This window comes from Bosea sp. RAC05 (genome assembly GCF_001713455.1).
GTDB lineage: Bacteria > Pseudomonadota > Alphaproteobacteria > Rhizobiales > Beijerinckiaceae > Allobosea.
This window is the reverse complement of sequence record NZ_CP016464.1, coordinates 4,819,406-4,873,086: the sequence shown is the minus strand read 5'-3', so window position 1 is coordinate 4,873,086 and position 53,681 is coordinate 4,819,406. Positions and strand designations below refer to the sequence as shown.

Sequence of the window (53,681 nt, the reverse complement as noted above, 5' to 3'; positions counted from 1 at the left end):
CGCGCGCGCCGTCGCGCTCGGCCTTGATCCCGCCCGATCCCTCGCCGAGAACGATTCCACCGGCTTCTTCGAGCCGCTGGGCGATCTGCTGCGGACCGGGCCGACCCTGACCAACGTCAATGACTGCCGCGTCATCCTGATCGAGCCCTGAGCGATGAACCGGAGCCCGACATCGATCCTGCGCCTCGGCCTGGTCGCCGGCGCCCTGCTCGCCGGCTCGGCGCCCGCGCTGGCGGATCTGCGCATGTGCAACACCACCGGCAGCCGCGTCGGCGTCGCGATCGGCTATCGCGATGCGCAGGGCTGGACCACGGAGGGCTGGTGGAACATCGCGCCGCGGGCCTGCGAGACCCTGCTGCGCGGGACGCTGGCGGCGCGGTTCTACTATGTCCATGCGGTCGACTACGACCGCGGCGGCGAGTGGACAGGTAAATCCGTCATGTGCACCCGCAACAAGGAATTCACCATTCGCGGCATAGAAGACTGTCTGGCGCGCGGCTATGAGCGCGCGGGCTTCTTCGAGGTCGACACCGGCGAACAGAAGAGCTGGACGATCCAGCTCACCGACACCACCGGCGGCGCGCCCGCCCGGCCCTGAGGAAACCATTCATGAAGCGCGAGCGCCGAATCAAGATCATCGCCACGCTGGGGCCGGCGTCGTCGACGCCGGAGATGTGCGCGAAGCTGTTCGAGGCGGGTGTCGACGTCTTCCGCATCAATATGAGCCACACCCAGCGCGAGACCTTGCCCGAGAAGGTCGCGATGCTGCGCGCGCTCGAGTCGCAGTTCCGCCGCCCGGTCGGCATCCTGGCCGATCTCCAGGGTCCGAAGCTGCGCGTCGGCGCCTTCGGTGGCGATGGCGGGGTGACGCTGGAGAACGGCGCCCGCTTCACCCTCGATTCCGACCCCGCTCCCGGCACGGTGAAGCGCGTTCATCTGCCCCATCCCGAGATCCTGACTGCGCTCGAGCCCGGGCACACGCTGATCCTCGACGACGGCAAGCTGCGTCTCGTCGTCGAGAAGGCGAGCGAGAAGCAGGCGGTGACGCGGGTCGTCGTCGGCGGGCGGCTGTCCTCGCGCAAGGGCGTCAGCCTGCCGGACACGACCATCGCCGTCTCGGCGATGACCGACAAGGACCGCTCCGACGCGGAAGCCGCGGCCGAGGCCGGCGTCGACTGGATCGCTTTGTCCTTCGTGCAGCGGCCCGAGGACATGGCCGATCTGCGCAAGATCGTGCGCGGGCGGGCGCTGGCGCTGGCCAAGATCGAGAAGCCCCAGGCGCTGCTGCGGCTGGAGGAGATCATCGACGCGTCGGATGCGATCATGGTCGCCCGTGGCGATCTCGGCGTCGAGATGCCGCTCGAGAAGGTGCCGGGCACGCAGAAGCGCATCACGCGGACCTGCCGGCGGATGGGCAAGCCCGTCGTCGTCGCGACGCAGATGCTGGAGAGCATGATCACCAGCCCGGTGCCGACGCGCGCCGAGGTCTCCGACGTCGCCACCGCCGTGTTCGAGGGCGCCGATGCGGTGATGCTCTCGGCCGAGAGCGCGGCGGGCCAGTTCCCGATCGAGGCGGTGTCGATGATGAACCGCATCGCCGAGGAGGTGGAGAGCGAATCGGTCTATCGCTCGATCCTCGAGGCGCAGCGCGCCGAGCCGGAGGCGACGGGCGCGGACGCCATCGCCAAGGCCTCGCACGAGATCGCCGACACGCTGAACCTCAAGGTCATCGCCGCCTGGACCTCCTCGGGCTCGACCGCGTTCCGCCTGGCGCGCGAGCGGCCGAACTCGACCGTGATCGCGCTGACCCCCAACCGCGCCACGGCGCGGCAGCTCACCCTGGTCTGGGGCGTGCACTCGGTGGTGACGAAGGACGCCAGCGACGTCGACGACATGGCCTCGCGCGCCTGCAAGTTCGCCGTGCGCGAGAAATTCGCCAAGCTGGGCGACCGCATCATCGTCGTCGCCGGCGTGCCGTTCGGGACGCCGGGCGCGACCAACATGGTGCGCATCGCCTTCGTGGCGAAGGAGCATGTCGAGAAGGCGTGAGCTGTCAGCCTGGCAGCACGAAGGAGCCGAGGAAGCAGAGCACGCCGCCGACGCCGAAATAGACCGCGAACCGGCGGTAGACCTGCTGCAGGGTGCGGCCGATCAGCTGCTGCGCGTAATCGGCTCGGGGCCGCTCCTCGTCTGACAGCAGGATCCAGAGTTCAGTGCGCTTATAGGGCTTGCTGGTCGAGGCATCGCCCTTGAGCAGGAGGAGCGCGGCCGTCGCCATCATCAGGACGGCGCCACTTTCCATTGCGACGCGCGGATAGCCCGCCAGCCCGACCATGAAGCAGATGATCGCGAGGCCGGCGAAGCCGCAGCCGCGAGAGACGGACAACAGTGCCAGTTCGCGCACGCGCGCCGGATCCATGCCTGGGCCCTTCCGTTTGGGAAAAGGCTAAAGCGGCCGGAGCCCGGCGAGAATCACAAAATCGTGTGAGTGCAGCGCGCGCTTCCGGCTCAGGCCGGGCGCGCCGTCATCTGAAGCAGGGTCGGGATCGTCAGCAGCAGGATGCCGCCGAGCCAGATCCACATCGAGGTCGCGGTGCTGGTCTCCAGACCCTTGCCGCGCTCGTAGATCGCGGCCGGGATGCCGCCGATGGCGAGCGTCAGGGCCGAGATGAAGAGCGAGGTGAAGTAGAAGATCAGCAGCGGCGACGAGATGAAGAAGCCCGGCGCAAACTGCTTCATCAGGATGAAGACGGGATCGAAATAGGCCGAGAAATGCATGCCGTTGAGCAGCGACATCCCGGCGATGCCGATGGTGAGGCCGTCCCGGCGGAGAATGTCCTCGCGATCATCGGTCATGGCTTGGGCACCCCCACGATCGACGGCAGCCAGCCCGCGGCGGCGAAGCCGACGAAGAGCAGCATGCGGATGAAGAGCAGCCAGACGAAGGCGAGCAGGACGACGATGCGCTCATGGACCGCCATCGGCGTGACGATCCGCACGGCCGCGATGGCGGGCTGGGTGATCTGCCGGAAGGTCTTCCAGATGACCTTCTCGCTGTCGGGCGGGAAAACGATCGACAGCAGGAAGCGGCCCAGCAGCGTGTACATCAGCGCTGCCAGCGCGAGATTGGGAGCCTGATAGAGCCAGAACAGGCCCTGGCTGTCGACATCGGCCATTCAGGATGCATCCTTGCTGTGTCGAGATCGGCTTTGCCTGTGCCCGACATTGGCAGGGCAGGCAAGCATGCGATTCGTGCGTTCACAAAAAAGGGGGCGGACCATGGTCCGCCCCCGAAGAGGAGAGGCTGCGGGCGCGGGCGCCCGCAGCCTCGGGCTCACTTCTCGATCATCACCGCCGCGCCGCGCGGCTGACGGATCTGGTCGATGAAGTCCTGCAGCTCCTTGTTCGGCGCCGTGGTGAACTTCGAGACGATGTACATCGTCAGGAAGCCGATCGGCATGCCGAACAGGCCGGCCGAGATGTTGGCGACGTTGAAGTAGCCGACCCGCGAGGCGAGCGGGTGGTTGATCGCCACCCAGCCCTGCTGGAAGATCTGCGGCTGCTCGGCCTTGAGCTTGGCGATGTCGACGAGCGCCGCCCCGGTGAGCGGGTGGACGTTCGAGTACATGCCGAGCACGTTCACGCCGAAGCCCGGGAAGTAGCGGGTCACGACGAGATAGGTCAGCGTCGCCAGGAAGCCGGCCCAGATGCCCGCCACGGCCGCGGTCGCGGTGGTCTTCTTCGACCAGATGCCCATGACCAGCGCCGGGAACAGCCCCGCTGCGGCCAGCGAGAAGGCCCAGGCCACCATCGCGACGATGTCGGCCGGGCGCTGCGCAGCGACCCAGGCGGCAATCAGCGCGACCAGGATGAGGATGACGCGGGCGATGATGAGTTTCCTCGCCACCGGCGCGTTCTTGTTGATCATCCTGGCATAGACGTCATGCGAGAGCGCGTTCGCGATCGCCAGCAGCAGGCCGTCGGCGGTCGAAAGCGCCGCCGCCAGGCCGCCGGCGGCGACGAGGCCGGAGACGACATAGGGCAGGCCCGCGATTTCCGGCGTCGCGATGACGATCGCGTCCGCCTGGATGGTGAAGTTGGCGAGCTGCAGGATGCCGGTATGGCCGGCGATCTTGCCGCAGGCAGCGGTGATGGTCGCCAGATCGACGGCGTTGGTGCCGCAGACCTGAATCAGGCCGATCTTGCCGTAGCTGTAGAGCCAGCCCGGCAGTTCGCCCAGCGGCTTGCCGATGACGTTGGTGAACACTTCGAGCTTCGCGAAGGCGGCATAGGCCGGTGCCGTGAAGTAGAGGATGAAGATGAACAGCAGCGTCCAGGCCACGGAGGAGCGCGCTTCACGCACGGACGGCGTGGTGAAGTAGCGCATCAGCACGTGGGGCAGCGAGGCCGTGCCGACCATCAGGCAGAGCACGAGGGCGAAGAAGTTCAGGGGGTCGTAGCGGGCGAAGGGCACGGAATGAGAGGCCGCCGCCGAGACACCGAGCGCCGCTTCCCGGACCTGGATCTCGGAGAGAACCGTGCCGTAGGTGAGCTGCGGGATCGGGATGCCGAACTTCTGGGTCGAGAGGATGATCACCGGGATCAGATAGGCGACGATCAGCACGATGTACTGCGCGACCTGCGTCCAGGTGACGGCGCGCATGCCGCCGAGCATGGAGCAGACGAGAATGCCGACGAGGCCGACGAAGACGGCAACTTCGAAGCTCATCCCGAGCAGGCGGGCGCCGATCAGGCCGGTGCCGACGATCTGCGCCACCACATAGGTGAAGGAGCAGCTCATCAGCACGACGATGCCGGCGATGCGCGCCGCATTGCCGCCGAAGCGGAAGGCGAGGAAGTCCGGCACCGTGTAGCAGCCGAACTTGCGCAGGTAGGGCGCAATCAGCGTCGCCACCAGCACGTAACCGCCGGTCCAGCCGAGGATGAAGGCGAGGCCGTCATAGCCGAGCAGGTAGAGCGTGCCGGCCATGCCGATGAAGGAGGCCGCCGACATCCAGTCCGCCGCCGTGGCCATGCCGTTGTAGAAGGACGGCACCTTGCGGCCGGCGACGTAGTATTCGTCGACCTGCATGGTGCGCGACATGATGCCGATCGCGGCATAGACGCCGATGGTGAAGGCGACGAAGAGATAGCCGAGAATGTGGTTGGGAACGCCAGCGCGTTCGAGAACGCCGATAAAGACGACGAAGGCGACGAAACCACCCGTATAGATGCCGTAGATCCGGCCTAGATTCGAGGTGAAGTCGCTCTTTTGAGCTCCTGCGGACATGGATCTGTTCCCCTCAATCGTCTTCGGCCATGCCGTACTTGCGGTCCACCTTGTCCTGGGCCTTGGCGAACCAGAAAAGCTGGGCAACGAATACGATCAGGGAGCCTTGGGCGGCCATGTAGAAGCCCATCGGGAAGCCGGCGATCTTCACGCCGTTGAGCACGGGCGAGAACATGTGGATGAAGAATGCGAAAAAGGCCCAGATCCCGAGCATGATGTAGGTCAGGCGCTGGGTCTCGGCCCAATGGGCCTTGACCTTGTCATCTGGTGGCATGGACGTTCCCCCGTTTGTGACGTGTCAATACGTCTCTGGCCCCGCGCCATGATGGGCGAAGGGCTGGCGTCGTTACGTCAAGTTTGAACTAAAGCGCAGGGTAAGGTGGCGGAATCCCCGACCCTCGGAAAGCGCGACAAAAGTCTTATACCTTTAGTCGCGCCGGGCGGCAGCGCCCGCAAGGCTCGCCAGATTTGAGCGGCGACCCGCCAGTTCATCGACCGCGGCGGCGACGATTTCGGGCGCGGCGTGATGCGGCATGTGGCCGACGCCGGGCAGCAGGACGAAGCGGCCCTGCGGCGCCTGCCGGGCGATCGTCGCCGAGTGGATGACCGGGGAGACGATGGTGTCGCTGTCGCCGGTGATGGCGATGACGGGCACCTTCATGCCGCGGTAGAGCGGCGCCTGGGCCGTGACGAAATCCAGCGTCGCGGCGATGTCCTGCGAGTTGGCGCGGAAGGTCTCGGGCCGCAGCAGCAGCTCGATCTGCGCGGCGGCGAGGTAGCCCGGCGTCACCGGCCGCGGCGCGAAGACACTCTCGGCACCGGAGTCCAGCAGGGTGCTCGCGGCCGGGACGCCGACGAGCCGGGTGAAGAGCGGGCCGACCAGGGGCCAGGTCGTGGGATGGTGATACCAGGAAATGCCGCCCGGCCAGGGATGGGTGACGGCACCGAGCAGGACCAGCCCATGCAGGCGGTCGGGACGCTCCAGCGCGATCCGGGTCGCCGAGGCGCCGCCGAGCGAGTGGGCGACGAGGACGAAGCGCTCGGGGACGACGGCATCGATGCCCCGCATCAGCGCCGCGGCCTGGCGCGCCGGATCGGCCATCGCATCGCCCTCGAGACGGTCGCTCCAGCCATGGCCCGGGCGGTCGAAGGCGATGATGCGATAGCGGGGGAGCTCGGGGCCGAGCGTCGCCAGCATGTCGGCATGGCTGGAGGAGGCGCCGTGGATCAGGACGACGGTGCCCCTCGCCTCGCCCTCCGCGCGGCGCTCGCGGTAGTGGAGCCGGCCCTGGTCGAAGGAGACGAAACTGCCCGCGGGCGGATGGCGCCGGGCGACCTGGGCGCCCAGCCATTCCGACCAGAGCCAAAGCCCCGCGACGGCGAGGGCGGCGAGAATGACGAGTGAGCGGGTCAGCATGATGCGGATACGCGGCGAGGCCGGGTCCGGATTTGCGGCCGGTTCAGGCGTCGCGGCCGTCGACCTCGATCTTGAGCGAATCGACGGCGTTCTTGACCGCCTCGAGCTGCGGGTAGATCTCCAGCGCCCGGCGATAGGCGACCATGGCGCGCTTGTCGTCGCCCTGCTGCCGCAGGATCGTGCCCAGTCCCATCATCGCGCCGTAATGGCGCGGCTCGCGTTTCAGCGTCTCGCCGATATCGAGCATCGAACGGATCGAATCGCCGGCGAGGAACAGCGCATTGGCACGCTGGTTCCAGCCCTCCGCCCAATCGGGATCGAGGCTGATCACGCGGTCGAGCAGCTCGATCGCGAGTTCGAGGCGCTTCTCCTTCATCGCGGTCTGGGCGCGCGTCATCAGCAGATCGGCCGTGGCCGAGCCGGAACGGGCCCAGCGGCGCTGGATCAGATTGGCGATGCCCTTGGCTTCTTCCGGCGACTGGGCCGCGGCGAGCCGCTCGAAGAGCCGCTCGAGCGTCGCGGCCGGCCCGCGCGAGGGGGCCGTCGCCGCAGCGGGATTGTCGTCCTTGTCCGCCGGTGCGACTGCGCCCGGGCGCTGGGGCGGCAGGGGCTGCGCCTGGGCGGCGGCGATCGAGGGGGCTGCCGCCAGAGCGGCCAAGACGGCGGCTGCCGTCAGCTTGCGCACGGTCATCATCGCTCCAGTCTAGCGGGGGACGGGCGCAGGTCAATTCACGGAGCGGCGACCGCAAACGCAAAAAGGCGGGTGCGCCCGGGGGCGCCCCGCCTGGTCGTCGTCCACCGGGCAACCGGGCGGGCGCAAGCCCGCCGCAGCATCAGCCCTGGCGCGCCTTGAAGCGCTTCTGGACCTTGTTGATGATGTAGACGCGGCCCTTGCGGCGCACGAGCTGGTTGTCGCGGTGACGGGCGCGCAGCGACTTCAGCGAATTGCGGATCTTCATAATCTCAACTCCATCGATCCGCTCTTTTGAAGGGGCGAACCGGTCAAAACGGAACCTGTCAAAACGAGATCAGCGACGTGGGCCGAACCGGGCCCTCATCGACCACGCGAATGGTACGACTGATGCGATGCCGGCTGTATACGGATTTCTGCGGAGATCGCAAGGCCGCAGGCTGCGTCGGCTTGAGGAAAAGCGCACAGCGGCGGCGACGGCGCAGGCCCGTCCGGCGCAGGGGTGGAACCCAAGGGCCGTGCGGCACGTTCCAGCCCCATCGCCACGCTGGGGAACCAACACCATGAAGATTTCGACCCTGGGCTTCGTCGCAGCCGCGACCGTCCTGCTCGCCGCCTGCGGCAACACCACCGAACAGCGCATCGGCGGCGCGGCCGCGGGAGCCGGGACGGGCGCCCTCGTCGCGGGCCCGGTCGGTGCCGTCGTGGGCGGGGCGGCCGGAGCCATCACCGCGCCGACCGTCGTGCGCGAGACGCGCCGCGCCACCCGCTGAGTCCAAGGGCCGGTGTCCTCAGGGATGCCAGCCGGTGTCCTCGACGGGGGCGTTCTGCCTGTCCTCTTCGCGGCGCGCCTCCTCGACATGGACGAAGAGCGCGCGCAAGGCGGCCTCGACGCCCTCGCCCGAGGCGGATGACAGCACGATCGGCATGCGCTTGGCGGCGCGCTTCAGCCGCGCCACCTGCTCCTTCAGCAATTCCGGCGAGAGCGCGTCGGCCTTCGACAGCGCCACGATCTCCGGCTTCTCGTCGAGCCCCTCGCCATAGAGGCTGAGCTCGTTGCGCACGGTCTTGTAGGCCTTGCCGGCGTGCTCGCTGGTGCCCTCGACGAGGTGGAGCAGCACGCGGCAGCGCTCGACATGGCCGAGGAAGCGGTCGCCGAGGCCATGGCCCTCATGGGCGCCCTCGATCAGGCCGGGGATGTCGGCCAGCACCATCTCGCGCCCGTCGACCCGCACGACGCCGAGCCCCGGATGCAGGGTGGTGAAGGGATAGTCGGCGATCTTGGGCTTGGCGGCGGTCACGGTCGCCAGGAAGGTCGACTTGCCGGCATTGGGCAGGCCGATCAGCCCGGCATCGGCGATCAGCTTCAGCCGCAGCCAGACCCAGCGTTCCTCGCCGATCAGGCCGGGATTGGCATGGCGCGGCGCCTGGTTGGTCGAGGTCTTGAAATAGGCGTTGCCGAAGCCGCCATTGCCGCCCTTGCACAGGACGAAGCGCTGGCCCGGCTCGGTCAGGTCGGCGATCAGCGTCTCGCCGTCCTCGTCGAAGACCTGGGTGCCCGGCGGGACCTTGAGCACCTTGGTCTCGCCATTGGCGCCATGGCGGTCGGCGCCCATGCCGTGGCCGCCGATCTTCGCCTTGAAATGCTGCTGGAAGCGGAAGTCGATCAGGGTGTTGAGGCCCTGCACGCATTCGATCACGATGTCGCCGCCGCGCCCGCCGTCACCCCCGTTGGGCCCGCCGAACTCGATGAATTTTTCGCGACGGAAGGAGACGCAGCCGGCGCCGCCGTCTCCCGCCTTCACATAGATCTTGGCCTGGTCGAGGAATTTCATGGGCTCTCAGTAGTGTTCGCGGGGGGAAAGGGCAATGCGGCGCGGGCGACAGCCTCACGCGGCCAGCCGCGGCGCCGCCATTTCCTCGCGCAGCGCATCGGCGAAGCGGCGCGCCGCCAGCCCCGGCTGCGGGCCCATGATCAGCCCGACCGAGAGCTCGAAGAGCGCCGGCAGCCCCTCCGCCGGGCCGAGCCGCCGCGCGGTGGCCGGCACGGCGCTCTCGGTGACGGCGGTCACGCAGAACCCCGCCTCGACCGCCGACAGCATGCCCGAGGTATGCGAACAGGAAAAGACGAGGCGATGGTCGGTCCCGGCCTCCGCCAGGGCCGCCAGCAGGCGCGGCCTGACCCGGCAGCCCTCCGAGAACAGCGCCAGCGGCAAGGGCTCCTGCAGTTCCGGCCGGTGCCCGCGGGCCGCGATCCAGACAACCGGCTCGCGCCTGACGACCTCGCCGACAGGGCGACGCGGGTCCTGCGTTACCACCGCGACGTCGAACTCGCCGGCCGCGACGGCGGGTTCGATCCGCTTCGACAGGTCGCAATGGAGTTCCAGCTCGACCTTGGGATGCTCGGCGGCGAAGCGCGCGATCAGCGGGCGCAGGAAGGCGTCGACATAGTCGTCGGGAATGCCGATCCGCAGCCGCCCCGAGGCGCTGGAGCCGCCGAGATCGTCGAGCGCCTCGCGCTGGATCGCCAGCAGGCGCCTGGCATGGGCGAGCAGACGCTCGCCGGCCGGCGTCGGGACCACGCCGCGGCGCGAGCGTTCGAGGAGCCGGTGGCCGAGCTGGTTCTCGAGATCCTGGATGCGGACCGAGATCGCCGACTGCGTGCGCCCGAGCCGCGCGCCGGCTGCGGTGAAGCCGCCGCTCTCGACCACCGCCACCAGCATGTCGAGCGCCGCCAGATCGAAATGCGTGGACATGGCGCCGCCTCCGTCGATCGGTTTTAAGAATGGTTAAATCAGAATAATCCGTTTTTTCGATGGATGGGAACGGGGTAAGCCGTCATTCATCGAACCGCTCGAACCTCGCGTCATCCCGGATGGAGCGAAGCGGAACTCCGGGATCCATCGTAGGGAGCAGCGCCCTCCGATGGATCCCGGATCTGCGCGGCTTCGCCGCTTGTCCGGGATGACGCGGAGGTTCGGGTGCAAATTCCCGAAAGCCCACCCATGTCCACCCCGGCGACCGTCATGCCTTCCCCGACCGCGCCTGCGCTCGCCATGTTCGTCGCGCTGCTCACGGGGGCGACCTGCATCGGCTTCTCGGGCGTGTTCGTGCGCTTCGCCGATGTCGGGCCCGCCGCAGCCGGATTCTGGCGGATGATCTTCGCCCTGCCGGTGCTGGCGCTGTGGATGGGGCTGGAGCGGCGCCGCCCCGACCGGCCCGCCGCGACCTCCGCTGCGCTGCTGCCGATCGTGCTCGCCGGTCTCGCCTTCGGCGTCGACGTCGTCCTCTACAACGCCGCGCTCGGCTTCACGACGATCGCCAACGCCTCGCTGCTCGGCAATCTCTCGCCGGTCGCTGTGGTACTGGGCGGCTGGCTTCTGTTCGCCGAGCGGCCGAGCCGGCGCATCCTCGGCGCGCTGGCGCTGGCGATCGGCGGCGCGCTGATGCTGGTCCTGCCGAAACTGGCTGGCTCGGCGGTCGCCATGCCCGGCAGTCTGTTCGGGGACAGCCTGGCGGTCGGCGCCGCCCTGTCCTACGCCGCCTACATCATGGCCGTCCGCCGCGCCCGGGACAGGGCCGAGGCCGGTCGCATCAGCCTGATCTCCAGCGCGATCTGCGCGGTCTTCTGCCTCGTCGCCGCACTGGCGCTGGGCGAGGCGATTCTGCCGTCGAGCCTGCAGGGCTGGCTCGCGGTGATCGCGCTCGGCCTCGTCTCCCATGCGCTGGGCCAGGGTCTGATCACGCTGTCGCTCGGCCAGTACGGCGCCAGCGCGGCCTCGCTGGTCATGGTGTGGCCGGCGCTGGTGTCGGTGCTCGCCGCCTGGGCGATCTTCGGCGAACAGCCTTCCCCGGCGCAGGCCTTCGGCGGCATCGCGATCCTCGCGGCCGTGCTGATGGTCCGCAAGGGCTGAGGGCCTGGAGGCGGCTAGACCGCTGCCGCCAGGACCTCGATCTCGACCTTGAAGGCCGGCAGGGTGAAGCCCGAGACGATCATCAGCGTCGAGGCCGGCGGGGGCGTGCCGACATGGGCGTCGCGCGACTCCATGTAGCCCTTCATGTGGGCGCGGTCGGTGACATAGGCGTTGAGGCGCACGATGTCGGCGAGTGTCATGCCGGCCTCGGCCAGGATCGCGGCGATATTGGAAAAGCAGAGATCGGCCTGTGCCCGGACGTCCTCGGGGATCGAGCCGTCCCGGGCCATGCCCAGTTGGCCCGAGCAGGCGACGAGCCGATGGCCGGCCGGCACGGCGATGCCATGGCTGTAGCGCGCGAAGGGCGGCGCGATCGCGGCCGGCAGCAGGGGCTGGAGCGCCGCGCCCGGCGCCGGGGAGGTTGGTGACGTCATCCGGTCTCTCCTGTGGCCGCGGGATCCGATCGGTTGACGAACGGGAACCGGAGCGCGCGCGGCGGGTTCGCAAACCAGATCGGCTGGGCTATGGACGCCCGGCACGATCATGCTCATGTCACGTTCACGGGAATGGTCTAGGATTCAACCGTTTCCTGCGACGCGTTCGCCTGCCCGCATTGCCCGATCGATCGGAACCGACGCCTCATGACCAAGAAGACCGCGACCATGGCCATGACCCTGAAGGCCGCCGGCCTGCTGCCGCTGCTGGCCCTGACCGCCTGCGCCGGCTCGCAGCGCTTCGTCGGCCCCGCGCCGCAGGCCTATGGCCAGCCCAGCCTGCCGCCGGCCCCGGCGATCAGCTCCGCGCCGGTCGTCTCCGAGCCGCTGCCGCCGCCCGGCGGTTATCCGGTCGCGTCCGCGCCTCCGGCCGGACAGCCCGGCGCGCTGCCGCCACCACAGGACCCCTATTACAACCCCGCCGCTCCGGGCATGCCGCAGCAGACGCCGGCCCCGGCCGCGCCGCAGCCCAGCGACGTGCCGACGCTGCGCGGCGGTGGCGGGCAGATCGCGACGCTCGGCGCCGGCAGCAATGCCGCCCGACCGGCCGTGACCTCGCGCGATGGCGTGATCGGCAACTGGACCGCCCGCGAGGCGACCGGCGGGTCCTGCCGGGTGCAGCTCTCGAGCGCGCCGGCGCTCGACCTCTACCGCGCCAGCGCCGCCGGCTGCTCCAACCGGGACCTGCAGAAGGTCACGGCCTGGGACTACCGCGACGGCGAGGTCTATCTCTACCAGCAGGGCGGCACGGTGGTGGCGCGGCTGCGCACCAGCGGCGGCGGCGCGATGGACGGCGCCGTCACCAAGTCGGGCGCCGCGCTCTCGCTCAGCCGCTGAGCGGTCAGGCGCCGGGCGAGCGGCCGAACAGGGCCGGCCGCCAGAGGCGCCGCTGCAGCGACAGCGCCATCGCGGCGAAGCCGCGGGCGGTGTCGAGCGCCTCGTCGAGGATGGTGAAGGGCGTCGGCCGGCCGGTGGCGATCACGCCCTCGACATCGGCATAGCCGCCGGCGAGATCGGCCTCGAACTTGCGGGCGAGACGGCGCATCGCCGCGTTCCCGGGCAGGCAGGTCATGTAGAGCGTGCGGATGCCGCGGTTGCGCGCGGCGGTGATCAGCCGGCCGAAGAGAACGCCGCCGATTCCGCGCCGACGCCAGTCGCGCTCGACGCTGAAGGCGGCCTCGCCGGTCTGGGCCATGATGTCCTCGAGCCCGCGCAGCTCGGCGGCGCCGCGCACCGCGCCGTCCTCGATATAGGCATAGACGAGCCCGCCGACACCGAAGGTGGTGACCGCGTAGTTCTCGAGAAAGTCGTCATTCACCGCGGTGCCGAAGCGTTCGCGGCGGGTCACCTCGTCGAGCCTCAACAGATGGGCCTTGAAGAGGTCGCGTTCCGCGGGCCAGAGCCGGCGGACTTCGCCATGGCCGGTCGTCGTGCCGGCCTTTCTGGAACGAGCCAATTGTCATCTCCTGTTGTCAGCGCTGAAGGCGCGGGACCGACCAGGAGGCGATTCTTCCCTAACTCGCTCCGGAAGATGCGCCCGCGCCGCCCGATTGCAAGAGGCGCGGGCTGTTGCAGTGCAGCAATTTTCGGCATGGTGAACGCGAAACCGCCGATATCGGCGTCTGCGACCGCTATTCCCGGTCGATCGGCCACTGCTTGAAGACGTCGAGTGCCTCACAGGCGCTGGCCTGCGCGTCGAGCGCCGGCCAGCGCTCGACGGGCGCGAATTCGGGCGTGACGAAGCGGCAGAAGCCCCAGGCGATCGCGGCGGCGATGTCGCTCGGCAGCAGGTCGGGGCCTGCGGTCAGCTCGCCTCGTCCCGCGGCGGCGTCAAGCAGGTCCAGCGCGGTGTGCAACTGCGCCACGATGCGCTCCTGCCAGGGCGCATGGCGCTGGCCCTCTGGCCTTTTGCGTTCGTATTCGATGGCGACCGCCTTGTCGGCCGCGACGATGCCGATGCCGGTCAGCGACAGGTCCCGCATCCGGACGCTCGCCTCGACCGGACGCAGCGAGCGGCCGGAGAGATCCTCGAAATGCTGGATGATCAGCAGCGATTCGCTGATCACCGTGCCGTCGTCGGTCACGAGGCTCGGCGCCTTGATCAGCGGGTTGATCGCCCGGAATTCGTCCATGTGCCGGAAGACCGAGACGGAGCGGTGCTCGAATTCCAGCCCCAGCAAGGTCCCTGTGACCGCAGCCCGGCGGACATAGGGGCTATCGAGCATTCCCACGAGCAGCATCGGCGGTCTCCATCGGATGAGGTTGCCACAGTGCTGGGACGGATGCCTGAAGCCACGCGAAATCGGGTGATGAGCCCGATCACGCCGGCTGATGATCCTCCTGCGCGTCCTCCGCTTCGGTATCGAAGCCGGGCTTGAACCCGAGCGTGACGCCGCGCTCGCGCGCCGCCGCCTGGCAGGGGTCCCAATAGGGCGCGCCGCCGAAACGCTCGACCAGCAGGTCGATCAGCACGCGGACCTTGCCCGGCACATAGGCTCCCGGCGGCCTCACGACGAAGAGGGCGTGTTCCTGCAGCGGGAACTCCCAGAGCAGCGGCTCGAGCGCGCCGTCGCGAATGGCGTCGCTGGCGATGAAGGTCGGCAACTGCACGATGCCGAGTCCCGCCTTGGCCCAGTCCAGCAGCGTCTCGCCGCTGTCGGAGCGCAGGCGACCGGCCGGGCGAACCGAGACGCGGCGCCGTCCGACCCGGAAGGTCCAGTCGGGATTGCTGGTGCCGGTGTAGAGCAGGCAGTCATGGCCGGCGAGATCGACCGGGGTCGCGGGCCGCCCCCGCGCCGCGAGATAGGCCGGGCTGGCGAGGATAACGCCATGGATCGGCGCGATCCTGCGGGCGATCAGGCTCGAATCCTTCAGTGTGCCGATGCGGATGGCGGCGTCGAAGCGCTCCCCGATCAGGTCGACATAGCGGTCGCTGGCCTCGACATCGAGCTCGAGGCCGGGATGGCGCGTCGCGAGTTCGCCGAGGACCGGCGCGACATGCCGGTTGCCGAAGGTGAGCGGCATCGACAGGCGCAGCCGCCCGACGACCCCGCCCGCCTGTTGGGCGACGGCGTCGCGGGCCTCGGCCAGATCCGCGAGGATGCGCTCGCCGCGCGCCTTGAATTCGAGGCCGGCCTCGGTGGCGGCGATGCCGCGCGTGGTCCGGCTGAGCAGGCGCGTGCCGAGTTCGGCCTCCAGCCGCGCGACGCGGCGGCTGATGATCGACTTGGACAGGCCGAGCCGATGCCCGGCCCGCCCGAAGCCGCCGCTCTCGACCACGGCGACGAAGCTGCGGATGTCGTCCAGCTCGGACATGACGCTGTTCCCGTGGGTGCAACAGTTTGGTGCTTCTCCCGCGCATACCGTTGCTGGACCTGCGCCGCTACATCCATCGCATCGAACCCGTTCCCGGTTTCAGGATCAAGCACCATGTCCCATCTTCTCGTCATCAACAGCAGCGCCGCCGGTGCGGCTTCGGTCTCGAAGCAGCTCATCGACGAGACGGTCGCCCGCCTGCGCACAGCCGATCCCGCGCTGGTCGTGGTGGAGCGCGATCTCGGCGCCAACCCCGTGCCGCATCTGACCACCGATTCCACCGCCGCGATCCGTGGCGCCGAGCCCGCCAACGACGCGCAGCGCACGGCGAAGGCCCTGTCGGATTCGCTCGTCGCCGAGCTGAAGGCGGCCGACACCCTGATCATCGGCGCGCCGATGTATAATTTCGGCATCCCTTCGACGCTGAAGTCCTGGTTCGACCATGTGCTGCGGGCCGGCGTGACCTTCAAATATGGCGAGAAGGGCCCGGTCGGGCTGCTCGAGGGCAAGCGCGCCATCGTCGTCGAGAGCCGCGGCGGGATCTACAGCTCCGGCCCGACCCAGGCGCTGGATTCGCAGGAGCCGCATCTGCGCACGATGCTGGGCTTCATCGGCATCAGCGACGTCACCTTCGTGCGCGCCGAGAAGCTGGGCTACGGCCCCGAGGCGCGCGAGCAGGCGATCAACGACGCCAAGGCGGAGCTCGCCCGCGTCGCCTGACGCGCCGGCAACTCGCCACGGAGCCAACGAAAAAGGGCTCTCCGGGAAACCGGGGAGCCCAAGTCGTATCGGGAGGTCTCGAACGGGGGAGGCGATTGTCAGCGGGTCCTGCCGGGGTTCCTGGCCCCGGAGAGCCGCTCAGTAGTAGCCGCAGACCCGGCGGTAGCCGACGACCTCGCCATAGCGGTTGATGCGCTCGACCATGTCGCACTGGCGAACCGGGGCGTAGCCGTAATAGCCGTGGGCATAGGACGGGCGGGTGGCGGCGGCGACGAGGGCGCCGGCGGCGAGCGCCCCGACGATGCCGGCTCCGACGGCGGCGCCGCGGCCATGGCCCCAGTAGCGTGGGCGGGCTTCGGCGGAGGTGGCGACGAGGGTGGTGGCGAGGGTCAGAGCGGCGAGGGTGCCGGCGGCGATCGTCTTGAAGCGGGTCATCGTCAGGGTCTCCCTGAGGCTTCGGGAGCGAACCATTCGCCCTCCATGACCCTTGGTCGCGGCCCGCGGCCGGGAGGTTCAAGCGTGTGTCGGTTTTTTTCGGACAGGCCGGGGGACGGCCCTCAGCCGGCGGTGACGCGGCGCCAGAAGCTCGACGAGAAGCCCGGATCGAGATGGGCCGCGAAGTCGCGCCAGTGCGGGAAGGAAGCCTCGAAGGTCGCCGGCGACATGCGGGCATCCTTGTAGGGGTTGACGCGGCCCCTGGCGGCAAGCGTCACCGCGTCCAGCTCCGCCAGCAGGCGCTCGGTGCGCGCACCGCGGTTCGGGAAGTCGAGCGTCAGCGTCGCCCCCGCGACGGGGAAGGACATCATTCCCGGCGAGGGCACGTCGCCGAAGAGCTTCAGCACGGTCAGGAAGGAGGCTTCGCCGGCGGCGAGCGTCCGGCGCAGCATCTCCTCCACGGCCTGCCGGGCGTGAGCCGTCGGAATCGCGCACTGGAACTGGCGCAAGCCCCCCGGACCATAGGCGCGGTTCCAGTCGGAGACGCGATCGAGCGGGTAGAAGAACGGGCGGTAGGCGATGCGGCGCGGCTCGGGCGAGCGCGGCTGGGCGGCGCGGTAGAGCGCATTGAAGGCCTGCAGCGTCAGCCGGTTGATCAGCGGGACGGGCGGCTTCAGCGGGAAGGGCAGAATGCGGCCGGGCTGCGCCGGAGGCTCGTCGCTGGCCGGGGCATGATTAGCCCGGAAGAAGACGCCGCGGCCGAAGCCGGCGCCACCGGCCAGCGCGTCGATCCAGGCGACGGTGTAGTCATGGCTGGCGTCCGAGCCGGCGGCGAGCGCGAAGAAGTCGTCGAGCCCGCCGAAATGGATGACTTCCTGCAGCATCTCGGCGGAGGCGACGGGCATCAGCTGCAGCGTCACCTGCGTGACGAGGCCGGTGAGGCCCATGCCGCCGATGGTGGCGGCGAAGAGCGCGCCATTCATGTCGGGCGCGCAGGTCAGGCGGCGCCCGTCGGAGCGGACGAGCTCGAAGGCGCGGACATGGCGGCCGAAGGTGCCGGCGCGGTGATGGTTCTTGCCGTGGACGTCATTGGCGAGCGCGCCGCCAATGGTGACGTAGCAGGTGCCGGGCGTCACGGGCGGGAACCAGCCGGCGGGCACCACGAGGTTCAGCAGATCGTCGAGCAGGACGCCGGCCTCGCAGGTGACGAGGCCGCTCTCGCGGTCGAAGGCCAGAACGCGGTCGAGGCGGCGTGCCAGGATCAGGCGCCCGCCGTCGTTCAGGCAGGAATCGCCATAGGAGCGGCCATTGCCATAGGCGAGCACGGGGCCAGCCTCGGGCGCCGGCGCGGCCAGCCAGAGGTCCGGCGCCAGCGTCGTCGTCGCGCGCGGCGTCAGGCCGCCCCAGGATGCGATGCGGGGCGCCGGTCCGGTCACGGAAGCAGAGTCGCGGCGACGAGAATCCCGACCACGGCCGCGCCAGTCACCTGGCTGCGCCAGTCGCGGATCATGAACACGAGCGGATCGTCCGGCATCTGTCCCCGCCGTGCCAGGAACCAGATCCGCGACATCTGGTAGAGAATGATCGGGCAGAGCAGCCAGATCAGCTCGGGATGGGCGTAGCGCTCCTTCACGGCGGCGCTGTCGACATAGAGCGCCATGATCAGCGCGCAGGTGCAGCCCGAGGCCATGCCGAGTTGCGAGAGCGCCTCGATGTCCTCGGCATGGTAGCCGCGCCCGGCCTTCTTCAGGCCCGACTGGTCCTGGGTGATGCGCAGCTCGGCATAGCGCTTCACCAGCGCCAGGCTGAGGAACAGGAACATCGAGAACGCCAGCAGCCAGGACGACAGCGGAATCGAACCCGCAGCGTTGCCGGCCAGGATGCGCAGGGTGTGGAGGGCCGCCAGGCCCAGCACATCGACCAGGAGCTTGCGCTTGAGCACGAAGAGATAGGCCAGCGCCAGCACGAGATAGGCGCCCAGCGCCATCAGAAACAGCCGCGGCTGCGGCAGCAGCCAGGCGAGCGCGAAGGCGGTCACCGTCAGCAGCGGGATCATCGCATAGGCCTGGCGCTCGGTGATCTCGCCGGCCGCGAGCGGGCGCTTGCATTTCGTCGGATGGCGGCGATCGGCCTCGACATCGACGATGTCGTTGAGCAGGTAGATTGCCGAGGCCAGCAGGCTGAAGGCGACGAAGGCCAAGGCGCCGTCACGCAGCGCGTCGAGGTCGAAAACGTCGTGGTTGAGCAGGATGGGGACGAACACCAGCCCGTTCTTGAGCCAGTGATGCGGTCGCATCGCCCTGATCATCGCCATCAAAGCCATGGGCCTGTCTCTCTCTCCCCCTACGCCGTTGCTGCGTCCGGGAGCCGTCAACAGGGCCGGGCGAGCATCGAGCGGCATGACGCCGCTCGATGCCTGCCTTCCTGGCCGATAAATCCTAAACCTCCGTGGATGAGAGGCGCGTCAGGCGGTCATTCGGCCGCGATGATTAATGCCACGCTGACGTCGTGGCGCGATTGCGCGCCTTGCCGGCAAGATAACGGCAGGGCCCGGTCGAAAGAGCCGTCCCGCGGGACGGCGACGGCTCTCGCAAGCGGCCCTGCGGGGCCGCTCAGACCTTGGCGGCGCTCGCGGCCGCGTCGATGTTGGCCACGAGTTCGGCATCGAGTCCGAGCTCGGCGGAGAGGCCCGCCAGGAAGTTCTTCTCCCCGGCCGTGTCCGGATTGATGGCGATGCGGGCCGCGGTGTAGATCTGCGCGGCAAGCTCGGGGCTTTCGGCCCCGGCCACCAGCGTCTCGATCGAGGCGGGGCTGGCCATCTCCTGCTCCAGCCATTCATTCGCCTCCTGGTCGAAGCCGGCCTCGCGCAGGCCGCCGAGGATGGTGGTGCGCTCTTCGGCATCGATGGCGCCGTCGGCGGCGGCGGCGGCGATCATCGCGCGGATGAAGAGCAGCGCGGTCGCCTCGGTCGCGGCTTCGGCCTCGAAGCCGGTGCCGCGCGGCGCGGGAAGCAGCTCGGGGCTGCTGCCGATATCGAGCATCGGCTTGCCGGACTGGTAGTTCTGGTAGGCCTTGTAGGCGAGGCCACCGATCAGGGCCATGCCGCCGAGCTTGGCCGCGGAGCCGACGACGGCGCGGCCGGTCGAGGAGCCGAAGACGAGCGCGCCGAGGCCGCCGAGCACGGCGGTCGCCATCGCGGGATTCTTGTCGAACATCGCCTTGGCCTGGGCCAGCACGTCCTGTGCGGAGCGCCCGCCGGTGACCTGACCCATGACGTCTCCGGCCTTCTGCTGGACGCCGGTCTGGCGCGCCGCGTCGCCGACGCCCTGCGAGGCCTGGGTCAGGATCTGGCCGGCCATGCCCGCGAGACCGCCGAGGCCGCCGCCCTGCTGAACCTTCGTCGCCAGTCCGCCGAGGATCTGGCCGAGCGAGCCGGTCTGGCCCTGCCCGCCGGGCTGGCCGGCCTGGGTGCCGGCACTGACGAGGGCATCGAGAAGCGACTTGGCGTTGAACATCGGGCGATCCTCCTGACTGCGCCGAAGGGTCGGGCGCCGACAGCCCATCTAGGAACGAAGGGCGCCGATCGCCAGAGACGGACGGAGGTGCCCGGTCGAAATACTGCCCTGCGGGAAGATCCGGCGACCGTCCTGACGGGGCCTTTCGCCTCAGGGCTGCAGCCGGCGCAGCAGCAATGGCGCGCCGACCGCCGGGTCCTTGCGCCAGACGCCCTCCTCAAAGACGAGATCGACGCCATGGCCCTTGCGCGCGACCAGGGTCAGCCGGCCGCCGGCATAGCGCCATGTCGTGGGGTCGAAGATGGTGATGCCGGTGTCCGGGCAGGGACGCTCGAGCCGGGCGCCGGCCGCCTCGCCCTCCAGAGACGGCGCGTCCAGGCGCAGGCGGCAGGCTTCGCGGCCCTGCTGCCGCATCAGGACATAGAGCCCCGGCAGGGTTGCAGCCGCCGGCGCGCGGCGGGGGTCGACCTGGGTCGGGCGCTGGGCGGCGGTGGCGGCGGCCTCGGCCGGGCCGACCGGGGGCCGTGTCGCCGCGCGGGCGAAGCCGGTGGCATCGAGCCCGTAGTCCTTGCCGTCGGAGCCCCGACCCTGACGGCGCTGCCCGCTGGCGGGGCCGAACTGGATGACGGGCTTGCCGCCGGCATCGCTCAGCGCGATCCCGCCATCGGGCGTCGACGACCAGGCGATGACGCTGTCGAGGATCGGCAGGGCGCGCCGGCAGGTCGCGGGGAAGCGGATCTGGCGGCCCTGGGGCGCTAGTTCTGCGCCGAAGGTGACCGTGCATTGGCGGGAGGCGCCGACCTGCTCGAGCGTCCAGGCGCCCAGCAGCCGCGCGACGGCCGGCGGCGCCCGGTCGGCCCCGCGTGGGGGCGGGGCCGTCTGCGCCGCGACGGCGAGGCTCCAGAGAGCCAGGCCGCCCGCGGCCAGCGCGCGTCGCAGCGCGCCGGCCATCGCCCTCAGGCCTTCGTCCAGGGCGTCTCGGCGACGGGCGTCAGCGGGCCCTTGCCGTCGAACCAGGAGAAGAGGTTGTCGACGAGGAGCTGGCCCATCTGCTCGCGGGTGTGGACCGAGGCCGAGCCGACATGGGGGAGGAGCACGACATGGTCGATGGCGATCAGCTCGGCGGGAACGCGGGGCTCGTCCTCGAAGACGTCGAGCCCGGCCGAGAGGATGGTCTTGCTGCGCAGGGCCTCGATCAGCGCCTGCTCGTCGACCACCGTGCCGCGGCCGACATTGACCACGATGCCGTCGGGACCGAGCGCCTTCAGCACCTCGGCGTTGATGATGTGGTGGGTCGAGGCGCCGCCGGGCGCGACCGAGATCAGCGTGTCGACGTCCTGGGCCATCTCGACCAGCGAGGGATAGTAGCGATAGGCGACGTCGGCCTGGCGCGAGCGGCCGTGATAGACGATCGGCAGGCCGAAGGCCTCGATGCGCTGCGCCACCGCCTTGCCGATGCGCCCCAAGCCGACGATGCCGACCTTGCGCTTGCGCAGCGAGGTCGTCAGCGGATAGGGCGCCTTCAGCCACTTGCCCTCGCGCAGATAGCGGTCGACCTGCGGCAGCTGGCGGACGGTGGCGATCAGCAGGCCGATGGCGAGATCGGCGACCTCGTCGGTGAGGACGTCGGGCGTATTGGAGACCACGAGCCCGCGGCGGCCGGCCTCGGCGGCGTCGACATTGTCGTAGCCGACGCCGAAATTGGCGATCATCTCGACCTTCGGCAGGGCGTCGAACAGAGCCCCGTCAATGCGGACATGGCCGCCGCCGGCGATGCCGCGGACCCGGCCCGAGATCTCGCGCAGGAAGGCCGCCTTGTCCTCCGCCTTCCACAGTTCGTGCACGGTGAAACGGGCCTTCAGCTGGTCCGCCGCATAGGCCATCAGCGGGCCCGTCATCAGGATCTCGGTGGCGTTGGGCCGTGTCATGGGTGCGTTTCCGTCAGGCTTCTGGGTGGAGGGCGGCGCTTGATCAGGCCGAGGTGAATCGATTAAATGCAGCCATTGCCGGCGCTTGGGAAGCCTTCGGCACGGTGTGATCGGCCAGCGTGCATCCCACCATAGCGCGGGGCGCTGCGGAAGCGCCGCCGGTGCATATATAATATGACTTAATCACGCTGTTTTCTGGATGGCCGTCGTCGAAAGCGGGGTCAGCATCGCCAGCGTCGTGTTCAGGCTGTCGATCACCAGGGCCTTCATGCGGACGGCCGCGAGGTCTCCGTCGCGCTGGACGATGGCGTCCAGGACGCGCTCGTGATCGACCAGTGAGGCGATGAAGAAGTCGCGGTCATGGATCGATTTGAGCAGCAGGGACCATTGCACCGTCGCCGCCACCGCACTCGCCAGACACATCAGGGTGGCGTTGTGGGATGCGGCGAAGACCGCTTCGTGGAAGGCGAGGTCGGCCCGGATGGTGACGTCGTCATAGGGCTCGTTGTCCGCCATGCCGCGAAAGGCGGCCTCGATGCGGGCGATGTCGGCGGGTGTGCGCCGCTGCGCCGCCAGCTGGGCCGCCGCCGGCTCGGCGAAACGGCGCAACTCGAAGAGATCGCGAATGAATTTCTCGTTCGGGTCGGCCTCGAAATGCCAGGCGAGGACGTCGGGATCGAGCAGATTCCAGCTGTCACGCGGCGCGGCGCGGGTGCCGCTCTTCGGCCGCGCCTCGACCAGGCCCTTGGCGGTCAGCACCTTGACCGCCTCGCGATAGGCGGTGCGCGAGACCGAGATGTCGCCCCTCAGATCGTCCTCGTCCGGCAGCACCTCGCCGGCCTTGACGGCTCCGGTGATGATGGCGACCGCGAGCCTCTGGGCGACCTGGCCGAACAGGCGGTCGGGATTGAGCGTCGTGGGCCGCGAATAGTCGCGCATCCGCATCGTCTGGCGCCTCCTCCTCGCGGCTGAGACGGGTTGCCGGCCCGTCGCCGCCCCGGCGCTTGACACGCCTGTGGGTATTGTATGACTTTATCGCAGATGAAGGCCGGTGCAAGGGACCGCCGTTCTCCGGAACGCGACGGTTCTTAGCCGACGGCAACCTTCATCGATCGGTCGCAACAGGCCGATAGACGATGCGGCCCGGACCCCGCCCCCCATGGCGGATCACCGGGCCCACTGGGAAACGACGTGAGGAGACAGGCCCGATGGCCTCAGTGCAGATTGCCGACGTGCGCAAGGCGTACGGCTCGACCCAGGTGATTCACGGCGTCGATATCGACATCGAGGACGGCGAGTTCGTGATTCTCGTCGGCCCGTCCGGCTGCGGCAAGTCCACGCTGCTGCGGATGATCGCCGGGCTCGAGAACATCTCGGGCGGCGAAATCCGGATCGGCCCGCGCGTCGTCAACGACGTGCCGCCGAAAGAGCGCGACATCGCGATGGTATTCCAGAACTACGCGCTCTACCCGCACATGACGGTCGCCGACAACATGGCGTTCTCGATGAAGCTGCGGAAGGCTCCCAAGGAGGAGATCGCCGATCGCGTCGGCAAGGCGGCGGCCATCCTCGGCCTCGAGAAGCTGCTCGACCGCTATCCGCGCCAGCTCTCGGGCGGCCAGCGCCAGCGCGTCGCGATGGGCCGCGCCATCGTGCGCGACCCGCAGGTGTTCCTGTTCGACGAGCCGCTCTCCAATCTCGACGCCAAGCTGCGTGTGCAGATGCGCACCGAGATCAAGGAGCTGCACCAGCGCCTGAAGACCACCACGGTCTATGTCACGCACGACCAGATCGAGGCCATGACCATGGCCGACAAGATCGTGGTGATGCATGACGGCATCGTCGAGCAGATGGGCGCGCCGCTCGACCTCTACGACCGCCCGGCCAACCTCTTCGTCGCCGCCTTCATCGGCTCGCCGTCGATGAACCTGCTGAAAGGCACGATCACGGCCGCCGGCTTCGAGACCGATGGCGGGGTCGTCTGGCCGATCGGGACGCATCCGGCCGATTCCAACGGCAAGGCCGCCGTGCTGGGCATCCGTCCCGAACACATCCAGCTCGACGAGAACGGTCTCAAGGCCGAGGTCGTCGTGGTCGAGCCGATGGGCTCCGAGACGCAGGTCGTCGTCCGCTGCGGCGGGCAGAGCCTGACCTGCGTGTTCCGCGAGCGCATCAGCGCCAAGCCGGGGGAATTCATCGGGATCACGCCCGATACGAATGTGACGCATCTGTTCGACGCCGGCACGGGCAAGCGCCTGGCGCCGTGACCTGAATCATCCGCGCGTATCGGGGGAGCAACCCCGAGCGCGCGATGAACCACGAGGCAAGCGGGGCGCTTCAGACCCCGGGCCGAAAAACCAGTCCATGGGAGGACGCTGATGACCACACCGACACGACGTTCCGCATTGAAGGGCCTCGCCGGCGTGGCGGGCGCCGGCGCTCTCGTCGGCTCCGGCATGACCGAATGGGCCAAGGCCTGGGCGCAGGCCTCGCCGTTCAAGCCCGAGGCGGGCGCGACCCTCAACCTGATGCGCTGGCGCCGCTTCGTCGTCGCCGAGGACGAAGCCTTCAACAAAATCGTCGCCGCCTTCACTGCGGCCACGGGCGTGCGCGTCACGGTGACGTCGGAATCCTTCGACGACATGCAGCCGAAGGCCTCCGTCGCCGCCAACACCGGCACGGGCCCGGACCTGTTCTGGTCGCTGTATTCGACGCCCCATCTGTTCCCGAACCGCTGCGTCGACGTCAGCGACGTCGCCGATTATCTCGGCAAGAAGTATGGCGGCTGGGTTCCGGTGGCCGAGGCCTATGGCAAGCTCGGCAACAAGTGGATCGCGATCCCCGCCGCGATCAACGGCGGCTACATCAACTACCGCATCTCGCAGATCAAGGCGGCCGGCTTCAATGAAGTGCCGCAGACCACGGCCGGGTTCCTGGAGCTCTGCAAGGCGCTGAAGGCCAAGAACACCCCGGCCGGCTTCCCGCTCGGCCGCGCCTCTGGCGACGGCAACTCCTACGCCTACTGGCTGCTGTGGTCCCACAACGCCGCGCAGGTCGACGAGAACAGCAAGGTGATCATCCGCTCGCCCGAGACGGAAGCGGCGCTGAACTATTCCAAGGCGCTGTACGACACCTTCATCCAGGGCACGGCGGCCTGGAACGACGCCTCCAACAACCGTCTGTTCCTGTCGGGCGAACTCGGACTGACCGCCAACGGCATCTCGATCTATGCCGCGGCGAACGCTTCGAACGACCCGAAGCAGAAGGAAATCGCGGCGGATATGGACCATGCCTACTGGCCGATCGGCCCGGCGGGCAAGCCGACCGAGATCCAGCTCTGCTTCCCGATGATGGCGATGACCTACACGAAGTTCCCGAACGCCTGCAAAGCGTTCATGGCCTACATGCTGGAAGCCGAGCAGTTCAATCCGTGGCTGGAGGCGGCCGCCGGCTACCTCACGCATACGCTGAACGCCTTCGACAACAACCCGGTCTGGACCAAGGACCCGAAGAACAAGGTGTTCCGCGACGCCTCCAAGCGCAGCCTCGTCGCGGGTCATCGCGGCAAGCTCGACGAGAAGGCGGCGACGGCGATGGCGGACTTCATCGTCGTCGACATGTTCGCCAGCTTCTGCACCGGCCGCGAGACGGCTGCGGGTGCCATGCAGCTCGCCGAACGGCAGTTGCAGCGCATCTACCGCTGACCGAACCCTTTCCGGCCGGCGGTGACGCCGGCCGGAGCGCCTGACCGGCGCCGAGGGAGGGCCTTTCATCCATGTCTACGGGTCTTCTTCCCGGCGCCGTTCGCGCCGCCGGGGAGACGATCCCCCTTTTATCGAGGAAGCGCTCGCGATGGCTTCAGGCTCGTTCGCCGCACCGCCGGAGACCACCGCCTGGACAAGGCTGATGGTCAACCGGAACTGGCTGGGCTTCTGGTTCATGGTTCCGACCATGATCTTCCTGGTGTTCTTCCTGGCCTGGCCGCTGATCCTGGGCATGTGGATGAGCATGACCGACATGCGCATCGGCCGCGGCGGCGTGTTCATCGGGCTGGAGAACTACCAGTACCTGCTCGACGACAGCGATTTCCTGAACGCGACCGCGTTCACGCTCGCCTATACGGCGGTCGCCTCGGTGGTGAAGTTCGCGGTCGGGCTCTATCTCGCCATCCTCCTGAACAACCACATGCCGTTCAAGGCGTTCATCCGCGCCATCGTGCTGATCCCCTTCATCGTGCCGACGGTGCTGTCGGCGGTGGCGTTCTGGTGGATCTTCGACACGCAGTTCTCGATCTTCACCTGGCTGCTGCAGAAGGCCGGCTTCCTGGCCAAGGGCCAATACATCAACTGGCTCGGCGATCCGTTCCTGGCGCAGTGCAGCGTGATCTTCGCCAATATCTGGCGCGGCATCCCCTTCATCGCCATCACGCTGCTGGCCGGGCTGCAGACCGTCTCGCCCTCGCTCTACGAGGCCGCGACGCTCGACGGCGCCTCGGGCTGGCAGCGCTTCCGCTTCGTGACCTATCCGCTGCTGACGCCGATCATCGCCGTGGTGATGACGTTCTCGGTTCTGTTCACCTTCACCGATTTCCAGCTGATCTGGGCCATGACCCGCGGCGGTCCGGTCAACGCCACGCAGCTGATGGCGACGCTGTCCTATCAGCGCGGCATCCTGGGCGGGCGCTTGGGCGAGGGCGCGGCGATCGCCACCGCCATGGTGCCCTTCCTCCTGGCCGCGATCATGGTCAGCTGGTTCGGCCTTCAGCGCCGCAAGTGGCAGCAGGGAGAGAGCAATGACTGACGCCGCCCTGAAATCCACCACCGCCCCGGGCACGCTGTCCGACCATCGCGAGGGCATGGCCTATCTGGAGACGCTGCCGCGCAAGCTGGTGGTCGTCTACATGCCGCTGGCCATCATCCTCGTGGTGCTGCTGTTCCCGTTCTACTGGATGGTGATCACCTCGATCAAACCGGATGCGCAGCTGCTCGACCTCGACAACAGCAACCCGCTCTGGGTCAGCCAGCCGACCTTCCAGCACATCTACAAGCTGCTGTTCGAGAGCGCCTATCCGCGCTGGCTGATGACGACGATGATGGTCGCCACGGCGGCGACCTTCCTCTCGATCTTCGCCAGCGTGCTGTCGGCCTATGCCATCACCCGCATCCGCTACAAGGGCGCGGCGACGGTGGGCGGGCTGATCTTCCTGGCCTATCTCGTGCCGCCGTCGATCCTGTTCATCCCGCTCTCGGCCGTGATCCACGCCTACGGCCTGTTCGACACGCCGTTCGCGCTGATCCTGACCTATCCGACCATCCTGATCCCGTTCTGCACCTGGCTGCTGATGGGCTATTTCAAGACCATTCCCTACGAGCTCGAGGAATGCGCCCTGATGGACGGGGCGAGCCGCTGGCAGATCCTGGTCAAGATCGTGCTGCCGCTGGCGATCCCCGGCCTGATCTCGGCCTTCATCTTCGCCTTCACGCTGTGCTGGAACGAGTTCATCTACGCGCTGACCTTCATCTCCTCGGACCACAACAAGACGGTGCCGGTGGCGATCATCTCCAACTTCGTCGATGGCGACATCTTCCGCTGGGGCTCGCTGATGGCGGGCGCCCTGATCGGCTCGCTGCCGCTGGTGATCCTCTACGCCTTCTTCGTCGAGCACTATGTGAGCGCGATGACCGGAGCCGTGAAGGAGTGAGGTCCTGCGGCGCAGGCGGGCTGTCGGAGCCCCCTGCGCCGTCATGCCTAGCGCGGCGGTGGGTCAGCCCGGATCGGGGCTCGCGCCGCGGGCGGCGATCGTCCAGTCTCGCGGCCCGATCCCCGGCCGGCGCCTGACGTCGCCGGGGGGACGTCAACAGAGGACCTGACCAGAAGATGCCGACCTCCATCGCCTTCATCGGGCTCGGCGCCATGGGTGCGCCGATGGCCGAGAACCTCGTCAAGCGCCAGTTCCGCGTCACCGGCTTCGATATGCGCGCCAGTGCGCGCGAGGTGCTGGTCGCCGCCGGCGGCCATGCGGCGGAGAGCGCCGCGGCCGCGGCCGCGGGGGCCGAGGCGATGGTCCTGATGGTCGTCAACGCGGCGCAGGCGCGCGCCGTGCTGTTCGAGGCCGGGGCGCTCGCGGCGCTGGCGCCGGGCGCGGTGGTCATCCTGATGGCGACCTGCCCTCCGGGCGAGGTCGAGGCGATCGCGGCCGAGGTCGTCAAGAGCGGCCGACGCTTCGTCGACGCCCCGGTGTCGGGCGGCGTCGTCGGCGCGCGCGCCGCGACGCTCTCGATCATGGTCGGGGCGCCCGACGAGACCCTGGCGCTGGCGCGGCCGATGCTCGAGGCGCTGGGCGACAAGGTCTTCCATGTCGGCCAGAAGCCGGGGCAGGGGGCGACGGTCAAGACGGTCAACCAGCTGCTCTGCGGCGTCCATATCGCGGTCGCAGCGGAGGCGCTTTCGCTTGCGGAGAAGGCGGGGATCGACGGCCGGCTCCTGTTCGAGATCATGGGCGGCTCGGCCGCCTCCTCCTGGATGCTCAGGGATCGCGGGCCGCGCATGCACGAGGCCGAGCCGGCGGTGACCAGCGCCGTCGACATCTTCGTCAAGGACCTGTCGATCGTTCTCGATGCCGGCCGGGCGGCGCGCACCGCGCTGCCGCTGGCGGCCGCAGCGCATCAGATGTTCCTGGCGACATCGGGGCTGGGCCATGGCGGCCGTGACGATTCGCAGGTGGTGCGGGCCTATCGCGCGCTCAACGCCAAGCCCGCCAACGATGCATGAGCCACGCGCCCTGGGCTCAGGCGCGGGCCGGGGCGGTCGTGCCGCGGACGACGAGAGCGGGTGTCAGCAGCAGCCGGCGCGGCGGCGCGGCGGGATCGGCGATGCGGCTGATCAGGAATTCGGCCGAGGTGCGGCCCATCTCGTCCTGGAAATTGCGGATGGTCGTCAGGGCCGGGTACCACTGCGCCGCCTCCTGAACGTCGTCGCAGCCGATGATCGAGAAGTCGGGCCCGGCCTCGCGGCCGCGATGGCGCAGCCCGAGCATGGCTCCGAAGGCGGCGAGATCGTTCATGCAGACCGCCGCCGTCGGCGGGTCGGGCGCATCGAGAACCGCCTGGATGCCCTTGGAGCCGTTCTCGCGCGTGCCGTGCCCGGGATAGACCAGCGTCGGGTCGACCGGGATGCCGTTGCGCGCCAGAACCTCGCAGTAGCCGCCGTAGCGGTTGGCGCCCGTCGAGATCTTCTGGTTCTGGCAGATGAAGGCGATGCGCCGGTGGCCGAGGCCGATCAGATGCTCCATCGCCAGGATGGTGCCGTGGCGGTCGTCGGAGCCGACGAAGTCGAGATCGGGCGTGATCTCGCGCGAGAGCTGGACGATCGGAACGCCGGCCGCGATCAGATGGGCGAAGGTCTCCGGCGTCGAGCCGCCGGCGGCACAGAGGATCATCCCGTCCGGGCGATACTCCTTGAGCGTGTTGAGGACACGGTCCTGCCGCTCGAGATCCTCGCCATAGGTGCCGAGCAGGATCGAGCGGCCATGGGCCGTGGTGGTTTCCTCGATCGCGGCCAAAAGCTCGGCGAAATAGGGATTGGTGATGTCGTGGAAGCCGACGCCGAGGATGTTGGTGCGGTCGGTCCGCAGCGACGCGGCGCTGCGGTTGTAGCTGTAGCCCAGTTCGCGGGCCGTCTGCTGGACGCGGACCCTGGTCGACTCCGCCACCAGCGGCGAGCCGCGCAGGGCCAGCGACACGGTCGCGGTCGAGACCGCGAGCCGATCGGCGATGATCTGAAGCGTGACGCGACCGCGCGCGACCGAGAGCGCAGCCGCTGGCTTGACGGGGGAACCGGCACTGACGGGGCCGCTGCTGGTCATGACGCTCTTCTCCGGCGTCGGATACGCGACCCTGCGACCGGTTCTTGGTCGGGCGTTCCATCACGTCGATCCGTCATTCTCATATAAACAGGAGAAATTGAAGATGACCGCAACCAAAGAATCAGTGGGCTTCATCGGCGTCGGGCTGATGGGGCAGGGCATGGCCCAGAGCCTGCTCAACAAGGGCTTCCCCTTGACCGTGATGGGGCATCGCAACCGCAAGCCGGTCGAGACCCTCGTCGCCGGCGGCGCGAAGGAGGCCAAGACGCCCCGGGAGCTCGCGCAGAACGCCACCATCATCTTCCTGTGCGTGACCGGTTCGGCCCAGGTCGAGGCCGTGGTGAACGGGCCCGACGGCATCGCGGCGGGCGCCAAGCCCGGCACGGTGATCGTCGACTGCTCGACCTCGGACCCGACGGTGACGGTGCGGATCGCCGGAGAGCTGGAGGCCAAGGGCCTGCATCTGGCCGATGCGCCGCTCGGCGGAACGCCGGCCCAGGCCGCGCTCGGCCAGCTCTCGGCGATGGTCGGGACGACGCCGGAGGTCTTCGCGCGGATCAAGCCGGCGATCGAGGCCTGGGCGCAGAAGGTCGTGCATCTCGGCCCCGTCGGCGACGGCCACAAGATGAAGCTCCTGAACAACTTCCTCTCGATGGGCTATGCGGCGATCTATGCCGAGGCGCTGACGCTGGCCTCGAAGATCGGCATCACCCCGCAGACCTTCGACAGCGTGCTGCGCGGCAGCCGGATGGATTGCGGCTTCTACCAGACCTTCATGCAGTATGTGCTCGAGCGCGACCGCAACGCCCACAAGTTCACGCTCGTCAACGCGCTGAAGGACGTGCGCTATCTCGAAAGCGTGGCGAACGCCGCCGGTGTCCCCAATCCGATCGGCAACGCCGTGAAGAACAGCTTCGCCACCGCGGTCGCCGCCGGAAAGGGCGACGATTATGTGCCGATGCTGTCGGACTTCGTCGCCGGGCAGAACGGCATTTCCCTCGCCGGCAAAGGCTGAGCGCCGCCGGTGCCCGTCACGAGGGCGGCGTCGCTCCGGCTTCGGCCAGCCGGGCGGCGAGCCGCTCGGAGAGGCCGATGCTCGCGATCGGGGCCGGCGCCGAAAGGTCGCCGGTCTCGGGTTTGGGCGGTGGGTCCCGCAGGGCTGCCAGGACGGCGGCCAGACCGGCCTCGACCGAGCAGATGACGGGCAGGTCGAGATGGGGCCTGATGCGCGCCGCGAGGCCGGCCAGCCCCGCGCCGCCGAGAATGACGGCGCCGGCGCCGTCGCGTGCCGCCGCGTCTCGGCAGGCCTGCGTCAGCAGGGCGATGGCGCCGTCGGGGTCGCGCGCGATCTCGGCGCCGGTCGGGGCGACGGTCTCGATCCCGGCGAGCCGGTCTCCCAGCCCGAGCGTGCCGACGAATTCCCGCAGCATCGGCCCCCAGCGCTGCCCGCCGGTGACGATGGCGAAGCGCTCGGCGCGTTTGGCCGCGGCGATGCAGCTCGCCTCGGCCATGCCGATCACCGGCACGGCGGCGAGCTCCTTCAGGGCGAGCAGCCCGGGGTCCCCGAAACAGGCGAGATAGACCGCATCGCAATCGCCGCCATGTTCGGCGAGGGCGTCGAGGGCGGCGTGCCCGGCAATCGCGGCGGCGCTGCGGCTGGCGATGTAGCGCGCGCCGAAGCGCCCCGTGACGGGCTTCAGCGTGACGCCCGGCGGCAGCATCGGCGCCAGCACCCGCGCCATCAGCGCCGTCACCTCGGCCGTCGTGTTCGGATTGATCAGCAGGATGCGCACGGGAAGACATCGTCCGTTGAGGGCTGCGTCACTCTCCGCGATCGGGCTGTGCCGGGCAATCCCGCGGGCCCGATGCCGCATCGGTGATGTTGCGTTGCAACATAAGCAGCTATGATCGCGTTGAGGATCGAAGGCCGCCGTCATCTCGTCGCGGCCGGCGCAGGAGCGCTTCATGCCCCGACTGTCGGATACCATCGCCCGCCTCGCCGCCGCCCGCGGTCCGGGACAGGACGCCGCCGTCGCGTCCCGCCTGACCGAATGGGCCGGCTTCGGCTCCAATCCCGGCGCCCTGCGGGCCCACCGCTATCGTCCCGAGGGGCTCGCGCCCGGCGCGCCGCTCGTGGTGGTGCTGCATGGCTGCACCCAGAGCGCGGCGGCCTACGACCTCGGCTCGGGATGGTCCCGCCTTGCCGACCGGCACGGCTTCGCCCTGCTGTTTCCGGAGCAGCAGCGCGCCAACAACGCCAATCTCTGCTTCAACTGGTTCGCGCCCGGCGACATCGCCCGCGAGGCGGGCGAGGCGCTCTCGATCGCCCAGATGATCGAGGGGACGATCACCGGGTACGGGCTCGACCGCCGCCGCGTCTTCGTCACCGGCCTGTCCGCCGGCGGGGCGATGGCGGCCGCGATGCTCGCGACCTATCCGGAGCTCTTTGCCGGCGGGGCGGTCATCGCCGGCCTGCCCTATGGCAGCGCCTCGGGCGTTCCCGAGGCCTTGGAGCGCATGCGCGGACATGGCCTGCCGGGCGAGGCCGAGCTGCTGCGCGCGGTGCGTGCGGCTTCGCGCCATAGCGGGCCCTGGCCGACGCTGTCGGTCTGGCACGGGTCGCGCGACCACACGGTCGCGCCGGCCAATGGCGAGGCCGTGCTGGCGCAGTGGCGGCAGCTCCACGGCCTCTCCGAGAGCCCGTCGCAGACCCTGTCGCTCGGCCCCCACCAGCGCCGCGTCTGGCGCGATGGCACCGGCACGGCGCGGATCGAGGCCTTCACGGTGGCCGGCCTCGGGCATGGCACGCCGATCGATGGCGGCGACGGGATCGGCGTGCCGGGGCCGCACATGTTGCAGGCCGGCATTTCCTCGACGCGGCACATCGCGGCCTTCTGGCATCTCACGGATGCCGTCGCGGCGGCTGCCACGGCTCCGGGCGCAGATGCATCCACTGCCCGGAGCCGGCCGGCCGAGACGGCTCGGCCCCTGCCGCCACAGCCGGCGGCCTCCGGGCCCGGCCAGGTCATCGCCGATGCGCTACGGGCGGCGGGGCTGATGCGCTAGGCTGGCCGGGAACGATCGGCGCCGCTCCCGGTTTGTGAGTCGAAGACGAGCGGAGGCGGTGGCCATGACGAGCGAGACCAGCGAGGATGACGCCGCCTTCGCCGGGCTGGCCGTGCCGGGCGACACTCCGGCCGACAGGCCGGAGCCGAAGGTGTTTCTCGCCATCAGTGCCGCGATGGTCGCCTATAAGACGCGCAACCATCCGGCCCTCGTTCAGGGAGACGGGACATGATCGCGGACAAGAAGGCGATCGTCTGCTGCGCGGACGATTACGAGCGGGCGCTCGAGCGGGTCGCGGAGCTCGGCCATCCGGCGCCGGGCACCGCGGAGGAGGCCGAACTCATCGGCCTCATTGAGGCGATCGAGAAATGGGAAGCCCGGCACGAGGACGATTCGGAGGGCTGGGGCTAGCGACGGGCGTCCGAGCGCCGATCCTGCGTCTCCCGGTGCGGACGCGCCCGGCGGCACGGCCCCGTCGCGTCCCTGCCAGATCAGGGCGGCTCAGCCGCGCAGGACCGCCTCCCTGAGCTTCTCGATGATCACGAAGACCTGCTGCCGCTCGGTCTCGTCCAGGGCTGCGAGAAGGCGTTCGTGGCGCGCCCGCATGACCGGTCGCACCCGCGCTTCGAGGGCGCGGCCCTCGTCGGTCAGCTGCGCCCAGACGGCGCGGCGATCCCCCGGCCGCCGTTCACAGGAGGCGAGGCCACGCTGGGTGAGTTCCTGCAGGCAGCGGCTCGTCAGGCCGGGATCGAGGCCTGCGATCTCGGCGAGTTGACGCCCCGTCATTGCGCCATGGGCGGCCAGGAACGCGATGATGCGCCATTGGGGGATGTTCAGCCCGCCGGCCTCGCGCAGCAACCGGACGCTCTGGCGGTTCAGGGCCGCGTTGAAGCGGACCAGACGGAAGGTCAGGAGCGCTTCGAGGTCCGCCGGCTGCTGGGGAGTCATGTCTTGCGTCATGAGGCCATCTTGGCGGCAGCACGCTTGACGTTGCAATCATTGATCAGTCAATTGATTGACCGAGCGGGCCGGCGACAGGCCCGAGGGGGAGGGTGACATGATCAGGACATTCGCGCGGGCCGTGCTCGTCGGGCTGGGGACCCTGGTGCCGCTGGCTGCGCTGGGCCAGGCGGCGTTTCCGAACCGGCCGCTGCAGATCATCGCGCCCTATGCGGCGGGCGGGGCCGCTGATGTCCTGAGCCGCTTCCTCGCCAAGGAGCTGGAGAGCCGGCTCGGGCAGCCGGTGATCGTGCAGAACCGGCCGGGCGCGGGGACGGTGATCGGGGCCCAGGCGCTGCTGCAGGCGCCCCGGGACGGCTACACCCTGTTCATCAGCTCGAACTCCACCTTCACGCTCAACCCGGCTGTGATGCCGAGCCTGCCTTACGACGCCGCTCAGGATTTCGAGCCCCTGGCGCAGGTCGCCACCGCCAATCTCGTGCTGGTGACCCATGCCGACCATGCGGCGCGGGATGTGGCGGCGCTCGTGGCGGCGGCCAGGGCCGAGCCCGACAAACTGACCCTGGCGTCGTTTGGAACGGCCACCGTCTCGCATTTCGCCGGCGAATGGTTCAAAGCCGTGGCCGGGATCAAGATGGCGCATGTCCCCTATCGGGGCAGCGGCCCGGCCATGAACGATCTCGTCGGCAAGCATGTACCCTTCCTGATCGACACGATCGTGGCGGCCAAACCGCAGATCGAGGCCGGCAAGATCCGCCCGCTGGCGGTCACCTCGGCGAAGCGCTCGGCCATGCTGCCGGACGTGCCGACGCTGCAGGAGCTCGGCTTTCCAGGCATCGACCTCTCCTCCTGGGTCGCGCTGGTCACCGCGAAGGGCATCCCCGCCGAGGCCAGGGCCAGGCTCGGCGATGCTCTGGCCGCCGTGATGCGCGATCCGGCGGCGCTGGCCGCGATGACGAAATCAGGGTTCGAGCCGGTCTACCGGCCCTATGCCGACTGGCCGGGCGAGATCACCGCGGAGATCGCGGCCATGAAGTCCATCGCGCGGGCGGCTGGGATCAAACCCGAATAGCGATGTGGCCGGGGGCATTGCCTGATATCGCCGGGCGCGAACGCCTCGGCTGATGATGGTGCCCCTGGCCGGGATCGAACCAGCACTCCTTGCGGAACTCGATTTTGAGTCGAGCGCGTCTACCAATTCCGCCACAGGGGCCCCTTTCGGGCGGGGCGGACTATAGCGATCGACTGCGGCCGGTCAATCGGCGCGCGGGCCCGCGGAGTGCACGGTCGTCGCGCCTGAAAAATGATCGACGACAGGGCTGCCGTCGCGCCTGTCCTGCTGTATTTCGGCCGCAAGCGGGTCGCAGGGTGGGCTCGTCTGCTTCGTCCTCCGACCGCGCCCGCCGAGCCTGCCGATGACCCTCTCCGCCTCCGTCACGCAACGCTCCGGACTGACGCCGCGGCGCCTGATCGCGCTCATCGGCCTCGCCTGCCTCGCCCTGATCGCGGGCGCCTGGTTCTTCGAGATCGTGGTGGGCCTGAGGCCGTGCAAGCTCTGCCTCGAGCAGCGCCTGCCACATTATGCCGCGATCGGCCTCGCCGCGGCCGGGCTGGTGCTGGCGCGCTCGCCGCGGCTGCAATGGCTGGTGCTGCTGGGGCTCGCCGGCCTGATGGCCTGGAGCACGGGGCTCGGCGTCTATCATGCCGGCGTCGAATGGGGATGGTTCGCCGGCCCCAATGATTGCGGCGGGGCGGCTGCGCCGGCCGCGGCCGGCGTGCAGGATTTCATGAAGCAGCTCCAGACCACGCGGGTCGTCAGCTGCACGGAGGCGGCGTGGCGGTTCCTCGGCCTGTCTCTCGCGGGCTGGAACGTGCTGGCCTCGCTCGCCCTGTTCGCGGGGGCTCTGACGGGCGTGCTCGGGCGCGGGCGCGCTTGAGCGGTCGCCTTACGGCTCCAGTTCGGAATCCCAGTAGAGATAGTCGAGCCAGCTCTCGTGGAGATAGTTCGGCGGGAAGAGCTTGCCGTTGCGGTGCAGGTCGTTGATCGTCGGCGCGTAGGCCTTCTGCATCGGGAACATATCGACCGCAGCCGGCATCTTGTCGCCCTTGCGCAGATTGCAGGGCGAGCAGGCCGCGACCACGTTCTCCCAGGTAGTCAGGCCGCCCTTCGAGCGCGGGATGACGTGGTCGAAGGTCAGTTCGTCGCGGGCGCCGCAATACTGGCAGGCGAAACGGTCGCGCAGGAAGACGTTGAAGCGCGTGAAGGCCGGCGTGCGCGAGGGCTTGATGTAGGTCTTCAGCGACACGACCGAGGGCAGCCGCATGTCGAAGCTCGGGCTGCGGACGACGGTGTCGTATTCGGAGACGATGTTCACGCGGTCCATGAAGACCGCCTTGATCGCGTCCTGCCAGCTCCAGAGGGAGAGCGGATAATAGCTCAGGGGCCGAAAATCGGCATTGAGAACCAGCGCCGGACAACCATCCGGCGAGGCCATCGGATGCATCACATGCGCCGTCAAACCCGCCGCACCTCCGCTTTCACATGCAAGACGAATCCCGCATGGGCATCAATGTAAGCGCGGCACGACAGGAATGTGAAGGGGTGCGGCGATTGGGCCGCCGCGACCGTCGGGATCGGGGACGACCCGACCCTCTGATTCAGGGTGTGATGGGAGGCAATGCCCGGGTCAAACCCGGGCTTGAAGGCGACTTCAGCGCGTCGGGACCGGCTTCTCGCCGCGGTAATCGTAGAAACCGCGCTTGGTCTTGCGGCCGAGCCAGCCAGCCTCGACGTATTTCACCAGCAGCGGGCAGGGGCGATACTTGGAATCCGCCAGGCCGTCATGAAGTACCTGCATGACCGAGAGGCAGGTGTCGAGGCCGATGAAGTCGGCCAGCTGCAGCGGCCCCATCGGGTGATTGGCGCCGAGCTTCATCGCGGTGTCGATCGCCTCGACCGAGCCGACGCCCTCATAGAGCGTGTAGACCGCCTCGTTGATCATCGGCAGCAGGATGCGGTTGACGATGAAGGCGGGGAAATCCTCTGAGACCGAGACCGTCTTGTGGAGCTTGCCGACGAACTCCTTGGCGAGCTCGAAGGTCTGGTCGTCGGTGGCGATGCCGCGGATCAGCTCGACGAGCTGCATCAGCGGCACGGGGTTCATGAAATGGATGCCGATGAAGCGCTCGGGCCGGTCGGTCGCGGCGGCCAGCCGCGTGATCGAGATCGAGGAGGTGTTGGAGGCCAGCATCGTCTCCGGCTTGATGTGCTGGCAGACGGCGGTGAAGATCTTGCGCTTGGTTTCCTCGCTCTCGGTCGCGGCCTCGATGACGAGGTCACAATCGGCGAGGCCTTCGAGCTTCGGGGCGGCGGCGATCTTGGCCATCGCATCGCGGCGGATCTCGTCGCCGATGGCGCCCTTGGCGACCTGGCGGGCCATGTTGCCGTCGATCGTCGCCAGCGCCGCGTTGATGCGCTCCTCGGCGATGTCGTGCAGCCTCACCTCGAACCCCGCCACGGCCGCCACATGGGCGATGCCGTTGCCCATCTGGCCCGCGCCGATGATGCCGATCGTCCTGATCGCCTGAGCCGACATGGTCTGTTCCATCTCCGGTGTCACCGCGTCCATGGTCGGAGGCGGATGCGGGCCGCCGCGCGCGGCCGCCTCTTCATATATCAATCACGGGCGCTGCGCAGCGTCCGATTGGCTGAGCGCCGCGACCTGCCGGTCCCCGGCCCTCACTTGCCGATCTTGGCGAGTTCGGATTCGAGCTCCGGCAGCAGGGTGAAGAGGTCGCCGACGAGGCCGTAATCGGCGACCTGGAAGATCGGGGCCTCCTCGTCCTTGTTGATCGCGACGATGACCTTGGAGTCCTTCATGCCGGCGAGATGCTGGATCGCGCCGGAGATGCCGACGGCGATGTAGAGATCGGGCGCCACGACCTTGCCGGTCTGGCCGACCTGCCAGTCATTGGGCGCGTAGCCGGCGTCGACCGCCGCGCGCGAGGCGCCCATGGCCGCGCCGAGCTTGTCGGCGATCGGCTCGATGACCTTGCCGAAGGCCTCCGACGAGCCGAGCGCCCGGCCGCCCGAGATGATGATCTTGGCCGAGGCCAGCTCCGGCCGGTCGGACTTGGCGACCTCCTCGCCCTTGAACTGGGAGGAACCGTCCTGGGCCGTGGCGGCGACGGCCTCGACCGGCGCGGTGGCGGCGCCGTCGGCGGCGGCCGCGAAGGAGGCGCCGCGCACGGTGATGACCTTCTTGGCGTCGCTGGCCTGCACCGTCTGGATGGCGTTGCCGGCATAGATCGGCCGCTCGAAGGTATCGGGCGAGACGACCTTGGTGATCTCCGAGACCTGCATCACGTCGAGCAGCGCGGCGACGCGCGGCGTCACGTTCTTGCCCGTGGTGGTGCCGGCCGCGACGATCGCGCCATAGCCACCGGCGAGCGAGACGATCAGCGCAGCCAGCGGCTCGGCGAGATGATGGCCATAGGCGGCGTCGTCCGCCAGCAGGACCTTCTCGACCCCGTCGAGCTTGGCAGCGGCGGCGGCCACGGCTTGCGCGCCCTGGCCGGCGACGAGGACATGGACGGGCGCACCGAGCGCCTTGGCGGCGGTCATGGCCTTGCGGGTGGCCTCGTTGAGGCTCTTGTTGTCGTGCTCGGCGAGCAGCAGCGTCGTCATGATGTCAAAGCACTCCGGCTTCGTTCTTGAGCTTGGAGACGAGTTCGGCGACGGAGCCGACCTTGATGCCGGCGGAGCGGCCGGCCGGCTCGACGGTCTTCAGCACCGTCAGGCGCGGCGCGACGTCGACGCCGAGCGCCTCGGCCGAGGTCTCGTCGAGCGGCTTCTTCTTGGCCTTCATGATGTTGGGCAGCGAGGCGTAGCGCGGCTCGTTCAGGCGCAGATCGGTGGTGACGATCGCCGGCAGCTTGAGCGAGACCGTCTGCAGGCCGCCATCGACCTCGCGGGTGACGTCGACCGACTCGGCCTCCAGCGCGACCTTCGAGGCGAAGGTGCCCTGCGGCCAGCCGAGCAGCGCTGCGAGCATCTGGCCGGTCTGGTTGCAGTCGTCGTCGATCGCCTGCTTGCCGAGGATGACGAGGCCGGGGCTCTCCTGCTCGACGACCTTCTTCAGGAGCTTGGCGACGGCGAGCGGCTCGACCGTGCCCTCGACCTTCACGAGGATGCCGCGATCGGCGCCCATGGCCAGCCCGGTGCGGATCGTCTCGGCGGCCTGCGCCGGCCCGATCGAGACCACGACGACCTCTGTCGCCTTGCCGGCCTCCTTCAGCCGCAGCGCCTCCTCGACGGCGATCTCGTCGAAGGGGTTCATCGACATCTTGACGTTGGCGAGTTCGACGCCCGAGCCGTCCGCCTTCACCCGGATCTTCACGTTGTAGTCGACAACCCGCTTCACGGGCACAAGGATCTTCATCGTCGTCATCACCGTTCAGAAAAGAGGCTGGTCCCGCCGCATCCCGGACCGTGCCGCAGAGGGCGGAAGGATGGCGGCATCGCGGCTCTCGGCTCGAATGCGGAGGGACCGTAACGACGCGCGTTTGCGCTTGTCAACGCCGCGGATGGCCCATCCCCGATCCCCAAAACGCGCCCCTCAGCCGCGCGCCGCGCGGCCGAACAGGGCCACGCGACGGTGGATCAGGATTGGCGTGAGCGCGGCGCCGGTGCCGAGCCCGCCCAGATGGGCCCACCAGCCGACATGGCCGTCCGGGTCGATCAGCGCCTGGACGAGCTGGAACAGGATCCAGGCGACGATGGCGTAGAGGGCGGTGATCCGCAGCGGAATCCAGTTGAAGGCGAGGCCCCAGATGCGGACGCGCGGATAGAGCATCAGATAGGCGGCGATGACGCCGGAGATCGCGCCCGAGGCACCGATCAGCGGCTGCTCCGAGGCGGGGTTCATCAGGGCGTGGGCGAGGGATCCGCCGAGGCCGCAGAGGCAGAAGAACAGCAGGAACCGGGCATGGCCCATCGCATCCTCGACATTGTCGCCGAAGACGAAGAGGAACAGCATGTTGCCCAGCAGATGGGCGAGGCCGAGATGCAGGACGACATTGCTGAGCGGCGTCAGCCAGGGCGGCGCCTGCAGCAACTCGGTCGGCAGTTGCGCCGTTCCAAACAGCACCGATGGGATCAGGCCGAAGCCGGCGGCGACGGCGATCTGCGCCGTTTCGTCCCGGCGCAGGGTGACCAGCAGATAGAGCCCGGTGCACAGCGCGATCAGGGCATGAGTCACGAAGGGTGCGCGCATGAAGCGCAGCGGCACGCCGTCATGCAGGGGGATGAACACGCGGCGCGCTAGCGGTTCTGGCCGGGCACCCAGAGCACGTCGCCCCCGGCCCTGGCGTTGAGATAGCGCGACGCGACGAAGAGGAAGTCGGAGAGGCGGTTGACATATTGCAGCGCCGGCTGGCCGACGATCTCGCCGGGCGTCTGGGCGAGTTCCGTCATCAGGCGTTCGGCGCGGCGGCTGACCGTGCGGGCGAGATGCAGATGGGTGGCGGCCGGTGTCCCGCCGGGCAGGACGAAGGAGCGCAGCGGGGCCAGCGTCTCGTTGAGACGGTCGATGTCGGCCTCGATGCGATCGACCTGGGCCGATACGATCCGCAGCGGCTCATAGGCCGGCGGCTCGCCGGTGTCGGGCGTCGACAGGTCGGCGCCGAGATCGAAGAGGTCGTTGCTGATGCGGCCGAGCATCGCGTCGACCTCTGGGTCCTCCGCGGCGGCATGAAGCCGGGCGATCCCGATGCAGGCATTGGTCTCGTCGATCGTGCCATAGGCGGCGACGCGCAGGTCGTATTTTGGCCGGCGCGGGCCTGTGGCGAGACCGGTGGTGCCGTCGTCGCCGGTGCGGGTGTAGATTCGGTTCAGCTTGACCATGGCGCCTTATAGCGCGCCGCGCGGCCGACGGAAGCGGCGTTTCGCGCTCGGCAGCGGCGGCGAAACGCCCCGGCTCAGAAGCTGTAGCCGAGACGGGCGCCGATGTTGGCCGGGCCGCGGGCCTGGCCGCGGTCGGCGCAGCCGGTGGTGCTGAAATGCTCCAGCGTCGCGACGAGGCTCCAGCGGTCGTCGAGGCGCACGCCGAGAGCGGCGGCCTCGCGGGTGCCGCCGTTGCAGCCGAGGTTGAGACGGTTCTGCGGGATGATCGCGCCGGTCTTGCCGTCATTGACCGCCGCGCCAAAGCTGGCCTCGACGAAGACCTTGCTGGTGATGTCGATGGTCCAGCTCGCGCCGGCATAAGCGAAGCGCGTGCCGTTGAAATTGGCGCTGGCGCCGAGATGGAAACGCGGCACGAAGGCGTTGGCGAACCGGTCGCTCAGGGTGAAGGGCCGGGGCGTCGCGATCTCGCCGCTGAAGTTCGCCAGGCCGCTCTCGCGGCCGCCGGGATTGGCCGCGCCGGCGCCGATGCGTGCCTCCCAGGACAGCGATGGCGAGGGCAGGCTTGCCGGGGCGTAGCTCGAGGCTCCGGCCGGAAGGTCCTGAGCCTGCGCCGCGATGGGCGAGGCGATAAGGACGCCGGAGAGGAGAAGCAACGCGACGCGAACCATGGGCGATCTGAACTTCTTGCCGTCGGGGACAGCCTTAAGGTTGCCCAAAGACTCGTGACCGGATTATGGCGGGATTGCGGCCGGCGCCGATCGGTTGCTGTAGCAAGCAGGAAAAATCTCTGATAGATCAATGTCTTGTGAAAATGCTGGGGATCGCGCCGATGTGGCCGTCGCCTCAGCCGCTGCGCCACCACAGCACGAACAGGATCACCAGGATCGCGACGAACTGAAGGATGACGCGCAGGCGCATCAGCTTCTGCGAGGTGTTGGCGCTGCCGCCGCGCAGCATGTTGGCGAGCCCGAGGACCAGGACGACGGCGACGGCACCGACGGCGACGGGAACGAGTGTACCGCTGAATGTCATGGCTCAGCCCTTAGCGCGGCCCCGCTGGCTTGGCCAGCGGCGTCCCCGGCCAGTGACGCTGGGCCGCAGCCGGCCCGCGTTCACCGATAGCGCCGCTGCACGATCAGATGGGCGGCCACCGTCAGCAGGATGGTCGCCGTCATCAGGATGAAGGAGATCGCGCCGCCGAAGGGCCAGTTGTTCTGCTGGGCGAACTGGCCATAGACCAGCGGCCCCATCATCTGGAACTTCGGGCCACCGAGCAGGACGGGCGTGGCATAGGCGTTCATCGCCAGGATGAAGGTCAGGATCGTGCCCGCGAGGATGCCGGGCAGGGCCAGCGGCCAGAGCACGCGGCGAAACATCGCCGCCGGGCCGGCGCCGAGGCTGAAGGCGGCCTCCTCGACATTGCGGGGAATGCCCTCGATGACGCTCTGCAGCGTCAGCACCATGAAGGGCAGGTTGACCGCGATAATGCCGATCAGAACGGCGTTCTCGGTGTACATGATCTCGAGCGGCTGATCGATCAGGCCCATCCCCATCAGCGAGGCGTTGAGCGCGCCCTTGCTGCCGAAGGCGGTCATCCAGCCGGCCGCGCGCACGGCGTTGCCGACGAAGAGGGGCAGCACCACGGCGATGATCAGCAGGTTCTTGAAGCGGCTCTGCGTGCGCGCGAGCACATAGGCGAGCGGGAAGCCCATTACCAGGCAGGCGATGGTGCACATCACGGCGACCCGGACGGTGCGGGCCAGCACGGTGAGGTAATAGCTGTCGGTGAAGAACTTGACGTAGTTCTCGATCGTCAGCCCGTCGACCATGAACTGGCCGGGGATGAACTGGTTCAGCGAATAGCGGAAGAGGATCGCGATCGGGCCGAGCAGCCCGATCGCGACGAAGAGTGTCGCCGGCACGACGAGCAGACCGGCGAGGCCGGTCCGTGCGCCCGCGACGGGTTCGGGAGCGGTTACGCTCATGGCGTGGCCTCAGCATCATGGCCGGCCTTGTGCCGACCATCCACGTCTTGAACGCCTGTCGTCACAGGCTGCCATGCCTGGAGCGACCGGGCCCAGCCATGAGACACGCCCCGTTCTCCATCCCCGTCGCAAGACGTGGATGGTCGGGACAAGCCCGACCATGACGGGAGATGGGAAATGCTCATGGTGCCAGAGCCCGACCGCAGTTGCATCACGCCTTGAAGACCTTGTCCCACCACTCCTTCATCGCCGAATCGTTCTTGGCGAGGAAGGCATAGTCGAGGTCGCGCAGCTTCTTCTCCTCTTCGGGGGTGAAGCCGATGCGCTTCTGCAGGTCGGGCGCAACGGTCAGCCCGGTGACGGTGCCGTTGTAGCCCATGTCGACCGCGAAGGCCTCCTGGGCGGCCTTCTCCAGCATCGCGTTCATATAGGCGTAGGCGTTGTCCTTGTTGGGCGCGTTCTTCTGGATGACGAAGCCCGAGACATAGATCGGGATGCCCTCGACGGGGGCGACGGCCTCGCAGGGGATGCCGGCGTTCTGCCACTGGACGACACGCGCCTTCCAGATCGCGCTGATGCCGATCTCCTCGTTCTTCATCGCGGCGGCGAAGGCCTCGTTCGTCGGGTAGACGCGGGCGCCGGCCTTCTTGACCGCCATCAGCACCTCCTTGGCCTTGTCGAGGTCGTTCATGCTGGCGCCATTGGTGCCGGCGAGCGACGCCGCGATCATGATCGACTGGTACTGGATGTCGATGAAGCCGATCTTGTTGCCGTGCTTGGGATCGAGCCAGTCCTTGAAGCCGGTCGGGGCTGCCGTGATGACCTTGGGATTGTAGATGACCACGTTGCCCGAATAGATGTGCCCGACGCCGTAGGGATACTTCATCGTCGGCAGCAGGTTCTTGGCGTTCGGGATCTTGGCATAGTCGATCGCATCGATGACGCCGGCCTCGTTCATTTCGAACATGTTGGCGGCGGACAGGCCCTGGATGTCGACCGTGCCGCGCGGGAGGCGGCGCTCGGCGACCATCTTGGCGCGACGGGGCGCGTCGCCGGCCTGATCCTGCACCACTTCCATGCCCTTGGACTTGAGGAAGGGGTCCTCGATGTTCTTGGTCAGGAGGCGGGCATAGTCGCCACCCCAGGTGCCGACGACGACCTTGCCGGCGGCCTGGGCGAGAGCCGGGCTGCCGAGACCGGTGGCGAGCGCGGCGGCGCCGGCGCCCTTGAGAAGATCGCGTCTGTCGAATGTCGTCATGGTGGTTACTCCCCTGTTGGACGCCCGTCGAAGCGTTGAAATCAGGCTTCGCGCGGATAAACGAGCCCGGCGTCTTCGGCCCAGCCTATGGTGATGGTCTCGCCCGGCTTCGGCTCGGCGACGCCGGCCTTGTTCGGGATCTGCAGCAGCATGCGGTCCTTGTCGATCGCGTCCCGCCCCGAAAGGCTGACGTCGATCTCCAGGATCGCGCCGAGATAGGAGGCGTGCTCGACGCGCGCCTCGAAGCGGTTCTGAAGTCCGTCCGCCTCGCCGCCGACGGCGATGCGCTCCGGCCGCAGGGCGAGCGTCGCCGCGCCGGTGCCGGTCGCCGCCGCGCAGCCGATGGCGACGCCGCCCTTCGTCCGGAAGCGACCGGGCGCGACGATCTCGCCGTCGAGGAAGGCGCTGCGGCCGATGAAGCCGGCGACGAAGCGGTCGGCGGGCCTCTCGTAGAGCTCGCGCTGGGTGCCGATCTGGCGAACCTCGCCCTTTTCCATGACGACCAGACGGTCGGCCATGGTCAGCGCCTCTTCCTGGTCGTGGGTGACCATGATCGTGGTCAGGCCGAGCTTGCGCTGCAGGTCGCGGATCTCGACCCGGACCTCCTGGCGCAGCTTGGCGTCGAGATTGGAGAGCGGTTCGTCGAGCAGCAGCACGTCCGGCTCCATGGCGAGCGCGCGGGCGAGCGCGACGCGCTGCTGCTGGCCGCCCGAGAGCTGGCGCGGATAGCGCTCGTCGAAGCCGGCGAGCTGGACGAGGCGCAGCGCCTCGGCGACGCGCGGCGCCCGGTCGGCCGGCGGGATCTTGCGCATCTCGAGGCCGAAGGCGACGTTCTCGGCGACCGTCATGTGCGGGAAGAGCGCATAGCTCTGGAAGACCAGGCCGCAATTGCGCTTCCAGGGCGGCAGCGTGGTGACGCTGCGCTCGCCGATGGTGATGGAGCCGGCGCTGGGGGCGATGAAGCCCGCGACCATGCGCAGCGTCGTCGTCTTGCCGCAGCCCGAAGGCCCGAGCAGCACGAGGAACTCGCCGTCGGCGATGTCGATGTTGACGTCGTTGACGACCGTCAGGTCGCCATAGGTCTTGCGCAGATGCTCGATCGAAAGCCGTGCCATCGTCTCAGACCACCCGGCTCAGCTTGACGTAACGGTCGGTGACGATCATCGCCACGGCGATCAGGACGATCTGGATCAGGGATGCGGCTGCCACGGTCGGATCGATCTTCCATTCGAGATATTGCAGGATGGCGATCGGCAGGGTGGTGCGGCCCGGTCCCACCAGGAACAGGCTCATCTCCAGATTGCCGAAGGAGGTGACGAAACCGAACAGCCCCGCCGCGACGATGCCGGGGCGGATGCTCGGCAGGGTCACCCGCCGGAAGGTGGTGAAGGGGCCGGCGCCGAGGTTCTGCGCGGCTTCTTCGATGGTGCGGTCGAAGCCGACAAGGCTCGCCGTGACCAAGCGCACCACCCAGGGGATGACGACGAGCGTATGCGCCGCGATCAATCCGCCCTGCGAGCCCATCACCGGCAGGCCGGTCGCGATCTCGGTCTCGATCTGGAAGACGTAGATCGCAGTGCCCAGCACGATGCCCGGCATCACCAGCGGCATCAGCAGCAGCGTGTTGAAGAGCGGGCCCAGAACGATGCGGTGGCGCACGAGGGCGAGGCTCGCGGGCACGCCCACGAGCAGGCCCAGCAGCGTCGCCGCGACGCCGACCTTGAGGCTGAGCAGAAAGCCGTTGATGAAGGGCTGGTTGTTGGCCGCGGCCGCGAACCATTTCAGCGAATAGCCCTCCGGCGGGAAGGAGGGGATCTCCTGCCGGAAGAAGGCGAGCCAGGTGACGAAGATCAGCGGCAGCAGGATGTAGAGCAGCGACAGGCCCGCCGCCGCGTTGAGCGCGATGCGGCCGAGGCTCGGGCGGGCGCCAGCGCTCATACGCAGTCTCCGACGCTGCCGGACGGAACGCCGTTCTCCTGGGCGAAGCGAGGCGCAGCGCCGGAAACCGTCATCGGGCGCAGTCGAGCCTGATGCTGGGTCCCGGAGCGGCGCGGCTGCGCAGCTTGTCCAGGATGACGGCGTGTTTCCCTACGCATTCAATCTGCTCTCACTGCAGCGTGTTCTTGTGGAACGCGCCGCCCTTCATGATGACGGGCAGCCGTGCGCCCTGATCCTGCAACAGGCCGAGATCCTCGAGCGGATTGCCGTCGACGAGGATCATATCCGCATAAGCCCCAGCACGCAGCGTGCCAAGCTTGCCCTCCATGCGCAGGAGCTGTGCGCCGATGGTGGTTGCCGAACGGATGATTTCGATCGGTGAGAGCACCTCGCGGCGCAGCAGGAACTCGCGGGACTGGTCGACCTGGAGCTGGCCGAGCAGGTCGGAGCCATAGGCCACCGGCACGCCGGCGCGCTTGCAGATTTCCAGCGACCGCAGCCCGCCATCGATGACGAGGTCGTTCTTGGCGAGCATGTCGCCATCCATGCCGAATTCCGAGGCACGCTCCTTCATCGCGTAATAGGCGACGAGGTTGGCGGTGAGGAACATGCCCTTTTCGGCCATCAGCCTGGCCGAAGCGTCGTCGATCAGGTTGCCGTGCTCGATGGCGCGCACGCCGCACTGGGCCGCACGCGTGATCGACTCGGGCGTATAGGCATGGGCGCAGACATAGCGGCCGAAGGCGGCGGCTTCCTCGACGGCGGTACGGACCTCGTCGAGGCTGAACTGGAGTGAATCGAGCGGGTCATAAGGGGAGGCGACGCCACCCGACATCATGATCTTGATGTGGTCGGCCCCGAGACGCATCTGCTCGCGGACCGACTTGCGGACGGAGGAGACGCCGTCGGAGACGGTCATCGTATAGGCCATGGCGTTGCAGCAATTGCAGCGGGACCCGAAATCGGTCCGGCGGCGCGGGTCGCTGTGGCCGCCGGTCGGGCCGATCGCCTGGCCGGCGATGAAGAGCCTGGGCGCGGCGACATGGCCCTTGTCGACGGCCTCCTTGATGCCCCAGTCGGCACCGCCGGTGTCGCGCACCGTGGTGAAGCCGCGGTCGATCATGCGCTTCATCAGGCCGATCGCCCGCGCCGTCATCAGCGTCAGCGGCATGCTCTCCATCGAGCGGATCACGACCTCCGAGAGGAAGACATGGACATGGCTGTCGATCAGCCCGGGCATGAGCGTGCGGCCGCCGCAATCGACGACGTCGGCGAAGTCCGCCTTGATCGGCTTGTCGGAGAGCTCGCGGATGGTGTCGCCCTCGACCAGAAGCTCATAGCCGGCGCGCACCTCGCCGAACTCGGGTTCGAGCAGGCGAAAATTCCGGAACAGCAGCGCGGGCATGGCGGGCTTCTCCCCCGGCAAGGCACAGCCACCGCAGGCCTTTTGTCCGGACGCTGATATATTGCGAACTTTAGTCCGGCTTGTCCATCGCCGGCCCCGCAAGGGGGGCATGGGCGCAGCGGTCAGCTGGTCGCCGCCGTGGTCTTGACGGCGGCGCGGCTGCGCATCGGCAGCGAGAGATCGGGGGCCAGCGCGCGGCTGATCGCGGGCAGGCCGTCGAGCAGGCTCGGAACGAAGGCCTGGGAGGGCGGCATGCGGCGCGGCAGGCCGTGCAGCGCGCGCGCCATCACCAGCGGATCGCGCTCGCCTTCGCCGTTCTCCTGGGGATCGTGCAGGACGTCGACCAGCTTAAGGTGGTCGGCCCGCTCCGCCCGGATCGCCTGCTCGAGGCGCGGCTTGACGCGCGGGACGATGAGCGCCGGCTTGTCGAAGGAGAGCACCTCGCAGAAGGTGTTGTAGCCGCCCATCGCGACCACGCAATGGGCCCGGTTCATCAGCAGTTCGAGGCGCGGCTCGAAGCCGAGGCTTTCCAGCTTGGGGATGCGCGCGATCCGCTCGGCGAAGTCCTTGCGGCGCTCGCGCGACATGAAGGGGCCGAAGACGATCAACGCGGGGAGTTCGATCGTCGGATCGGCCTCGTAGGCGGAGATCACCCAGTCGATCACGCCGGCGCCGTCGCCGCCGCCGCCCGGCGTCACCAGGATGAAGGGGCCCTTGGTGATCCGCGGGTAGCGGGTGGGCGGCATCGGGCTCGGGACGGCGCGCTTGAGGTAGCCGGTGTAGCGGATCTTGTGGGCGAAGAGATGCTGGTTCGGCAGGCCGGCGAGCGGCTGGTAGATGCTCTCCAGCCCGTAGACGAAGATGTCGTCATAGATCTGGCCGAGCGCCTCGAGCGCTCCGCTCTGGCGCCACTCCTCATGGAGCTTGGCCGGCTCGTCGAGCACGTCGCGCAGGCCGAGCACGATGCGGGCCCCGCGGCGGCGTAGGATGTCGAGCGCCGGCACGAGTTCGCCCCGCAGGCCGATCGGCTCCTTGTCGACGATGACGACGTCGGGGTCGAAGGAGAGGACCACCTGCTTGATGATGTCGGTGCGCAGGCGGATGGTGTCGTGAAGGTCGAGATTGAGGTGATGCGGGCCATAGCGGCCATCGCTCTGCTTCTCGACGCCGGGGATGCGGACGTAGTCGACGCCGTCGCCGAACTGGAAGCTCGAGATCACCGACGAGCCCGAGACGATGATCACTGATATATGAGGGTAGGTCGCCACCAGCGAGTTGGCGATCGCACGGCAGCGGCGGATGTGGCCGAGACCGAAGGTGTCGTGGCTGTAGATCAGCACGCGTGGCGCCTGAGGACTGCGTGGAGTCCGCTCGGCGCCCGCAAGGTCGACGACGTTGAAAGGCATATCCGCGTCGCCCCCCGCAGATAGGTCAGACGACCTCGTGCCGAGGACGAACGCACCTGAGATTACGAGACCGGGTTATAGCGCGTGCCTCGCGCGGCTCCAAGCCCGCCCGTGCCGATGCGGCATGCGGCCGGGTCAGGGACAGACGTAGCCCGTGCCGTCAGGCAGGCAGCGATTGCCGTTCGGCAGCACCAGGGCGCCCCGGGCATCGCGCCTGACGCGCTCGCCATTGGGCAGAACAAAGCCGCCGGCGGCGTCCATGGCCGTGCGCGAGCCGTCGGGCAGGACGACCTCGGCGCCGACGATGGCGATGCGCTTGGTCGGCGTCGCCCGGGGCATTTCGCCGACGGGAGGGCGCGGCGGGCTGCTGCAGGCCGCAAGACTGGTGGCGAGGGCGAGGACGGCGATCGGCTTTTTCATGGGCGACCAACGCTCCGAGATCGATTCGGTTCCCTGACCCTAACCGTGGGGCGGACGCAAGGGAACGTCACAGCCCAAACAGCCGGCGCGGGTCGCCGTGCGCGACGGCGGGATGGGAGAACGCGCGCGCCAGGAAGCCCTCGAGGAAGGCCCATGCGGCCTCGTCATGATCGCGATGGTGCAGCAGCAGGCCGAGTGCGGCTCCGCCGCTGGCTTCGGCGCGCAGTCCGGCCAGCAGGCGGCAGGCTTCGTCGACCAGGTCCGCCGCCGGGCGCCCGATGCGTGTGCGCCAATCCATGATGTCGAGTGCCGTGTTGACGAGGGCCGGGCCGCCCTTCGCCCCCAGCCGGTAGCCGCGGAAGCAGGAGAGGCCGCGAAAGCCGATGTCGGGCAGCAGGGCGGCATGGGCGGGGTCGATCCGGTTCCAGGGCGGCACGAAGACCTGCAGCAGAGCGGGGCCGAGCAGATCGCCGAGGCGCGCCTTTGCCTCGCGGAGCTCGTTACGAATGTCATTGGCCGCACGCTCGGCCCCGAACTCGGCCTTCTTGGCGCCGGCCGGGGCGTGGTTGCGGTGCCAGCAGCCATGCTGGCAGGGCAGCAGGGACGGCATCTGCCGCAGGGCCGCCGCCAGCGACGGCTCAGCCAGCATCGGGATCACCGCCAGCAGGACGGGCAGCCCGTGGCGCTGGGACAGGGCCGACAGGCGGTCGAGAGCCGGGCTGGCGGTGATCGCGTCGTCGTCCCGCAGCCAGAGCGAGACGCGTCGGCCGGCGGCGCTCCAGCGGTCGAGCTCCGTCTCGAGCGGCAGCCAGAGGGAGTCCGTCGCGGCACGCGTCATGGCGCGATGTCCCGGCCGCCCGCTGACCGGCGCGCGGCATGGTTGGCGAGCGCCGTCGCCAGCGCCGTCTCCAGGATGGCGGCGGCGGCGGCGGGGGTGCGTTCGTCCAGCGCGAATCGACGCGCGGCCGCGCCCATGGTCGCGCGACGGTCGGGATCGTCGATCAGGCTCTGCAGCGCCGCGGCCAGGGCCGCCTCGTCGCCCTCCGCGACGAGCAGGGCGGTCTGGCCGTCGCGCACCGTCGCCGAGACGCCGCCGCTGTCGAAGGCGACGATCGGCAGGCCGACCGCCTGCGCCTCGAGATAGACCAGTCCATAGGCCTCGCGCAGGCCGGGCCAGATGAAGAGATCGTGGCCGGCGAGACCGGCGACGACGCGATCATGCGCGACGGCGCCGTGCCAGGCGATGCGCCCCTCGGGCAGGCCCGCGAAAGCCTGTTCGATCTCGGGGCGCCTGCGGCCATCGCCCATGATCGTCAGGCTCCAGGGGCGGTTCCCGAGATGATGCAGGGCGCGGGCGAGCAGGCGGTAGCTGTTCTCCTTGGTGCCTTCGCGCATCATCGCGACCGTCACCAGCCGGGGCACGTCGGTGCAGCCCGCCCGGCGCGGCGGCTCGCGGTCGAACGCGACGAAGGGCGGCAGCTCGACCAGCGCGGTGTGGGGCGACCGCCAGGGCTCGAGCCCCTGCCGGTCCCGATCGGTGAAATAGAGATGCAGGGCGGCGGCCGAGAGACCGTCGCGGACGATCGCCGTGTGCCGCGCCCAGTCTCCGCTGGCGCGTCGCTCCGCGTCGCTGGCCTCGGCCACGACATAGGGAATGCCGAGGCGCGCGCTGATCTTCGGGCCGAGCAGATCGGGCGCCTTGTAGTAGTTGTGGTAGGTGAACCAGAGGTCCGGGGCGGCGCCGTCGGCGCGCCATTGCGAGAGCAGGTCGTCCGCCCGCCGCGCGGCGGCGCCCTCATGGGCCGCGAGCCGCTCGGGCTCGGGCGTCGGCATGAAGTCGCGCGCGCCGATGCCGGGCGTCACGCTGTGGCCGAGGCCCTCCAGAACCGCGACGAGCTGCCTCGCCATGCGGCGGTCGCCCGAAATGCGGCCGTCGTCATAGGCGTTGAGCGGGGTGTGAAAGGCGATGCGCACCGGGTCTTCGCGTCGGACGGGCTGGCTGCGGGTTCAGCGATAGGGATCGGCCGCGTCGCGCAGGCCGTCGCCGAGGAAGTTGAAGGCGAGGATGATCAGGATGACGGGCACGACCGGATAGAGCAGCCAGGGATAGAGTGCCACGACATTGATGTTCTGCGCCTCGTTGAGCATGACGCCCCAGCTGGTGATCGGTGGGCGCAGGCCGAGCCCCAGGAAGCTCAGCGCCGTCTCGCCGAGGATCGTCTTGGGGATGGTGATCGTCGCCGAGGCGATGAGATGGCTCATGAAGCCCGGGACGAGATGCAGGCCGATGATGCGGGCGGGCTTCGCCCCCATCAGCTGGGCGGCGACGACGTAATCCTCCTCCCGTAGGGAGAGCAGCTTTGAGCGCACCGCGCGCGCCAGCCCGGTCCAGTCCATCAGGCCGAGGATGACGGTGATGCCGAAATAGACCAGCAGCGGGCTCCAGGAGGGCGGCATGATCGCGGCCAGCGCGAGCCAGAGCGGGATATGCGGCAGCGACTGGACGATCTCGATCAGGCGCTGGACGACGAGATCGACCTTGCCGCCGTAATAGCCGGCGATCCCACCGATGATGACGCCGAGCACGAAGGAGACGAAGACGCCGAGAAGCCCGATCGAGAGCGAGATGCGCCCGCCATAGAGAATGCGCGAGAGCATGTCCCGGCCGAGCCGGTCCGAGCCTAGCAGGAACAGCGTGCCGTCCTCGGGCGGGCAGACGAAATGGAGATTGCCCGGGACGAGGTTCCAGAAGCGGTATTCCTCGCCGCGGCAGAAGAAGCGCAGGGGCTGCGGGCGGGTCCGATCGACGTCGTATTCGCGCTTCAGGTTCTCCATGTTGAGGCGCTGGGTATAGGGATAGACGAAGGGTCCGAGGAAACGACCCTCGTGGAAGAGGTGCACCTCCTGCCGTGGCGCGCGGATGAAGTCCGTGTTGCGCGTGGTGTAGTGATAGGGCGCCAGGAACTCGGCGAAGATCGCCATCGCGTAGATCACGAGGATGACGACGCCGGAGATGACCGCGAGCTTGTGGCGGCGGAACTTCCACCACATCAGCTGCCATTGCGAGGCGAGATAGACGCGCTCCTGCTCGGGCGTCATCACCTCGACGGCATTGGGCTCGAAGGGCGCCGTCGAGGCGGTATGGGGCAGCGGCGCGCCATCCGGCGGCAGCGCGTTGGTCGGCAGGGTCGGGTTCGCGGCCTGGCTCACTTGGTCGCGGTCCCCTGCAGCCGGATGCGCGGATCGAGGATCGCGAGCGCGATGTCCGAGATCAGCACGCCGATCACGGTCAGGAAGGAGAGGAACATCAGGAAGGAGCCGGCGAGATACATGTCCTGGCTCTGCAGGGCGCGGATCAGGAGCGGCCCGGTGGTCTGCAGGGACAGGACGATGGCGACGATCTCGGCGCCCGAGACGATCGAGGGCAGGATGTCGCCGATGTCGGAGACGAAGAAGTTCAGCGACATGCGCAGCGGGTATTTGCGCAGCGCCTTGCCGGGCGGCAGCCCCTTGGCGCGGGCGGTGACGTAATACTGCTTCTGCAGCTCGTCGAGCAGGTTGGCGCGCACGGCGCGGATCATGCCGGCCGTCCCGCCGGCCCCGATGATGATGACGGGTATCCAGAGATGCTCCAGCACGGAGGCCGCCTTGGCCCAGCTCATCGGCTGGTTCAGATATTGCGGGTCGACGAGGCCGCCGATCGAGGTGCCGAACCAGACATTGGCGAAATACATGAACACCAGCGCCAGCAGGAAATGCGGCACGGCGAGGCCGATGAGCCCGACGAAGGTGAGCCCGTAATCGCCCCAGCTGTACTGGTGCGTCGCCGAATAGATGCCGATCGGGAAGGCGACGACCCAGGTGAAGATGATCGTCACGAAGGACACGATCATCGTGAGCAAGAGCCGGTCCCCGACCACCTCCCGGACGGGGCGCTGGTACTCGAAGGAGTAGCCCATATCGCCCTGGAGGAGCCCGGTGACCCACCAGAAATAGCGCTCGATCACCGGCCGGTCGAAGCCGTATTCCTGCTTGAGGAATTCGATGCGGGAGAGATCGGCCTTCTCCCCTTGCGCCTGCATCTCGGCGGCCAGGGTCTCGAAATAGTCGCCCTCCGGCAGGTTGATGACGGTGAAGATCAGCGCGCTGGTGACCAGCAGGGTCGGGATCATCACCAGGATGCGCTTGAGGATGTATTTCAGCAGCATGGTCAGCCCCCGGCCTTGTCGAGAGCAGCGGTCGCGGTGGTGTCGAACCAGAAGGTGTCGGGCATGTAGCGGCCGAAGAAGGCGCCGGGCTCGAAGCTGTAGAGCCCCTTCTGCGGGACGTTCTTCAGCTTGCGCGAGACCACGACCGGCTGCAGCGTGGCATTGACGACCCCGATGGCGAACAGCTGCTCGGCGTTGATCTCGAGCATGCGCCGCCAGATCCGCCGGCGCTCCTCGCGCGTGGCGCTGCTGCGCCACTCGCCGTAGAGCGAGACCAGTTCCTGCGCTTCGGGCAGATCGGGCGCCTCGCCCTCGCGCCCGCCGGTTTCGAGATACTGGCCCCAGCGCGGCCAGTTGAACTGGGCCGAGCTCGTCGGCGCCATGGCGTCGGGCTCCATATCCGCGGCGACCAGTCCGTTGTCCATGCCGGCCCAGGCCGACATCACGGTCTGCCCCGCGATGATCCGGCGGCGAAACACGTCCCGTTGGGTCGAGCGCGGGTAGATCTTGATGCCGACGGCGTAGAGGTCCTGCTTGATCAGGTCGAG

Annotated in this window: 62 protein-coding genes and 1 tRNA gene (2 of these 63 running past the window's edge); 18 read left to right on the top strand and 45 right to left on the bottom strand. The window is 68.7% G+C overall.

Annotated elements, in window-relative coordinates; all coding sequences use genetic code 11:
- The 3 genes in view from BSY19_RS26605 to pyk are tightly spaced (at most 11 nt apart) and all read left to right on the top strand, a layout consistent with a single transcriptional unit that may run on beyond the window.
- On the top strand, positions 1-151 hold the 3' end of the coding sequence (locus BSY19_RS26605) for a glycerate kinase type-2 family protein (protein WP_069057419.1). Its footprint begins 1,124 nt before the window's first position; only the last 151 of its 1,275 coding nucleotides appear in the window; its start codon lies beyond the left edge, outside the window; the stop codon is at positions 149-151.
- Positions 152-154: 3 nt separating this feature from the next.
- Positions 155-598, top strand: a complete 444-nt coding sequence (locus tag BSY19_RS26600) for a DUF1036 domain-containing protein (protein ID WP_069056795.1) — start codon at positions 155-157, stop codon at positions 596-598.
- 11 nt (positions 599-609) lie between these two features.
- Positions 610-2,049, top strand: a complete 1,440-nt coding sequence (gene pyk, locus BSY19_RS26595) for a pyruvate kinase (protein ID WP_069056794.1) — start codon at positions 610-612, stop codon at positions 2,047-2,049.
- A 4-nt stretch (positions 2,050-2,053) separates the two neighbouring features.
- Here the strand turns inward: pyk and BSY19_RS26590 are convergent, their stop codons facing one another.
- The 8 genes from BSY19_RS26590 to ykgO form a co-directional block, all read right to left on the bottom strand.
- Positions 2,054-2,419, bottom strand: coding sequence for a hypothetical protein (locus tag BSY19_RS26590; RefSeq protein ID WP_069056793.1), 366 nt, complete (start codon positions 2,417-2,419; stop codon positions 2,054-2,056).
- An 89-nt stretch (positions 2,420-2,508) separates the two neighbouring features.
- Positions 2,509-2,856 (bottom strand): hypothetical protein, encoded by a 348-nt coding sequence (locus BSY19_RS26585; protein ID WP_069056792.1) that lies wholly within the window; start codon positions 2,854-2,856, stop codon positions 2,509-2,511.
- Positions 2,853-3,176 (bottom strand): YggT family protein, encoded by a 324-nt coding sequence (locus tag BSY19_RS26580; RefSeq protein ID WP_069056791.1) that lies wholly within the window; start codon positions 3,174-3,176, stop codon positions 2,853-2,855. The genes BSY19_RS26585 and BSY19_RS26580 overlap by 4 nt, the downstream gene beginning before the upstream one ends.
- A 158-nt stretch (positions 3,177-3,334) precedes the next feature.
- Entirely contained in the window at positions 3,335-5,290 is a 1,956-nt protein-coding gene (locus BSY19_RS26575; RefSeq protein ID WP_069056790.1) for a sodium:solute symporter family protein, read from the bottom strand.
- A 13-nt stretch (positions 5,291-5,303) separates the two neighbouring features.
- The gene (locus tag BSY19_RS26570; RefSeq protein ID WP_069056789.1) at positions 5,304-5,564 is read right to left on the bottom strand and encodes a DUF4212 domain-containing protein; all 261 of its coding nucleotides are present in this window, start codon (positions 5,562-5,564) and stop codon (positions 5,304-5,306) included.
- A 153-nt stretch (positions 5,565-5,717) separates the two neighbouring features.
- Positions 5,718-6,707: an alpha/beta fold hydrolase gene (locus BSY19_RS26565; protein ID WP_069056788.1), complete on the bottom strand. Its 990-nt coding sequence runs from the start codon at positions 6,705-6,707 to the stop codon at positions 5,718-5,720.
- Positions 6,708-6,750: 43 nt separating this feature from the next.
- On the bottom strand, positions 6,751-7,398 hold the full coding sequence (locus BSY19_RS26560; RefSeq protein ID WP_171905214.1) for a tetratricopeptide repeat protein: 648 nt from the start codon (positions 7,396-7,398) through the stop codon (positions 6,751-6,753).
- 142 nt (positions 7,399-7,540) lie between these two features.
- Positions 7,541-7,666, bottom strand: coding sequence for a type B 50S ribosomal protein L36 (ykgO, locus tag BSY19_RS26555; RefSeq protein WP_038363015.1), 126 nt, complete (start codon positions 7,664-7,666; stop codon positions 7,541-7,543).
- 295 nt (positions 7,667-7,961) lie between these two features.
- Between ykgO and BSY19_RS26550 the strand changes: the two genes are divergently transcribed.
- Positions 7,962-8,171 (top strand): hypothetical protein, encoded by a 210-nt coding sequence (locus BSY19_RS26550; RefSeq protein WP_069056786.1) that lies wholly within the window; start codon positions 7,962-7,964, stop codon positions 8,169-8,171.
- 18 nt (positions 8,172-8,189) lie between these two features.
- Here BSY19_RS26550 and obgE read toward each other — a convergent pair whose 3' ends face one another.
- Positions 8,190-9,233, bottom strand: a complete 1,044-nt coding sequence (obgE, locus tag BSY19_RS26545) for a GTPase ObgE (RefSeq protein WP_069056785.1) — start codon at positions 9,231-9,233, stop codon at positions 8,190-8,192.
- A 54-nt stretch (positions 9,234-9,287) separates the two neighbouring features.
- Positions 9,288-10,154, bottom strand: coding sequence for a LysR family transcriptional regulator (locus tag BSY19_RS26540; protein ID WP_069056784.1), 867 nt, complete (start codon positions 10,152-10,154; stop codon positions 9,288-9,290).
- Positions 10,155-10,424: 270 nt separating this feature from the next.
- On the opposite strand from BSY19_RS26540, the gene BSY19_RS26535 reads away from it, so the two are divergent.
- A complete protein-coding gene (locus BSY19_RS26535; RefSeq protein ID WP_069057418.1) occupies positions 10,425-11,312 on the top strand; it encodes a DMT family transporter in 888 nt (295 codons plus the stop codon).
- A 14-nt stretch (positions 11,313-11,326) separates the two neighbouring features.
- Here BSY19_RS26535 and BSY19_RS26530 read toward each other — a convergent pair whose 3' ends face one another.
- On the bottom strand, positions 11,327-11,746 hold the full coding sequence (locus BSY19_RS26530) for a RidA family protein (protein WP_069056783.1): 420 nt from the start codon (positions 11,744-11,746) through the stop codon (positions 11,327-11,329).
- Between the two features lie 207 nt (positions 11,747-11,953).
- Here BSY19_RS26530 and BSY19_RS26525 point away from each other — a divergent pair, with 207 nt between their 5' ends.
- Complete coding sequence (locus BSY19_RS26525) at positions 11,954-12,643, top strand: AprI/Inh family metalloprotease inhibitor (RefSeq protein WP_442856684.1); 690 nt, start codon at positions 11,954-11,956, stop codon at positions 12,641-12,643.
- A 4-nt stretch (positions 12,644-12,647) separates the two neighbouring features.
- Here the strand turns inward: BSY19_RS26525 and BSY19_RS26520 are convergent, their stop codons facing one another.
- The 3 genes from BSY19_RS26520 to BSY19_RS26510 form a co-directional block, all read right to left on the bottom strand.
- A complete protein-coding gene (locus BSY19_RS26520; RefSeq protein WP_069056782.1) occupies positions 12,648-13,262 on the bottom strand; it encodes a GNAT family N-acetyltransferase in 615 nt (204 codons plus the stop codon).
- Positions 13,263-13,437: 175 nt separating this feature from the next.
- Positions 13,438-14,046, bottom strand: a complete 609-nt coding sequence (locus BSY19_RS26515) for a glutathione S-transferase family protein (RefSeq protein ID WP_069056781.1) — start codon at positions 14,044-14,046, stop codon at positions 13,438-13,440.
- A gap of 79 nt (positions 14,047-14,125) precedes the next feature.
- Positions 14,126-15,121, bottom strand: coding sequence for a LysR family transcriptional regulator (locus tag BSY19_RS26510; RefSeq protein WP_069056780.1), 996 nt, complete (start codon positions 15,119-15,121; stop codon positions 14,126-14,128).
- A gap of 114 nt (positions 15,122-15,235) precedes the next feature.
- Here BSY19_RS26510 and BSY19_RS26505 point away from each other — a divergent pair, with 114 nt between their 5' ends.
- Entirely contained in the window at positions 15,236-15,841 is a 606-nt protein-coding gene (locus tag BSY19_RS26505; protein WP_069056779.1) for an FMN-dependent NADH-azoreductase, read from the top strand.
- A gap of 138 nt (positions 15,842-15,979) precedes the next feature.
- On the opposite strand, the gene BSY19_RS26500 is transcribed toward BSY19_RS26505, so the two are convergent.
- From BSY19_RS26500 to BSY19_RS26470, 7 genes are all read right to left on the bottom strand, one after another.
- Positions 15,980-16,276 (bottom strand): hypothetical protein, encoded by a 297-nt coding sequence (locus BSY19_RS26500; protein WP_069056778.1) that lies wholly within the window; start codon positions 16,274-16,276, stop codon positions 15,980-15,982.
- A 122-nt stretch (positions 16,277-16,398) separates the two neighbouring features.
- Entirely contained in the window at positions 16,399-17,712 is a 1,314-nt protein-coding gene (locus BSY19_RS26495) for an FAD-binding oxidoreductase (protein WP_210184403.1), read from the bottom strand.
- Entirely contained in the window at positions 17,709-18,599 is an 891-nt protein-coding gene (locus BSY19_RS26490) for a UbiA family prenyltransferase (protein ID WP_069056777.1), read from the bottom strand. The genes BSY19_RS26495 and BSY19_RS26490 overlap by 4 nt, the downstream gene beginning before the upstream one ends.
- Positions 18,600-18,888: 289 nt before the next feature.
- Positions 18,889-19,791 (bottom strand): tellurite resistance TerB family protein, encoded by a 903-nt coding sequence (locus BSY19_RS26485; protein WP_171905213.1) that lies wholly within the window; start codon positions 19,789-19,791, stop codon positions 18,889-18,891.
- Positions 19,792-19,941: 150 nt separating this feature from the next.
- Positions 19,942-20,742 (bottom strand): AprI/Inh family metalloprotease inhibitor, encoded by an 801-nt coding sequence (locus tag BSY19_RS26480; RefSeq protein WP_069056776.1) that lies wholly within the window; start codon positions 20,740-20,742, stop codon positions 19,942-19,944.
- A gap of 5 nt (positions 20,743-20,747) precedes the next feature.
- Positions 20,748-21,719: a 2-hydroxyacid dehydrogenase gene (locus BSY19_RS26475; protein WP_069056775.1), complete on the bottom strand. Its 972-nt coding sequence runs from the start codon at positions 21,717-21,719 to the stop codon at positions 20,748-20,750.
- A gap of 183 nt (positions 21,720-21,902) precedes the next feature.
- Entirely contained in the window at positions 21,903-22,664 is a 762-nt protein-coding gene (locus tag BSY19_RS26470) for a FadR/GntR family transcriptional regulator (RefSeq protein ID WP_069056774.1), read from the bottom strand.
- Between the two features lie 263 nt (positions 22,665-22,927).
- Here BSY19_RS26470 and BSY19_RS26465 point away from each other — a divergent pair, with 263 nt between their 5' ends.
- The 5 genes from BSY19_RS26465 to BSY19_RS26445 all read left to right on the top strand — a co-directional run bounded on the left by BSY19_RS26465 (position 22,928) and on the right by BSY19_RS26445 (position 28,490).
- Positions 22,928-23,986: an ABC transporter ATP-binding protein gene (locus tag BSY19_RS26465; RefSeq protein ID WP_069056773.1), complete on the top strand. Its 1,059-nt coding sequence runs from the start codon at positions 22,928-22,930 to the stop codon at positions 23,984-23,986.
- A 111-nt stretch (positions 23,987-24,097) separates the two neighbouring features.
- A complete protein-coding gene (locus BSY19_RS26460) occupies positions 24,098-25,423 on the top strand; it encodes an ABC transporter substrate-binding protein (protein ID WP_069056772.1) in 1,326 nt (441 codons plus the stop codon).
- A gap of 148 nt (positions 25,424-25,571) precedes the next feature.
- A complete protein-coding gene (locus tag BSY19_RS26455) occupies positions 25,572-26,519 on the top strand; it encodes a carbohydrate ABC transporter permease (protein ID WP_069056771.1) in 948 nt (315 codons plus the stop codon).
- Positions 26,512-27,420, top strand: coding sequence for a carbohydrate ABC transporter permease (locus BSY19_RS26450; protein ID WP_069056770.1), 909 nt, complete (start codon positions 26,512-26,514; stop codon positions 27,418-27,420). Before BSY19_RS26455 ends, BSY19_RS26450 begins: the two co-directional genes overlap by 8 nt.
- Positions 27,421-27,596: 176 nt before the next feature.
- Positions 27,597-28,490, top strand: a complete 894-nt coding sequence (locus BSY19_RS26445; RefSeq protein WP_069056769.1) for an NAD(P)-dependent oxidoreductase — start codon at positions 27,597-27,599, stop codon at positions 28,488-28,490.
- A 16-nt stretch (positions 28,491-28,506) separates the two neighbouring features.
- On the opposite strand, the gene BSY19_RS26440 is transcribed toward BSY19_RS26445, so the two are convergent.
- Positions 28,507-29,583 (bottom strand): LacI family DNA-binding transcriptional regulator, encoded by a 1,077-nt coding sequence (locus BSY19_RS26440; RefSeq protein WP_083247857.1) that lies wholly within the window; start codon positions 29,581-29,583, stop codon positions 28,507-28,509.
- A 103-nt stretch (positions 29,584-29,686) separates the two neighbouring features.
- Between BSY19_RS26440 and BSY19_RS26435 the strand changes: the two genes are divergently transcribed.
- Positions 29,687-30,598: an NAD(P)-dependent oxidoreductase gene (locus tag BSY19_RS26435; RefSeq protein WP_069056768.1), complete on the top strand. Its 912-nt coding sequence runs from the start codon at positions 29,687-29,689 to the stop codon at positions 30,596-30,598.
- A 16-nt stretch (positions 30,599-30,614) separates the two neighbouring features.
- Here BSY19_RS26435 and BSY19_RS26430 read toward each other — a convergent pair whose 3' ends face one another.
- Positions 30,615-31,376, bottom strand: a complete 762-nt coding sequence (locus BSY19_RS26430) for an aspartate/glutamate racemase family protein (RefSeq protein WP_069056767.1) — start codon at positions 31,374-31,376, stop codon at positions 30,615-30,617.
- Positions 31,377-31,548: 172 nt separating this feature from the next.
- On the opposite strand from BSY19_RS26430, the gene BSY19_RS26425 reads away from it, so the two are divergent.
- The 3 genes from BSY19_RS26425 (at position 31,549) to BSY19_RS26420 (ending at position 33,060) form a co-directional block, all read left to right on the top strand.
- Positions 31,549-32,649 carry an extracellular catalytic domain type 1 short-chain-length polyhydroxyalkanoate depolymerase gene (locus BSY19_RS26425; protein WP_069056766.1) on the top strand — a complete coding sequence of 367 codons (1,101 nt, stop codon included), beginning with the start codon at positions 31,549-31,551 and terminating at the stop codon, positions 32,647-32,649.
- A 64-nt stretch (positions 32,650-32,713) separates the two neighbouring features.
- Positions 32,714-32,881 (top strand): hypothetical protein, encoded by a 168-nt coding sequence (locus BSY19_RS28110; protein ID WP_171905212.1) that lies wholly within the window; start codon positions 32,714-32,716, stop codon positions 32,879-32,881.
- Complete coding sequence (locus BSY19_RS26420) at positions 32,878-33,060, top strand: hypothetical protein (RefSeq protein WP_069056765.1); 183 nt, start codon at positions 32,878-32,880, stop codon at positions 33,058-33,060. Before BSY19_RS28110 ends, BSY19_RS26420 begins: the two co-directional genes overlap by 4 nt.
- A gap of 90 nt (positions 33,061-33,150) precedes the next feature.
- On the opposite strand, the gene BSY19_RS26415 is transcribed toward BSY19_RS26420, so the two are convergent.
- The gene (locus tag BSY19_RS26415; protein ID WP_083247856.1) at positions 33,151-33,609 is read right to left on the bottom strand and encodes a MarR family winged helix-turn-helix transcriptional regulator; all 459 of its coding nucleotides are present in this window, start codon (positions 33,607-33,609) and stop codon (positions 33,151-33,153) included.
- 97 nt (positions 33,610-33,706) lie between these two features.
- Here BSY19_RS26415 and BSY19_RS26410 point away from each other — a divergent pair, with 97 nt between their 5' ends.
- A complete protein-coding gene (locus BSY19_RS26410; protein WP_069056763.1) occupies positions 33,707-34,681 on the top strand; it encodes a Bug family tripartite tricarboxylate transporter substrate binding protein in 975 nt (324 codons plus the stop codon).
- Between the two features lie 56 nt (positions 34,682-34,737).
- Here BSY19_RS26410 and BSY19_RS26405 read toward each other — a convergent pair.
- Positions 34,738-34,822, bottom strand: a tRNA-Leu gene (locus tag BSY19_RS26405).
- 202 nt (positions 34,823-35,024) lie between these two features.
- Between BSY19_RS26405 and BSY19_RS26400 the strand changes: the two genes are divergently transcribed.
- Positions 35,025-35,546, top strand: a complete 522-nt coding sequence (locus tag BSY19_RS26400; protein ID WP_069056762.1) for a disulfide bond formation protein B — start codon at positions 35,025-35,027, stop codon at positions 35,544-35,546.
- A 9-nt stretch (positions 35,547-35,555) separates the two neighbouring features.
- Here the strand turns inward: BSY19_RS26400 and BSY19_RS26395 are convergent, their stop codons facing one another.
- The 20 genes from BSY19_RS26395 to BSY19_RS26300 form a co-directional block, all read right to left on the bottom strand.
- Positions 35,556-36,113, bottom strand: a complete 558-nt coding sequence (locus BSY19_RS26395) for an HNH endonuclease (RefSeq protein WP_066720294.1) — start codon at positions 36,111-36,113, stop codon at positions 35,556-35,558.
- A 207-nt stretch (positions 36,114-36,320) separates the two neighbouring features.
- Positions 36,321-37,217, bottom strand: a complete 897-nt coding sequence (locus tag BSY19_RS26390; RefSeq protein WP_150129746.1) for a 3-hydroxybutyryl-CoA dehydrogenase — start codon at positions 37,215-37,217, stop codon at positions 36,321-36,323.
- 131 nt (positions 37,218-37,348) lie between these two features.
- Positions 37,349-38,296, bottom strand: a complete 948-nt coding sequence (locus tag BSY19_RS26385; RefSeq protein ID WP_069056760.1) for an electron transfer flavoprotein subunit alpha/FixB family protein — start codon at positions 38,294-38,296, stop codon at positions 37,349-37,351.
- 4 nt (positions 38,297-38,300) lie between these two features.
- Positions 38,301-39,050: an electron transfer flavoprotein subunit beta/FixA family protein gene (locus tag BSY19_RS26380; protein ID WP_069057413.1), complete on the bottom strand. Its 750-nt coding sequence runs from the start codon at positions 39,048-39,050 to the stop codon at positions 38,301-38,303.
- 177 nt (positions 39,051-39,227) lie between these two features.
- Positions 39,228-39,923 (bottom strand): rhomboid family intramembrane serine protease, encoded by a 696-nt coding sequence (locus BSY19_RS26375; protein WP_069056759.1) that lies wholly within the window; start codon positions 39,921-39,923, stop codon positions 39,228-39,230.
- Between the two features lie 8 nt (positions 39,924-39,931).
- Positions 39,932-40,513, bottom strand: coding sequence for a cob(I)yrinic acid a,c-diamide adenosyltransferase (locus BSY19_RS26370; protein WP_069056758.1), 582 nt, complete (start codon positions 40,511-40,513; stop codon positions 39,932-39,934).
- Positions 40,514-40,587: 74 nt separating this feature from the next.
- A complete protein-coding gene (locus tag BSY19_RS26365) occupies positions 40,588-41,181 on the bottom strand; it encodes an acyloxyacyl hydrolase (protein WP_069056757.1) in 594 nt (197 codons plus the stop codon).
- Between the two features lie 175 nt (positions 41,182-41,356).
- Positions 41,357-41,545: a twin transmembrane helix small protein gene (locus tag BSY19_RS26360; protein ID WP_069056756.1), complete on the bottom strand. Its 189-nt coding sequence runs from the start codon at positions 41,543-41,545 to the stop codon at positions 41,357-41,359.
- Between the two features lie 80 nt (positions 41,546-41,625).
- Positions 41,626-42,498 (bottom strand): ABC transporter permease, encoded by an 873-nt coding sequence (locus tag BSY19_RS26355; RefSeq protein WP_069056755.1) that lies wholly within the window; start codon positions 42,496-42,498, stop codon positions 41,626-41,628.
- 211 nt (positions 42,499-42,709) lie between these two features.
- Entirely contained in the window at positions 42,710-43,756 is a 1,047-nt protein-coding gene (locus BSY19_RS26350) for an ABC transporter substrate-binding protein (RefSeq protein ID WP_069056754.1), read from the bottom strand.
- A 41-nt stretch (positions 43,757-43,797) separates the two neighbouring features.
- Positions 43,798-44,871 (bottom strand): ABC transporter ATP-binding protein, encoded by a 1,074-nt coding sequence (locus BSY19_RS26345; protein WP_069056753.1) that lies wholly within the window; start codon positions 44,869-44,871, stop codon positions 43,798-43,800.
- Positions 44,872-44,875: 4 nt separating this feature from the next.
- The gene (locus BSY19_RS26340) at positions 44,876-45,694 is read right to left on the bottom strand and encodes an ABC transporter permease (RefSeq protein WP_171905211.1); all 819 of its coding nucleotides are present in this window, start codon (positions 45,692-45,694) and stop codon (positions 44,876-44,878) included.
- Between the two features lie 169 nt (positions 45,695-45,863).
- Positions 45,864-47,099, bottom strand: coding sequence for a metal-dependent hydrolase family protein (locus BSY19_RS26335; RefSeq protein ID WP_069056752.1), 1,236 nt, complete (start codon positions 47,097-47,099; stop codon positions 45,864-45,866).
- 122 nt (positions 47,100-47,221) lie between these two features.
- A complete protein-coding gene (locus BSY19_RS26330; RefSeq protein ID WP_236840457.1) occupies positions 47,222-48,439 on the bottom strand; it encodes a glycosyltransferase family protein in 1,218 nt (405 codons plus the stop codon).
- A 201-nt stretch (positions 48,440-48,640) separates the two neighbouring features.
- Complete coding sequence (locus BSY19_RS26325; RefSeq protein WP_069056750.1) at positions 48,641-48,925, bottom strand: hypothetical protein; 285 nt, start codon at positions 48,923-48,925, stop codon at positions 48,641-48,643.
- 67 nt (positions 48,926-48,992) lie between these two features.
- Positions 48,993-49,763: a polysaccharide deacetylase family protein gene (locus BSY19_RS26320; protein ID WP_069056749.1), complete on the bottom strand. Its 771-nt coding sequence runs from the start codon at positions 49,761-49,763 to the stop codon at positions 48,993-48,995.
- Positions 49,760-50,899, bottom strand: coding sequence for a glycosyltransferase family 4 protein (locus BSY19_RS26315; RefSeq protein WP_069056748.1), 1,140 nt, complete (start codon positions 50,897-50,899; stop codon positions 49,760-49,762). Before BSY19_RS26315 ends, BSY19_RS26320 begins: the two co-directional genes overlap by 4 nt.
- Positions 50,900-50,932: 33 nt before the next feature.
- The gene (locus tag BSY19_RS26310; protein WP_236840456.1) at positions 50,933-52,135 is read right to left on the bottom strand and encodes an ABC transporter permease; all 1,203 of its coding nucleotides are present in this window, start codon (positions 52,133-52,135) and stop codon (positions 50,933-50,935) included.
- Positions 52,132-53,130, bottom strand: a complete 999-nt coding sequence (locus tag BSY19_RS26305; RefSeq protein ID WP_066722775.1) for an ABC transporter permease — start codon at positions 53,128-53,130, stop codon at positions 52,132-52,134. Before BSY19_RS26305 ends, BSY19_RS26310 begins: the two co-directional genes overlap by 4 nt.
- Before the next feature lie 5 nt (positions 53,131-53,135).
- A protein-coding gene (locus BSY19_RS26300) for an ABC transporter substrate-binding protein (RefSeq protein ID WP_083247855.1) crosses the window boundary here: on the bottom strand, positions 53,136-53,681 show its end. It continues 1,428 nt past the right edge of the window; the window shows 546 of its 1,974 coding nt (coding positions 1,429-1,974); the start codon falls outside the window, past its right edge; its stop codon occupies positions 53,136-53,138.

Bases quoted from the DNA above. Each gene is read 5' to 3' on its own strand.
- BSY19_RS26600 (WP_069056795.1), top strand. From the start codon at position 155: ATGAACCGGAGCCCGACATCGATCCTGCGCCTCGGCCTGGTCGCCGGC.
- pyk (WP_069056794.1), top strand. From the start codon at position 610: ATGAAGCGCGAGCGCCGAATCAAGATCATCGCCACGCTGGGGCCGGCG.
- BSY19_RS26590 (WP_069056793.1), bottom strand. From the start codon at position 2,419: ATGGATCCGGCGCGCGTGCGCGAACTGGCACTGTTGTCCGTCTCTCGC.
- BSY19_RS26585 (WP_069056792.1), bottom strand. From the start codon at position 2,856: ATGACCGATGATCGCGAGGACATTCTCCGCCGGGACGGCCTCACCATC.
- BSY19_RS26580 (WP_069056791.1), bottom strand. From the start codon at position 3,176: ATGGCCGATGTCGACAGCCAGGGCCTGTTCTGGCTCTATCAGGCTCCC.
- BSY19_RS26575 (WP_069056790.1), bottom strand. From the start codon at position 5,290: ATGTCCGCAGGAGCTCAAAAGAGCGACTTCACCTCGAATCTAGGCCGG.
- BSY19_RS26570 (WP_069056789.1), bottom strand. From the start codon at position 5,564: ATGCCACCAGATGACAAGGTCAAGGCCCATTGGGCCGAGACCCAGCGC.
- BSY19_RS26565 (WP_069056788.1), bottom strand. From the start codon at position 6,707: ATGCTGACCCGCTCACTCGTCATTCTCGCCGCCCTCGCCGTCGCGGGG.
- BSY19_RS26560 (WP_171905214.1), bottom strand. From the start codon at position 7,398: ATGACCGTGCGCAAGCTGACGGCAGCCGCCGTCTTGGCCGCTCTGGCG.
- ykgO (WP_038363015.1), bottom strand. From the start codon at position 7,666: ATGAAGATCCGCAATTCGCTGAAGTCGCTGCGCGCCCGTCACCGCGAC.
- BSY19_RS26550 (WP_069056786.1), top strand. From the start codon at position 7,962: ATGAAGATTTCGACCCTGGGCTTCGTCGCAGCCGCGACCGTCCTGCTC.
- obgE (WP_069056785.1), bottom strand. From the start codon at position 9,233: ATGAAATTCCTCGACCAGGCCAAGATCTATGTGAAGGCGGGAGACGGC.
- BSY19_RS26540 (WP_069056784.1), bottom strand. From the start codon at position 10,154: ATGTCCACGCATTTCGATCTGGCGGCGCTCGACATGCTGGTGGCGGTG.
- BSY19_RS26535 (WP_069057418.1), top strand. From the start codon at position 10,425: ATGCCTTCCCCGACCGCGCCTGCGCTCGCCATGTTCGTCGCGCTGCTC.
- BSY19_RS26530 (WP_069056783.1), bottom strand. From the start codon at position 11,746: ATGACGTCACCAACCTCCCCGGCGCCGGGCGCGGCGCTCCAGCCCCTG.
- BSY19_RS26525 (WP_442856684.1), top strand. From the start codon at position 11,954: ATGACCAAGAAGACCGCGACCATGGCCATGACCCTGAAGGCCGCCGGC.
- BSY19_RS26515 (WP_069056781.1), bottom strand. From the start codon at position 14,046: ATGCTGCTCGTGGGAATGCTCGATAGCCCCTATGTCCGCCGGGCTGCG.
- BSY19_RS26510 (WP_069056780.1), bottom strand. From the start codon at position 15,121: ATGTCCGAGCTGGACGACATCCGCAGCTTCGTCGCCGTGGTCGAGAGC.
- BSY19_RS26505 (WP_069056779.1), top strand. From the start codon at position 15,236: ATGTCCCATCTTCTCGTCATCAACAGCAGCGCCGCCGGTGCGGCTTCG.
- BSY19_RS26500 (WP_069056778.1), bottom strand. From the start codon at position 16,276: ATGACCCGCTTCAAGACGATCGCCGCCGGCACCCTCGCCGCTCTGACC.
- BSY19_RS26490 (WP_069056777.1), bottom strand. From the start codon at position 18,599: ATGGCTTTGATGGCGATGATCAGGGCGATGCGACCGCATCACTGGCTC.
- BSY19_RS26485 (WP_171905213.1), bottom strand. From the start codon at position 19,791: ATGTTCAACGCCAAGTCGCTTCTCGATGCCCTCGTCAGTGCCGGCACC.
- BSY19_RS26480 (WP_069056776.1), bottom strand. From the start codon at position 20,742: ATGGCCGGCGCGCTGCGACGCGCGCTGGCCGCGGGCGGCCTGGCTCTC.
- BSY19_RS26475 (WP_069056775.1), bottom strand. From the start codon at position 21,719: ATGACACGGCCCAACGCCACCGAGATCCTGATGACGGGCCCGCTGATG.
- BSY19_RS26470 (WP_069056774.1), bottom strand. From the start codon at position 22,664: ATGCGGATGCGCGACTATTCGCGGCCCACGACGCTCAATCCCGACCGC.
- BSY19_RS26465 (WP_069056773.1), top strand. From the start codon at position 22,928: ATGGCCTCAGTGCAGATTGCCGACGTGCGCAAGGCGTACGGCTCGACC.
- BSY19_RS26460 (WP_069056772.1), top strand. From the start codon at position 24,098: ATGACCACACCGACACGACGTTCCGCATTGAAGGGCCTCGCCGGCGTG.
- BSY19_RS26455 (WP_069056771.1), top strand. From the start codon at position 25,572: ATGGCTTCAGGCTCGTTCGCCGCACCGCCGGAGACCACCGCCTGGACA.
- BSY19_RS26450 (WP_069056770.1), top strand. From the start codon at position 26,512: ATGACTGACGCCGCCCTGAAATCCACCACCGCCCCGGGCACGCTGTCC.
- BSY19_RS26445 (WP_069056769.1), top strand. From the start codon at position 27,597: ATGCCGACCTCCATCGCCTTCATCGGGCTCGGCGCCATGGGTGCGCCG.
- BSY19_RS26440 (WP_083247857.1), bottom strand. From the start codon at position 29,583: ATGACCAGCAGCGGCCCCGTCAGTGCCGGTTCCCCCGTCAAGCCAGCG.
- BSY19_RS26435 (WP_069056768.1), top strand. From the start codon at position 29,687: ATGACCGCAACCAAAGAATCAGTGGGCTTCATCGGCGTCGGGCTGATG.
- BSY19_RS26425 (WP_069056766.1), top strand. From the start codon at position 31,549: ATGCCCCGACTGTCGGATACCATCGCCCGCCTCGCCGCCGCCCGCGGT.
- BSY19_RS28110 (WP_171905212.1), top strand. From the start codon at position 32,714: ATGACGAGCGAGACCAGCGAGGATGACGCCGCCTTCGCCGGGCTGGCC.
- BSY19_RS26420 (WP_069056765.1), top strand. From the start codon at position 32,878: ATGATCGCGGACAAGAAGGCGATCGTCTGCTGCGCGGACGATTACGAG.
- BSY19_RS26415 (WP_083247856.1), bottom strand. From the start codon at position 33,609: ATGACGCAAGACATGACTCCCCAGCAGCCGGCGGACCTCGAAGCGCTC.
- BSY19_RS26410 (WP_069056763.1), top strand. From the start codon at position 33,707: ATGATCAGGACATTCGCGCGGGCCGTGCTCGTCGGGCTGGGGACCCTG.
- BSY19_RS26400 (WP_069056762.1), top strand. From the start codon at position 35,025: ATGACCCTCTCCGCCTCCGTCACGCAACGCTCCGGACTGACGCCGCGG.
- BSY19_RS26395 (WP_066720294.1), bottom strand. From the start codon at position 36,113: ATGCATCCGATGGCCTCGCCGGATGGTTGTCCGGCGCTGGTTCTCAAT.
- BSY19_RS26390 (WP_150129746.1), bottom strand. From the start codon at position 37,217: ATGGAACAGACCATGTCGGCTCAGGCGATCAGGACGATCGGCATCATC.
- BSY19_RS26385 (WP_069056760.1), bottom strand. From the start codon at position 38,296: ATGACGACGCTGCTGCTCGCCGAGCACGACAACAAGAGCCTCAACGAG.
- BSY19_RS26380 (WP_069057413.1), bottom strand. From the start codon at position 39,050: ATGAAGATCCTTGTGCCCGTGAAGCGGGTTGTCGACTACAACGTGAAG.
- BSY19_RS26370 (WP_069056758.1), bottom strand. From the start codon at position 40,513: ATGGTCAAGCTGAACCGAATCTACACCCGCACCGGCGACGACGGCACC.
- BSY19_RS26365 (WP_069056757.1), bottom strand. From the start codon at position 41,181: ATGGTTCGCGTCGCGTTGCTTCTCCTCTCCGGCGTCCTTATCGCCTCG.
- BSY19_RS26360 (WP_069056756.1), bottom strand. From the start codon at position 41,545: ATGACATTCAGCGGTACACTCGTTCCCGTCGCCGTCGGTGCCGTCGCC.
- BSY19_RS26355 (WP_069056755.1), bottom strand. From the start codon at position 42,498: ATGAGCGTAACCGCTCCCGAACCCGTCGCGGGCGCACGGACCGGCCTC.
- BSY19_RS26350 (WP_069056754.1), bottom strand. From the start codon at position 43,756: ATGACGACATTCGACAGACGCGATCTTCTCAAGGGCGCCGGCGCCGCC.
- BSY19_RS26345 (WP_069056753.1), bottom strand. From the start codon at position 44,871: ATGGCACGGCTTTCGATCGAGCATCTGCGCAAGACCTATGGCGACCTG.
- BSY19_RS26340 (WP_171905211.1), bottom strand. From the start codon at position 45,694: ATGAGCGCTGGCGCCCGCCCGAGCCTCGGCCGCATCGCGCTCAACGCG.
- BSY19_RS26335 (WP_069056752.1), bottom strand. From the start codon at position 47,099: ATGCCCGCGCTGCTGTTCCGGAATTTTCGCCTGCTCGAACCCGAGTTC.
- BSY19_RS26325 (WP_069056750.1), bottom strand. From the start codon at position 48,925: ATGAAAAAGCCGATCGCCGTCCTCGCCCTCGCCACCAGTCTTGCGGCC.
- BSY19_RS26320 (WP_069056749.1), bottom strand. From the start codon at position 49,763: ATGACGCGTGCCGCGACGGACTCCCTCTGGCTGCCGCTCGAGACGGAG.